50 protein-coding genes, 1 tRNA gene and 1 pseudogene (1 of these 52 only partly in view) are annotated in these 55209 nt (G+C 62.6%); 31 read left to right on the forward strand and 21 right to left on the reverse strand.

The features are described from left to right. The first annotated feature begins 313 nt into the window (after positions 1-313). Both tusA and pdxB read left to right on the forward strand, forming a co-directional pair. Complete coding sequence (tusA, locus tag NGJ21_RS12785) at positions 314-556, forward strand: sulfurtransferase TusA (protein ID WP_012313540.1); 243 nt, start codon at positions 314-316, stop codon at positions 554-556. A gap of 60 nt (positions 557-616) precedes the next feature. Next, positions 617-1759 (forward strand): 4-phosphoerythronate dehydrogenase PdxB, encoded by a 1143-nt coding sequence (pdxB, locus tag NGJ21_RS12790; protein WP_046786476.1) that lies wholly within the window; start codon positions 617-619, stop codon positions 1757-1759. 68 nt (positions 1760-1827) lie between these two features. Here the strand turns inward: pdxB and NGJ21_RS12795 are convergent, their stop codons facing one another. Further along, on the reverse strand, positions 1828-2001 hold the full coding sequence (locus NGJ21_RS12795; protein ID WP_168216562.1) for a PA1571 family protein: 174 nt from the start codon (positions 1999-2001) through the stop codon (positions 1828-1830). A 203-nt stretch (positions 2002-2204) separates the two neighbouring features. On the opposite strand from NGJ21_RS12795, the gene NGJ21_RS12800 reads away from it, so the two are divergent. From NGJ21_RS12800 to NGJ21_RS26085, 3 genes and pseudogenes are all read left to right on the forward strand, one after another. Next, the gene (locus NGJ21_RS12800; protein ID WP_119688570.1) at positions 2205-3968 is read left to right on the forward strand and encodes an ABC transporter transmembrane domain-containing protein; all 1764 of its coding nucleotides are present in this window, start codon (positions 2205-2207) and stop codon (positions 3966-3968) included. Between the two features lie 763 nt (positions 3969-4731). Next, positions 4732-4890, forward strand: a pseudogene (locus NGJ21_RS26080) (HAMP domain-containing protein); the annotation flags it as partial. A gap of 171 nt (positions 4891-5061) precedes the next feature. Beyond that, positions 5062-5775 (forward strand): methyl-accepting chemotaxis protein, encoded by a 714-nt coding sequence (locus NGJ21_RS26085; RefSeq protein ID WP_414157863.1) that lies wholly within the window; start codon positions 5062-5064, stop codon positions 5773-5775. A gap of 53 nt (positions 5776-5828) precedes the next feature. Here NGJ21_RS26085 and NGJ21_RS12810 read toward each other — a convergent pair. Continuing rightward, positions 5829-5905 (reverse strand) — tRNA-Pro (locus NGJ21_RS12810). A gap of 82 nt (positions 5906-5987) precedes the next feature. Next, entirely contained in the window at positions 5988-6209 is a 222-nt protein-coding gene (locus NGJ21_RS12815; RefSeq protein WP_046786473.1) for a YgdI/YgdR family lipoprotein, read from the reverse strand. Between the two features lie 176 nt (positions 6210-6385). Here NGJ21_RS12815 and moaB point away from each other — a divergent pair, with 176 nt between their 5' ends. Then, a complete protein-coding gene (gene moaB, locus NGJ21_RS12820; RefSeq protein ID WP_039604205.1) occupies positions 6386-6925 on the forward strand; it encodes a molybdenum cofactor biosynthesis protein B in 540 nt (179 codons plus the stop codon). Continuing rightward, the gene (locus NGJ21_RS12825; RefSeq protein ID WP_080952126.1) at positions 6909-8135 is read left to right on the forward strand and encodes a molybdopterin molybdotransferase MoeA; all 1227 of its coding nucleotides are present in this window, start codon (positions 6909-6911) and stop codon (positions 8133-8135) included. Before moaB ends, NGJ21_RS12825 begins: the two co-directional genes overlap by 17 nt. On the opposite strand, the gene NGJ21_RS12830 is transcribed toward NGJ21_RS12825, so the two are convergent. Next, positions 8124-9371 (reverse strand): glycosyltransferase family 4 protein, encoded by a 1248-nt coding sequence (locus NGJ21_RS12830; protein ID WP_115275415.1) that lies wholly within the window; start codon positions 9369-9371, stop codon positions 8124-8126. The two genes, NGJ21_RS12825 and NGJ21_RS12830, sit on opposite strands and share 12 nt — an antisense overlap. A gap of 457 nt (positions 9372-9828) precedes the next feature. Here NGJ21_RS12830 and yegS point away from each other — a divergent pair, with 457 nt between their 5' ends. Next, positions 9829-10710 (forward strand): lipid kinase YegS, encoded by an 882-nt coding sequence (yegS, locus tag NGJ21_RS12835; protein ID WP_217433355.1) that lies wholly within the window; start codon positions 9829-9831, stop codon positions 10708-10710. Here yegS and NGJ21_RS12840 read toward each other — a convergent pair. The 3 genes from NGJ21_RS12840 to NGJ21_RS12850 all read right to left on the reverse strand — a co-directional run bounded on the left by NGJ21_RS12840 (position 10694) and on the right by NGJ21_RS12850 (position 13127). Next, the gene (locus tag NGJ21_RS12840) at positions 10694-11353 is read right to left on the reverse strand and encodes a response regulator (RefSeq protein ID WP_046786470.1); all 660 of its coding nucleotides are present in this window, start codon (positions 11351-11353) and stop codon (positions 10694-10696) included. The two genes, yegS and NGJ21_RS12840, sit on opposite strands and share 17 nt — an antisense overlap. Then, positions 11350-12240 carry a sensor histidine kinase gene (locus NGJ21_RS12845; RefSeq protein WP_115275414.1) on the reverse strand — a complete coding sequence of 297 codons (891 nt, stop codon included), beginning with the start codon at positions 12238-12240 and terminating at the stop codon, positions 11350-11352. The genes NGJ21_RS12840 and NGJ21_RS12845 overlap by 4 nt, the downstream gene beginning before the upstream one ends. Before the next feature lie 461 nt (positions 12241-12701). Continuing rightward, on the reverse strand, positions 12702-13127 hold the full coding sequence (locus NGJ21_RS12850; protein ID WP_196997744.1) for a hypothetical protein: 426 nt from the start codon (positions 13125-13127) through the stop codon (positions 12702-12704). A 354-nt stretch (positions 13128-13481) separates the two neighbouring features. Here NGJ21_RS12850 and NGJ21_RS12855 point away from each other — a divergent pair, with 354 nt between their 5' ends. Together NGJ21_RS12855 and NGJ21_RS12860 are read left to right on the forward strand one after the other, a co-directional pair. Beyond that, on the forward strand, positions 13482-14417 hold the full coding sequence (locus NGJ21_RS12855) for a chemotaxis protein CheV (protein ID WP_046786468.1): 936 nt from the start codon (positions 13482-13484) through the stop codon (positions 14415-14417). A gap of 55 nt (positions 14418-14472) precedes the next feature. Next, positions 14473-15276, forward strand: a complete 804-nt coding sequence (locus tag NGJ21_RS12860; RefSeq protein ID WP_161872362.1) for an MOSC domain-containing protein — start codon at positions 14473-14475, stop codon at positions 15274-15276. A 54-nt stretch (positions 15277-15330) separates the two neighbouring features. Here the strand turns inward: NGJ21_RS12860 and NGJ21_RS12865 are convergent, their stop codons facing one another. Then, entirely contained in the window at positions 15331-17259 is a 1929-nt protein-coding gene (locus NGJ21_RS12865) for a transglycosylase SLT domain-containing protein (RefSeq protein WP_046786466.1), read from the reverse strand. A gap of 221 nt (positions 17260-17480) precedes the next feature. Here NGJ21_RS12865 and NGJ21_RS12870 point away from each other — a divergent pair, with 221 nt between their 5' ends. Continuing rightward, positions 17481-19409, forward strand: coding sequence for an ATP-binding cassette domain-containing protein (locus tag NGJ21_RS12870; RefSeq protein ID WP_046786465.1), 1929 nt, complete (start codon positions 17481-17483; stop codon positions 19407-19409). A gap of 88 nt (positions 19410-19497) precedes the next feature. Here the strand turns inward: NGJ21_RS12870 and NGJ21_RS12875 are convergent, their stop codons facing one another. Next, positions 19498-19938, reverse strand: coding sequence for a universal stress protein (locus tag NGJ21_RS12875; protein WP_012313557.1), 441 nt, complete (start codon positions 19936-19938; stop codon positions 19498-19500). Between the two features lie 108 nt (positions 19939-20046). On the opposite strand from NGJ21_RS12875, the gene NGJ21_RS12880 reads away from it, so the two are divergent. The 7 genes from NGJ21_RS12880 to NGJ21_RS12910 all read left to right on the forward strand — a co-directional run bounded on the left by NGJ21_RS12880 (position 20047) and on the right by NGJ21_RS12910 (position 28291). Further along, the gene (locus NGJ21_RS12880; RefSeq protein WP_039601787.1) at positions 20047-20484 is read left to right on the forward strand and encodes a hypothetical protein; all 438 of its coding nucleotides are present in this window, start codon (positions 20047-20049) and stop codon (positions 20482-20484) included. 486 nt (positions 20485-20970) lie between these two features. After that, on the forward strand, positions 20971-23118 hold the full coding sequence (gene fadB, locus NGJ21_RS12885; RefSeq protein ID WP_125923171.1) for a fatty acid oxidation complex subunit alpha FadB: 2148 nt from the start codon (positions 20971-20973) through the stop codon (positions 23116-23118). A 40-nt stretch (positions 23119-23158) separates the two neighbouring features. Then, positions 23159-24334, forward strand: a complete 1176-nt coding sequence (gene fadA, locus NGJ21_RS12890; RefSeq protein WP_204920591.1) for an acetyl-CoA C-acyltransferase FadA — start codon at positions 23159-23161, stop codon at positions 24332-24334. Positions 24335-24414: 80 nt separating this feature from the next. Further along, entirely contained in the window at positions 24415-24666 is a 252-nt protein-coding gene (locus NGJ21_RS12895) for a DUF1653 domain-containing protein (RefSeq protein WP_115275412.1), read from the forward strand. 100 nt (positions 24667-24766) lie between these two features. Further along, a complete protein-coding gene (gene topA, locus NGJ21_RS12900) occupies positions 24767-27376 on the forward strand; it encodes a type I DNA topoisomerase (RefSeq protein ID WP_046786461.1) in 2610 nt (869 codons plus the stop codon). Positions 27377-27491: 115 nt separating this feature from the next. Next, positions 27492-28007, forward strand: a complete 516-nt coding sequence (locus NGJ21_RS12905; protein WP_115275411.1) for a DUF6586 family protein — start codon at positions 27492-27494, stop codon at positions 28005-28007. A 50-nt stretch (positions 28008-28057) separates the two neighbouring features. After that, positions 28058-28291, forward strand: a complete 234-nt coding sequence (locus NGJ21_RS12910; protein ID WP_003248777.1) for a hypothetical protein — start codon at positions 28058-28060, stop codon at positions 28289-28291. 38 nt (positions 28292-28329) lie between these two features. Here NGJ21_RS12910 and sulA read toward each other — a convergent pair whose 3' ends face one another. Then, entirely contained in the window at positions 28330-28806 is a 477-nt protein-coding gene (gene sulA, locus NGJ21_RS12915; protein ID WP_012313563.1) for an SOS-induced cell division inhibitor SulA, read from the reverse strand. A 13-nt stretch (positions 28807-28819) separates the two neighbouring features. After that, the gene (lexA, locus tag NGJ21_RS12920) at positions 28820-29428 is read right to left on the reverse strand and encodes a transcriptional repressor LexA (protein ID WP_012313564.1); all 609 of its coding nucleotides are present in this window, start codon (positions 29426-29428) and stop codon (positions 28820-28822) included. Positions 29429-29648: 220 nt separating this feature from the next. Between lexA and NGJ21_RS12925 the strand changes: the two genes are divergently transcribed. The 3 genes from NGJ21_RS12925 to nagZ are packed head-to-tail and all read left to right on the forward strand — an operon-like array spanning position 29649 to position 31942. Continuing rightward, the gene (locus tag NGJ21_RS12925) at positions 29649-30356 is read left to right on the forward strand and encodes a TetR/AcrR family transcriptional regulator (protein WP_119688577.1); all 708 of its coding nucleotides are present in this window, start codon (positions 29649-29651) and stop codon (positions 30354-30356) included. A 40-nt stretch (positions 30357-30396) separates the two neighbouring features. After that, positions 30397-30918 (forward strand): L,D-transpeptidase, encoded by a 522-nt coding sequence (locus NGJ21_RS12930; RefSeq protein ID WP_115275409.1) that lies wholly within the window; start codon positions 30397-30399, stop codon positions 30916-30918. 25 nt (positions 30919-30943) lie between these two features. Continuing rightward, positions 30944-31942, forward strand: a complete 999-nt coding sequence (nagZ, locus tag NGJ21_RS12935) for a beta-N-acetylhexosaminidase (protein WP_172655271.1) — start codon at positions 30944-30946, stop codon at positions 31940-31942. A gap of 88 nt (positions 31943-32030) precedes the next feature. On the opposite strand, the gene NGJ21_RS12940 is transcribed toward nagZ, so the two are convergent. From NGJ21_RS12940 to mfd, 3 genes are read right to left on the reverse strand one after another with little or no spacing between them, the layout of a single operon-like run. Then, the gene (locus tag NGJ21_RS12940) at positions 32031-35357 is read right to left on the reverse strand and encodes a DEAD/DEAH box helicase (protein ID WP_251962188.1); all 3327 of its coding nucleotides are present in this window, start codon (positions 35355-35357) and stop codon (positions 32031-32033) included. 1 nt (position 35358) lies between these two features. After that, positions 35359-35931, reverse strand: a complete 573-nt coding sequence (locus NGJ21_RS12945) for a CsiV family protein (protein ID WP_115275406.1) — start codon at positions 35929-35931, stop codon at positions 35359-35361. A gap of 9 nt (positions 35932-35940) precedes the next feature. Beyond that, the gene (gene mfd / locus NGJ21_RS12950) at positions 35941-39390 is read right to left on the reverse strand and encodes a transcription-repair coupling factor (RefSeq protein WP_251962189.1); all 3450 of its coding nucleotides are present in this window, start codon (positions 39388-39390) and stop codon (positions 35941-35943) included. A gap of 168 nt (positions 39391-39558) precedes the next feature. Between mfd and NGJ21_RS12955 the strand changes: the two genes are divergently transcribed. The 3 genes from NGJ21_RS12955 to sthA all read left to right on the forward strand — a co-directional run bounded on the left by NGJ21_RS12955 (position 39559) and on the right by sthA (position 43844). Next, entirely contained in the window at positions 39559-41022 is a 1464-nt protein-coding gene (locus tag NGJ21_RS12955) for a glyceraldehyde-3-phosphate dehydrogenase (protein ID WP_012313571.1), read from the forward strand. A gap of 224 nt (positions 41023-41246) precedes the next feature. Further along, entirely contained in the window at positions 41247-42245 is a 999-nt protein-coding gene (locus NGJ21_RS12960) for an FAD:protein FMN transferase (RefSeq protein ID WP_251962190.1), read from the forward strand. 204 nt (positions 42246-42449) lie between these two features. Beyond that, positions 42450-43844 (forward strand): Si-specific NAD(P)(+) transhydrogenase, encoded by a 1395-nt coding sequence (sthA, locus tag NGJ21_RS12965; RefSeq protein ID WP_012313573.1) that lies wholly within the window; start codon positions 42450-42452, stop codon positions 43842-43844. Between the two features lie 48 nt (positions 43845-43892). Here sthA and NGJ21_RS12970 read toward each other — a convergent pair whose 3' ends face one another. Beyond that, complete coding sequence (locus NGJ21_RS12970) at positions 43893-44609, reverse strand: glycerophosphodiester phosphodiesterase (protein ID WP_046786451.1); 717 nt, start codon at positions 44607-44609, stop codon at positions 43893-43895. A gap of 31 nt (positions 44610-44640) precedes the next feature. Then, positions 44641-45225: a PilZ domain-containing protein gene (locus NGJ21_RS12975; RefSeq protein ID WP_115275403.1), complete on the reverse strand. Its 585-nt coding sequence runs from the start codon at positions 45223-45225 to the stop codon at positions 44641-44643. A gap of 93 nt (positions 45226-45318) precedes the next feature. On the opposite strand from NGJ21_RS12975, the gene NGJ21_RS12980 reads away from it, so the two are divergent. From NGJ21_RS12980 to NGJ21_RS12990, 3 genes are read left to right on the forward strand one after another with little or no spacing between them, the layout of a single operon-like run. Next, a complete protein-coding gene (locus NGJ21_RS12980) occupies positions 45319-46569 on the forward strand; it encodes a lipoprotein-releasing ABC transporter permease subunit (protein ID WP_115275402.1) in 1251 nt (416 codons plus the stop codon). Positions 46570-46576: 7 nt separating this feature from the next. Then, the gene (gene lolD, locus NGJ21_RS12985; protein ID WP_172655298.1) at positions 46577-47260 is read left to right on the forward strand and encodes a lipoprotein-releasing ABC transporter ATP-binding protein LolD; all 684 of its coding nucleotides are present in this window, start codon (positions 46577-46579) and stop codon (positions 47258-47260) included. 56 nt (positions 47261-47316) lie between these two features. Beyond that, a complete protein-coding gene (locus tag NGJ21_RS12990) occupies positions 47317-48558 on the forward strand; it encodes a lipoprotein-releasing ABC transporter permease subunit (RefSeq protein WP_125923177.1) in 1242 nt (413 codons plus the stop codon). 116 nt (positions 48559-48674) lie between these two features. On the opposite strand, the gene NGJ21_RS12995 is transcribed toward NGJ21_RS12990, so the two are convergent. Further along, positions 48675-50012 carry a heavy metal sensor histidine kinase gene (locus NGJ21_RS12995; RefSeq protein ID WP_286010435.1) on the reverse strand — a complete coding sequence of 446 codons (1338 nt, stop codon included), beginning with the start codon at positions 50010-50012 and terminating at the stop codon, positions 48675-48677. Further along, complete coding sequence (gene cinR / locus NGJ21_RS13000) at positions 50012-50692, reverse strand: two-component system response regulator CinR (RefSeq protein WP_012313580.1); 681 nt, start codon at positions 50690-50692, stop codon at positions 50012-50014. The genes NGJ21_RS12995 and cinR overlap by 1 nt, the downstream gene beginning before the upstream one ends. A gap of 153 nt (positions 50693-50845) precedes the next feature. Here cinR and NGJ21_RS13005 point away from each other — a divergent pair, with 153 nt between their 5' ends. Continuing rightward, positions 50846-51349 carry a cupredoxin domain-containing protein gene (locus tag NGJ21_RS13005; RefSeq protein WP_046786447.1) on the forward strand — a complete coding sequence of 168 codons (504 nt, stop codon included), beginning with the start codon at positions 50846-50848 and terminating at the stop codon, positions 51347-51349. Between the two features lie 68 nt (positions 51350-51417). Then, on the forward strand, positions 51418-52248 hold the full coding sequence (gene queF, locus NGJ21_RS13010; RefSeq protein ID WP_119688581.1) for an NADPH-dependent 7-cyano-7-deazaguanine reductase QueF: 831 nt from the start codon (positions 51418-51420) through the stop codon (positions 52246-52248). Between the two features lie 105 nt (positions 52249-52353). On the opposite strand, the gene NGJ21_RS13015 is transcribed toward queF, so the two are convergent. Together NGJ21_RS13015 and pcrP are read right to left on the reverse strand one after the other, a co-directional pair. Next, on the reverse strand, positions 52354-52617 hold the full coding sequence (locus tag NGJ21_RS13015; protein ID WP_012313583.1) for a DUF4404 family protein: 264 nt from the start codon (positions 52615-52617) through the stop codon (positions 52354-52356). Positions 52618-52740: 123 nt separating this feature from the next. Then, the gene (pcrP, locus tag NGJ21_RS13020) at positions 52741-53304 is read right to left on the reverse strand and encodes an HAD superfamily inactivated hydrolase PcrP (protein WP_046786445.1); all 564 of its coding nucleotides are present in this window, start codon (positions 53302-53304) and stop codon (positions 52741-52743) included. Positions 53305-53492: 188 nt separating this feature from the next. On the opposite strand from pcrP, the gene NGJ21_RS13025 reads away from it, so the two are divergent. Then, positions 53493-54200, forward strand: a complete 708-nt coding sequence (locus NGJ21_RS13025) for an MlaA family lipoprotein (protein ID WP_012313585.1) — start codon at positions 53493-53495, stop codon at positions 54198-54200. A gap of 51 nt (positions 54201-54251) precedes the next feature. On the opposite strand, the gene NGJ21_RS13030 is transcribed toward NGJ21_RS13025, so the two are convergent. Continuing rightward, entirely contained in the window at positions 54252-54551 is a 300-nt protein-coding gene (locus NGJ21_RS13030) for a PilZ domain-containing protein (RefSeq protein ID WP_046786444.1), read from the reverse strand. Between the two features lie 269 nt (positions 54552-54820). Between NGJ21_RS13030 and rssB the strand changes: the two genes are divergently transcribed. After that, positions 54821-55209 carry the beginning of a two-component system response regulator RssB gene (gene rssB, locus NGJ21_RS13035; RefSeq protein WP_042111919.1) on the forward strand. The gene runs 796 nt beyond the window's last position, so the window shows 389 of its 1185 coding nt (coding positions 1-389); its start codon is at positions 54821-54823; its stop codon lies beyond the right edge, outside the window.

The raw sequence follows: 55209 nt of genomic DNA on the forward strand, positions 1-55209 counted from the left end.
CCCCTACGCTACGCTCCGGGGTTCCCTCGCTCCGGCCTTGCTCCCGGGAGGACCGCGCTGACGGCCCATGGATGGGCCGAAGCGCTTGACGGGCATCCATGCCCGTCACCTCCCTTCGCAAGACCTGCGCTCGGCCTCCTGAAGTCGCAATCGGCGGTGCCTGGCATACCGCGCACTTAGAAGCAAAAGCAAAGGCAAAGGCAAAGGCAAAAGCAAAGGCAAAGCAAGCTGTGCTTGCGGCGCCGGGCGTGCAGGTGACTATTGGTCCGCGCCACGCTATGCGCCACAATAGCGATCATTTGCGGAGCACCCCATGACTGACTTCACCCCCGACGCCATCCTTGATGCCACCGGCCTGAACTGCCCAGAACCGGTGATGATGCTGCACACCCACGTGCGCAATCTGGCCGCTGGCGGCCTGCTCAAGGTCATCGCCACGGACCCCTCGACCCGGCGCGACATTCCCAAGTTCTGCAACTTCCTCGGCCACGAACTGCTGCAGCAGCAGGAAGAGGCCGGTACCTACCTGTACTGGATTCGCAAGAAAGCCGACTGATCCACGCTGGATCGTGCCGGGCATAGCACCTACACTGCGTTCCCCAGACAGGAGAGCGCCATGCTGATAGTTGCCGACGAGAATATCCCGCTGCTCGATGCCTTCTTCGAAGGTTTCGGCGAGATCCGCCGTTACCCTGGCAGGAGCATGGACGCCGCCAGCGTCAAAGAGGCTGATGTGCTGCTGGTGCGCTCGGTGACCAAGGTCGACCGGCAATTGCTCGAAGGCAGCAAGGTGCGCTTTGTCGGCACCTGCACCATCGGCACCGATCACCTGGACCTGGATTACTTTGCCGAAGCCGGCATCCACTGGAGCAGCGCGCCGGGCTGCAACGCCCGCGGTGTGGTCGACTACGTGCTGGGCAGCCTGCTGACCCTCGCCGACCTGGACGGTGCAGCGCTGCCCCAGCGCACCTACGGCGTGGTGGGTGCAGGGGAGGTCGGTGGCCGGCTGGTGCGCGTGTTGCACGGCATGGGCTGGAAGGTGCTGGTCTGCGACCCGTTGCGCCAGGCGGCTGAGGGGGGCGATTTCGTCAGCCTGCAAACTGTGCTCGAACAATGCGATGTGATCAGCCTGCATACCCCATTGCAGCGTGGCGGCGAGCACCCGACCTGGCACCTGCTGGGCCAAGCGCAGCTCGCACAGCTGCGCCCTGGCGCATGGCTGATCAACGCCAGCCGTGGGCCGGTGGTGGATAACGTCGCCCTCCGTGAGTTGCTGTTGGACCGTGAAGACGTGCACGCTGTGCTCGATGTATGGGAGGGCGAGCCGCAGGTCGACCTGCAACTGGCCGACCTCTGCACCCTGGCTACGCCGCACATCGCCGGCTACAGCCTGGATGGCCGCCAGCGCGGCACGGCGCAGATCTACCAGGCGTTGTGCCGCTTCCTGGGTGAGGCCGAGCGCGTGCAGTTGCAGGATCTTCTGCCCAAACCGCCACTGGCGCAGATCGAGTTCGATGGCGAAGCTGACCTTGGCTGGGCCTTGGCGACGTTGTGCCGGGCGGTGTACGACCCGCGCCGCGACGATGCCGATTTCCGTCGCAGCCTGAGCGACGATGCGGCCGAGCAGCGCGCGGCGTTCGACCTGTTGCGCAAACAGTATCCGCCACGCCGTGAAATCGAAGGGTTAGCGGTGCGGTTGCGGGGCGAGGCTCCGCAGTTGGTGCAGATGGTCAATGCCTTGGGTGCAGTGGTCGTTTGACGAGCAGGCAGAACATTCCGGGCAAATAAAAACCCGGCGCCAGCGCCGGGTTTCAAGCAATTCTTCACTCAGCCCTTGCGCACCTTCTTCACCCGGCTGTCCTCGAGGTCCTTGCAGGCCTGCTGGATCATTTGCTCGGTGATCGGTACTTCACGGCCCTGGGCATCGATGATCGATCCGCAGACCTTCGGTTGTGGGGTGCTCTGGGGCTTCTGGGTGTCGCTGCCATGCTGCAAGCTCATCTACAGTCTCCTCATCAGGTCCAATATCAAGGTAAACCTGTGCCGTGACTGGCCTGTGACAGCGGCTCTTGGAGGTCACGACAGCTACAGTCCACCAGAAAGTGCGGCAAACCTCCAGAGGCGTTTTAGAACGATGGGCTATAGGCACTGCCATGCTGGATGAATGGTAGGCTGCTGTTTCACTGTCATTGTGGTCCATCGCCATGCCCGAACCGGTTTCTTCACGTCAGCGTCGCGCCTTGTTTCTCTGCTGGCAATTCATGCGCCCATACCGTCGCCAAGCGCTGTTGGCGTTGCTGGCTCTGGTAGTGACCGCCGGCATTACACTGTCCATGGGGCAAGGCATTCGCCTGTTGGTGGACCAGGGGTTCATGACCCGTTCGGCGCACCAGCTCAATCAGACCATCGGCCTGTTCCTGCTGTTGGTGCTGGCGTTGGCGATAGGGACATTCAGCCGCTTCTATCTGGTTTCCTGGATCGGTGAGCGGTGCGTGGCCGATATTCGCCGCGCCGTATTCGATCACCTGATAGGGCTGCACCCTGGCTTTTTCGAAGACAACCGCAGCTCGGAAATCCAGTCCCGGCTGACCGCCGATACCACATTGCTGCAGGCGGTCATCGGCTCATCACTGTCGATGTTCCTGCGCAACGCCCTGATGGTGATCGGCGGTGTCGTGCTGCTTTTCATCACCAACCCCAAACTCACCAGTATCGTCGTGGTGGCCCTGCCTTTGGTACTGGCGCCGATCCTGCTGTTTGGCCGGCGCGTGCGCAGCCTGTCGCGCCAGAGCCAGGACCGGGTGGCGGATGTGGGCAGCTATGTGGCCGAGACGCTGGGGCAGATCAAGACCGTGCAGGCCTACAACCACCAGGCATTAGACCGCCAACTGTTCGCTGGAACGGTAGAGGCGGCCTTCGCCGTGGCGCGCCAGCGTATCGCGCAGCGGGCCTGGTTGATCACTCTGGTCATCGTGCTGGTGCTGGGCGCGGTGGGGGTGATGTTGTGGGTCGGCGGCATGGATGTGATCGCCGGGCGCATCTCCGCAGGCGAACTGGCAGCCTTCGTGTTCTACAGCCTGATCGTCGGTAGTGCCTTCGGTACTTTGAGCGAAGTCATCGGCGAACTGCAGCGCGCCGCCGGCGCGGCCGAGCGTATCGCCGAACTGCTGGCGGCGCGTAGCAGCATTCTAGAGACCGAGCAGCCGTTTGCGCTGCATCGCCAGCGCGCTGGTGGGCGTATCGAGCTGAAGAACCTGGTATTTGCTTACCCTTCCAGGCCATCGGTTGCCGCCATCGACAACCTGAACCTGGTCATCGAACCAGGCCAGACCGTGGCGCTGGTGGGGCCATCCGGCGCGGGCAAATCGACATTGTTCGACTTGCTGCTGCGCTTCTACGACCCCCAGCAGGGGGGCATCCTTCTGGATAACCAGCCAATCACCAGCCTGGCGTTGGGCGAACTACGCCGCCAGTTCGCCCTGGTAGCGCAGAACCCCTCACTGTTTCGCGGTACGGTCGAGGCCAATATCCGCTATGGGCGCCCGCAGGCGAGCCTGGCCGAGGTCGAAGCGGCGGCGCGTGGCGCACATGCCGATGAGTTCATCCGGCAACTGCCGCAGGGTTACCAGACACCGCTGGGCGAGGGTGGTATTGGCCTGTCGGGCGGGCAGCGGCAGCGTCTGGCGATTGCGCGGGCGTTGCTGGTGGATGCGCCGATCCTGCTGCTCGACGAAGCCACCAGCGCCCTCGATGCGCAGAGCGAGCACTTGATCCAGCAGGCGCTTCCGAGCCTGATGGCGGGCCGCACTACGCTGGTCATCGCCCATCGCTTGGCCACAGTGCAGCATGCTGATCGCATCGCGGTCATCGACAAGGGGCGCCTGGTGGCGGTGGGCACCCACCGTGAACTGATCGAAAAGAGCCCGCTGTACGCCAGGCTGGCCTCGCTGCAGTTCAACGCAGGTTGACGCATCGAAGGCTTGTAACATTTTTGTAGCAATTGCTTGAGACTATCCCTTCAACTGTTGCGTAAGTGCTCGACCTGGCTGCTATCGATTGATGGCAGCTTTTTTTTGGCCTGCGAACGAGGACATGGATGTCTGTGGCGGCGCTGCCAGCGGCGCGTTGTTTCCTCATTCCTTGTTCCCGAGATCTGCGATGTTGCGTAAATCCCTCAGAGTACAAATTCTTACCCTGCTCGGCGGCAGCCTGGCGGCGATGCTGCTGATTGCCTTGGTGTGCTTCCAGTTTCTGTCCTCCAGCGTGCGCAGTTATGCCACGCTGGTCGATGGACCACTGCAGGCCTCGCAATCGATCGACGAAGCCAACCTGCAGTTCAAGATCCAGGTGCAGGAGTGGAAGAACGTGCTGCTGCGCGGCCGCCAGCCGGCCGAACTGGAGAAGTACTGGCAGCAGTTCCAGGCCCGTGAGCAGCAGGTTCAGCAGTTGCTTGGGCAACTGATCGACAGCAGTGATCAGAAGCTCAAGGAGCCTTTGCAGCAACTGCGTGACAGCCATCGGCAATTGGGTGTGGCCTACGCGCAGGGGCGCCAGGCGTTTCTGGCCGCAGGTGGTGACCCGGTCGCTGGCGATCTGGCGGTCAAAGGTGTCGACCGTGCTGCCACCGAGCAGATGAGCGCGTTGGTCGAGCAATTGCGCGCCGACGCCCGTGAGCGCGCCGCCAGCATCAATGTCAGTGCCGAGCGCACGGTATGGCTGGGTATGCTGGTGATGCTCGGTTCGGCACTGCTGGTCGGTTTGCTCAGCCTGTGGCGGGTCAACCGCAGCCTGATCGAGCCGATCAGCCAGTTGATCGAGTACGTAGCGCAATTGAGCCAGGGCCGCTTTGGCGCCCGGGTCGACAGCCGTCGCGAGGATGAACTGGGGCGCCTTGCGCGTGCGGCCAATACCTTGCGTGATTTCCTTGCCGAAACCGTTGGCCGGCTCAAGGACAATGCCCAAGAGCTCGAAGGCGCCAGTGGCCAACTGCGCAGCATCGCCGGTGACATGGCGCGCGGTACCCATGACCAATTCCAGCGCACCGATCAGGTGGCCACGGCGATGCACGAGATGTCCGCCACTGCCCAAGAGGTTGCCCGTCACGCCGCCGAAGCCGCGCGCGCGGCCGATGAAGCCGACCACAGTGCCCAGGCTGGCGAGCGGGTAATGCAGCAGACCATCGACATCATTGGCGTGGTCAACCGGGAGATCGCAGGTACTGCGGCGGTAATCCGCGATCTTGAAACTGACAGTTCGCGCATCGGCAAGGTGCTGGAAGTGATCCGTGGTATCGCCGAGCAGACCAACCTGCTGGCGCTCAATGCGGCCATTGAAGCAGCCCGTGCGGGTGAGGCCGGGCGCGGCTTTGCGGTGGTCGCCGACGAGGTGCGCAGCCTGGCTCAGCGCACGGCGGCGTCGATCGCCGAAATCCATCAGATCATCGAGGCGGTACAGTCTGGTGCCTTGGACGCGGTCAAGGCCATCGAAAGCGGGCAGCAGCGCAGCGAGGAGGGGGCCGAGCAGGTGCAGCAGGCTGGGCAGATGCTGCAGCGCATCACCACGGCGGTTGAGGCCATCCGTGACATGAACCGGCAGATCGCCACGGCCGCTGAAGAGCAGACCAGCGTGGCCGAGGACATCTCGCGCAACCTGGTCGAGATTACCCGAATCGCCACAGCCAACCAGGAGGCAGTGCAGCACACCGAGCAGGCGGGCCAGCGCCTGCATGGGCTGTCGGGGCAGTTGGGTGAGGTCACTTCGCGGCTTACCGCGTAGTGCTTATCGCGCATGACAAAAAGCCCGCACAATGGCGGGCTTTTTGAAGGATTTGGTCGGAGAGACAGGATTCGAACCTGCGGCCTTCTCGTCCCGAACGAGACGCGCTACCTGGCTGCGCTACACTCCGATGAACGAAATCCTACTGCATGGTTTTTTCGAACGCAAGCCCTTGTTGTTAAAAGGGCTTAGGCTCAAAACAGGGCGCTCGGTCAGAGCTCCTTGACGGTACGAACCTGGTCTTTGTTCAGGCGCGTACGCTTGCCATCAAGTTGCTCGAACTCGTAGAAGCCAGAGTCCTCGTCAAAGGACGGAGTGTCCACAGCCTGGATCTCACGACCGTCGTTCAGGGTGATCACGGTTGGCGAGGCGCAGCCAGCGAGGGCGCCCAGGCCCAGGGCGAGCAGAAAGGCGGGAAGGGTCCGTTTAATCATCGTGTTTCTCCAGTGCGATGGTGCTAGATGACGTTAAGACGCAAGGCGTCTGCGCAAGTTCCTTCTAGAGTGCAGCATAGCGCCAATCGCTGAGTATTGACCTGGGTCTGTCAAGGTTGCCGCAGGGCAGCCTGTGATATAAATGCGGCCATCCCTTTCCCCTGCGATGAACACTCATGAAAGCCAAGGCAGATACCCCCTTCGTGGCCCTGAATATTGCCGTGCTGACGGTCAGCGACACCCGTACCTTTGAAACCGACACCTCCGGGCAGATGTTCGTCGACCGCCTGACTGCGGCGGGCCACCAGCTGGCTGAGCGTAAGCTGCTCAAGGACGACCTCTACAAGATCCGCGCCCAGGTTGCCACCTGGATCGCCGATGACCGCGTGCAGGTCGTGTTGATTACCGGTGGCACCGGCTTCACGGGGCGCGACAGTACGCCTGAGGCCGTGGCCTGCCTGCTGGACAAGCAAGTGGAAGGCTTCGGCGAGCTGTTCCGGCAGATCTCCGTTGCCGACATCGGCACGTCGACCGTTCAGTCGCGCGCCTTGGCCGGCCTGGCCAACGGCACGCTGGTGTGCTGCCTGCCGGGCTCGACCAATGCTGTGCGCACTGGCTGGGACGGTATCCTTGCCGAGCAGCTCGATGCCCGCCATCGCCCGTGCAATTTCGTTGCGCACCTGAAGCAGGCAGCGGCTTGTGAAAGCCGTGGCTGAGGCGCCGCAGGCCCGGCCATTGATGCCGGTGGAAGAAGCGCTGGAGCGCCTGCTGGCCTTGGCCGAGGCCGCGCCGATCAAGGACACCGAAACCGTCCCGCTGGCCGAGGCCGAAGGCCGGGTGCTGGCGACCGACCTGGTTGCCTCGCTCGACCTGCCGCCCTGGCCCAACAGTGCCATGGATGGCTACGCACTGCGCCTGGCCGATTGCCAAGGCCAGCCGTTGCCCGTCAGCCAGCGCATTTTTGCCGGGCACGCGCCCGAGCCGTTGCAGCCCGGCACGTGCGCGCGGATCTTCACCGGCGCCCCGCTGCCGGCCGGTGCCGACTGCGTCGAGATGCAGGAAAACACCGAGGTGCTGGAGGATGGCCGGGTGCGTTTCCTCGAACCGATCAAGCCTGAGCAGAATGTCCGTCCCCAAGGCCAGGAAACACGCCAGGGCGAACAGGTGATGGTCGCAGGAACGCGCCTGGGCCCGATCGAACTGGGGTTGGCCGCAACCTTGGGGCATGCTCAACTGCAGGTGGTGCGTCGGGTACGGGTGGCAGTGTTGTCCACCGGCGACGAGCTGGTCGAGCCAGGTTTGCCACTGGGCCCAGGGCAGATCTACAACAGCAACCGCCGCCTGCTGGTCAGTTGGTTGCAACGCCTGGGCTGTGAAGTGCGCGACATGGGCATCCTGCCTGATGACCTGGTGCGGACTCGCCAGTGCCTGGCCAGCCTGGGTGATGTCGACCTGATCCTGTCCACCGGGGGAGTTTCCGTGGGCGAGGCCGATTACCTGGGCGCGGCGCTGCGTGAGGCGGGCGAGCTGGCCTTGTGGAAGCTGGCGATCAAGCCAGGCAAGCCGCTGACATTCGGGCATTATCAAGGTGTGCCGGTGATCGGCCTGCCAGGCAACCCTGCGTCGACGCTGGTGACCTTCGGCCTGCTCACGCGCCCTTACTTGCTGCGCCGCCAAGGGGTTGCCGAAGTCACTCCGCTACGTTTCGACGTGCCTGCGGGTTTCGATTGGCCCAAGGCCGGAACCCGTCGCGAATACCTGCGGGCGCGGATCGACAACGGCCGGGTGCGCATCTACAAGAACCAGAGCTCAGGCGTGTTGCGCAGCGCCGCCTGGGCTGAGGGCTTGGTGGAGGTGCGCGAAGGCAGCACGCCGCAGCAGGGTGACAGCGTACCGTTCATACCGTTGAGCGAACTACTTGGTTGATCGCCCTAGCCACGGGTCTATAGGTTGCGGGGCGGTGGCAGGCGCTGACTGGGTCAGGCGCATGTGCACGTTCTCCAGTTGCTGCGCCGCCACGCTCCAGTCATGACGATGCCGGGCAAACTGGCGGCCGGCCTCGCTCAGTTGGCACATGCGCCAGGGTTGGTTGAGCAGTTGGGTAATCAGCAGTGCCAACTGGTCACCGTCATCGCTGCCCAGGTAATGCTCGCCGTTGTTCACGGCAAGGCCTGAAACGCCCTTGCTGGTGGTGATCACCGGCAGCCCGGCAGCCATGGCTTCGAGAATCTTGACTTTGGAGCCGCCGGCGTATCGCAGAGGGGCGAAGAACAGCGCCGAGCGCCGCTGCAGTTCGCGAAGGTCAGGGCGATAACCCAGCCATTCGATGCGGGGATCGTTCCAGTGCAGCTTCCATGAGGCCGGCATGGCATGCCCGGCTATGGCCAGGCGCACCGCAGGGTTGCTCATCCACACCTGCGGCAGGATTTCTTCCAGCGCCCATTCGATGGCCTCAAGGTTCGCACCGTATTCGAAGTTGCCGACGAACAGCAGTCGCTGACTGTGCAGTGCGGGACATACCTGTTGGTAATACTCGCAATCCACACCGTTGACCACTACGTTCACTGGGCGCCCGCTGATCTGGCTTATCAGTTCGGCGTCATGGGTGCTCACCGCAACCACTTCGGTGGGCTGGCAGAGTACGCGTTGCTCCCAGCGACGATAGCGCCAACGGTCGAACGCATTGAGCGGGCGCAGCCAAAGTGGCAGGCGATCATGGCAGGCGGCGCCCATCACCGATTCGAGTGTGTGTTCGCTGAGCATGTAGGGCAGGCCGCGGGCCTGCAGGGCTTTTTCGAAGGGTTGGAAGCCGTAGCTGTGCTCGATCTGGATGACATCCCAGGGCTCGTCCAGCAACTGCTCGAAGCGGTGGCGCAGGCAGGGCGCCAAGCCATTGATGATTGCCCGCATGGGGTAGTCGATGATCGGTGAGGCCAGCAGGTTGAGCGGGCTGTGCAGCGCCCGGCGGGGTAGCACGATCAGCCGCTCGACCAGTGGCTCCAGCGTTTCGCGGGTGGCATCGTTCAGCGGGACTTTCGACTGCACCAGCAAGGTGATCCGGTGCCCGTGCTGCGCAAGGGCGCGCAGCAGGTGGTATTGCCGGGTCTTGCTGCCGCTGGTGGTTGGCCAGGGTAGGTAGGGCAGCGTCCAGAGTATGCGCATGAACCACAATCCTCGCTAAAGGCTGCAGACAAAAAACGCGCCCGTGGGCAGTCAGCCAATGGCTACAACCGGGACGCGTCCATACATTTGAGTAAAGCCCACGCTATCGTCTTCGCCCAGGTACTCGCTTGTGTCGATCATGCAGGGGATGAGAACGCTCATTTCACAGTCTCGACTCGGGCGCTGCACGTAGCGCTAATGGGCAGCTTGCGAACTGCCAAGGCTCTGGCGGCAAAAAGTCAAAAAACCGACTTGTTTATTGTGCCTTATCGGTTTTGGCCAAATATTTGTCGATCATGCGCCTGATGGCCGAAGCTTTCAATCCTGTTGATGTGGGCCTGACCGGTTTTTGTTCACATGGGTGTCTGGCGTTGGCGCATGATCAGCCGGTGCATGCAGCAATCTGCCTGCGCCTGTGGTCGAGATCTGCAATGAGCGGTCCCTTGGGAGAAGCGTGATGGGTAAGGCAATGGTGATCCTGCACGGCAAGCAGGCGATGAACGAAGATGTGCGCAAGGCCGTCCTCGCCCAGCGTGAGCGGGGCTGGACGCTGGATGTGCGGGTGACCTGGGAAGCAGGTGATGCCCAGCGGCTGGTTGCCGAGGCGCTGGCGGCTGGCTACACCCATGTGGTCGCAGGAGGCGGCGACGGTACTTTGCGCGATGTGGCCGAAGCCATGGGGCAGGCAAATACTCAGGCCAGCCTGGCATTGCTGCCTTTGGGTACCGCCAATGATTTCGCCAAAGCCGCTGGTGTGTCATTGCAGCCGGCTGAGGCGCTGGCGCTGCTGGATATGCCGGCACGGCCAATCGACTTGGGCAAGGTTGGCGACCAGATGTTTCTGAACATGGCCACGGGCGGGTTTGGCAGTCAGGTCACGGCAAACACCTCCGAGGACCTCAAAAAAGTGCTGGGCGCAGCGGCCTACCTGTTCACCGGGCTGTCGCGCTTCAGTGAGTTGCAGGCCGCGTCGGTGGAGCTGAAAGGCCCGGACTTCCACTGGCAGGGTGACTTGCTGGCGCTGGGCATCGGCAATGGCCGCCAGGCAGGTGGCGGTCAGGTATTGTGCGCCGATGCCCTGGTGGATGACGGCCTGCTCGACATCGCTATCCTGCCGGCACCGCAAGAAGTGGTGGGGGCGCTGCGTGAGCTGCTGGCCGGCGAAGGGCTGTTCGTTCGTGCGCGCTTGCCCTGGGTAGAGATCAAGAGCTCCCAAGGCCTGGACATCAACCTCGATGGTGAGCCGTTACAGGCTGACAGCCTGCGCTTCGAGGCCCTGCCTGCGGCGCTGCGCCTGCATCTGCCGCCAAACTCGCCGCTGCTCAGTCATCCAGGCTGATGATTTTCTCGCGCACGGCAAACAGTACCAGCCCGGCGACATCGTAGATCTGCAGGCGTTTCATGATCTGCGAGCGATGGGTTTCCACCGTTTTGATCGAAAGGGCAAGCCCGGCAGCGATTTCGCGAGTGGATTTGCCCCGTACGATCAGGCGCAGGATTTCCAGTTGCCGTGCAGTGAGGTTATGGCGGTCGATGTTTGGCTGCTTGCCCTGCTGCGCACGCATCAGCGCCTGGTTGATCACCGTGTGGGCGATGGCCGGGCTGAGGTAGCGCTCGCCACTGCGTAGTGCGGCCAGTGCCTGCTCCAGCTCCTTTGCGGTGGCGTCTTTGAGCAGGTAGCCGTGGGCGCCGCTTTCCAGGGCGCGCATGATCAGGTCCGGGTCGGTGTGCATGGACAGGATCAGTACTTTGCAGGTGCTGCCAGAGGCGCGCAGCAGGGTGAGGGCATCGAGGCCGCTGGTCGAGCGCATGGAAATGTCGAGCAGCACGATGTCGGGCGCCAGTTGCTGGGCTTGCTCGAGCAGTTGGCCGCCATCGTCGGCTTCGCCGACCACGGTGTAGCCGGGTATGTCAGACACCAGGGCACGGACCCCGGCTCGAATCAGCGAATGGTCATCGACCAGCAGCAGTCTACAGGTCATCGGATAGCAGGTGTCCTGGCGCGTTCATGGGTGCGTGGTGGCCATGGGAACAAGACCTCGATCCGGGTGCCGAGGCCAAGCTGGCTGGTAATTTTCAGTGTGCCCTGGAGCGCTGTGGCACGCTCCTGCATGCCAGCCATGCCGCGCTGGCCTGCCTCAGCCGGATTGGCGGCGGGGATGAAGCCTTGGCCATCGTCCTCTATCGACAAGCTCAGGCCGGTGGGGCTGCGCTGCAGGCGGATGGTCAGGTTGCGCGCCTTGGCATGGCGCAATATGTTGGTGACCGCCTCTTGCGCGATGCGAAAAGCAGCCATGGTCACCTCCTCGCAAATGCCACCCAGCCTTTGATGGCATTCCAGGCTCCAATGCATGTCGGTGCTGCCTAGCGTGCGCACCAGATGGGCACGCAGGCTGGCTTCCAGGCCAAGGCTGACCAACTGCCGGGGATTGAGGATGGCAGAGACGTCACGCACCTTGCTCAGGGTGTCATCGAGTGTGCTGTGCAGGGCGCCGCATTGCGTCTGCAAATCGCTTGGCAGCCGCCGCTGCAACCACTCCAGCTGCAATTTGGCAGCGGTCAGCAGTTGGCCGATGTCGTCATGCAGTTCGCGGCTAAGGTGCTGGCGTTCGCTTTCCTGGACTTTGAGCATGCGATCGGCCAGTTCTGCCGGGCGCAAGCTGATAGACCTGGCACCCTGGCTCAGGTGCCAGCCGACCCCGAACATTGCTATCAGATGCAACAGCATCAGGCTGGCCGGTATGGCATGGCCGCCGGTGAACAGCAGCAGGTTGGCAAACAGCGACGCCACGCACAGCAATGCAGTCGCCCAGCGCAGCACAGTGGCGAGGGAGCGGCAACGCAGAGCATTCTTCAAGCGTGGGAGCATAGAGGGGAAGCCACTGTAACCTTGCTGATGGAGGCCTTGCGCATGTCTTGCCGCAGGCTTTGGCGTGGTGCTTTCAATATTTGCCAAGTGCGCGTTGAGGCGATCCATATACGGGTGACCGGTATTTGTTAGTGCGCATGGTATCACTTCAGGCCGGTTTGGTCGCGAGCGGGGAATGCTTTGAAACCTCAAGGTTTGCGGGGCGATCAGGGGGGAGCGATGCCTGATTTGAGCAGCAAATAGCCACCATCGATTGGCCTGCTCGGTTCAACTTGCGCGAATCCCGGTAGAACAGGGTGTGGCAACTTTCAGCCCTTCACAAGTTGGATCCTGATTCGGTAAAGCACCGTCGCCTTAGTTGCAAACCGTCAATGACTGCTAGTGCGTTTATCTGCGCAAGTTGGGCGACTGGCCATGGGGCCGGCCTGGTGCGTGCCAGCACATTCGCTACGGGTTTCCTGTCAAGGCGCACACGTTTGCGGCAATGGCTGGTCCAGTGCTTTTGCCAGTTCGGCAAGCAAGTTGGTTTGTTCGCTGGCATCAAGGGCGAGCCGCCCGGTGTGCGCATCGACAAGCTCCAGTTGCCAGGCCAGCAGGGTCAGGCAGGCCGCCAATGCAGGCAAAGCATGATTGTGCAGGTGCAACTGCCTGCAGGCTGGAGCGAGCAGTTGCTGCAAGGCAGAGGCGTATTGGGCGACTTCAAGCAGCCCCAGGCCGCTGGCGCGCCGGGCAAGAGTATCGAGGGTGTTGATGAGGCAATGGCAGGCGTCGGGGTCATTGGCGATCAGTTCCAGGTGCTGAAGGCACTCCTGGGACTGGGTCAGCAACACTTGCGCATCCAGCAGAAAGTCCTGCAGGGCGCTGCTGTCGAAAGCTGAACTGTCCATCATGAGGCCCCGGGCCGCAGCGCGGGAGCGGGTGATGGCCAAGCCGTGTCGTTCGCTAGCAAAAGCCTGACTCCATTCATGCAGTGAGAATGGCGTCACATTAATGGCTAAAGGATAGCGCGAACATCAGGTTGCACCCGGTTGACGCTAAGGGTTTCCCTGATATTGCTCTAGGGGGGCGACAGCTGCTCCAGGCAATGGGCCCAAGGCTGACTGGCTGCAGTAAAGCATGATGTTAATGTGATATCAATTGGCCCGCGAAGCATTTTCGCTCAAGGGTCAAGCTGCGTACGCAACCGCCGATATAGGGTGGATGAACTCACATTATTCCGACTTGAGCCTGGGGGTTTTCCAATGGCTGGCATTCTCGACACGGTAGACCAACGAACGCAACTGGTGGGTGAGAACCGCCTGGAAATCCTGATGTTCCGCCTGGCCGGGCGCCAGTTGTTCGCCATCAACGTGTTCAAGGTGCAGGAAGTGCTGCAGTTGCCCAAGTTGACCTTGATGCCGCAGCGCCACGCGTTTGTCTGTGGCGTGGTCAACCTGCGTGGGCAGACCTTGCCGGTCATCGACCTGTCCCAGGCAATCGGCATGCGCCCGCTGCAGCCGGGGCCAGACAGCACCATCATCGTCACCGAGTACAACCGCTCGGTGCAGGCGTTCCTGGTAGGTGGGGTCGATCGCATCGTCAATATGAACTGGGAAGCCATCATGCCGCCGCCTTCCAGTGCCGGCCGTCAGCATTACCTGACGGCAATCACCAAGGTGGACGAAAAGCTGGTGGAGGTCATTGACGTCGAGAAGGTGCTGGCCGAGATCGTGCCTTACAACGCGAAGGTCTCCAACGACAAGCTCGCTGACCCGATATTGGCTCGCGCCCGTGGCCGCGAAGTGCTACTGGTGGATGATTCCAGCGTGGCGCTGGCGCAGCTGCGTGACACCCTTTCGCAACTGGGGATGAAACTGCATGTTGCCAGCGACGGCCTGAAGGCCTTGCGCATGCTCAAGGGCTGGGCCGATGCAGGCGAAGATGTGTGCGAAAAACTGCTGATGGTGTTCACTGACGCGGAAATGCCTGAAATGGACGGTTATCGGCTGACCACCGAAATCCGCAGTGATGCGCGCCTACGCAAGCTGTACGTGGTGTTGCACACCTCGCTGTCAGGCAGCTTCAACGAATCCATGGTCAAGAAAGTCGGCTGCGACAATTTCCTTTCCAAGTTCCAGCCTGATCGTTTGGTCGAAGTGGTCAAGCAGCGTTTGCTACTGGATTCGACCACTGCGTGATCCTTGCGGCTGCCGGGTATAATCTGGCAGTTGGCATGGCACGAGGCAGGCAGGGATGTTTCTGAGCGAGCTGTATCGGTATCCGGTGAAGTCGGGGCAGGCGCAATGTCTGCAGTCTTCACTGGTCGATAATCTGGGTTTGTCGGGTGACCGGCGCTGGCTGGTGGTCGAGCAAGACAACGGACGCTTTCTCACCCAGCGCGCCTGGCCGCAGCTCAGCCAGCTCAAGGCTGGCGAAGGGGCGGCAGGTACGCTGCTGCTGGAGGCCCCGGGCCTGCCAGCTCTGCAGGTGGCGGTGCCGCCTGCAGATGACGGCCTGCGCGGTGTGACCATCTGGCGTGACACGTTGCGTGTGCCGGATGCCGGCGATGAGGCCGCAGCCTGGCTATCGCAATTGCTCGGCAAGCCAGTGCGACTGGTCCACTGCCCCGAGCATCGGGCGCGCTACCTGCCCAGCGGTTATGGCTTGAACAGCGACAGGGCGGCTTTCCCCGATGGTTTCCCGTTATTGCTGATTGGCCAGGGGTCGCTGCAGGAGTTGAACCGGCGCATTGGCCGGCCCATGGAGATGCTGCGTTTTCGACCGAACCTGGTGGTGCAGGGTGCAGAGCCGTTTGCCGAAGATGGCTGGAAGCGCATTCGTATTGGCGGGCTTGAGTTTCGCGTGCTCAAGCCGAGCGTGCGGTGCATCTTCACCACGCTGGACCCTGAAACCGGAGAGCGCAGCCCGGACCGGGAGCCGTTGGCCACGCTCAAGACCTTTCGCGAGCGCGAAGGTGACATCCTGTTCGGGCAGAACCTGGCGGTGGATGGCCGTGGTCGGCTTGAGGTGGGGATGGAAGTCGAAGTGCTGGAGTAGTGGTAGCAAGTACCTGCCTCTTCGCGAGCTGGCCCGCGAAGAGGCGGCATTGCTTCACATGTCGTCGAAATACCGCTCGTGCCAATCTACCAACGGCTGGGGTGCATTGAGCTTCTGCCCGTAGATCACCGAGTAAGACAGCACGTTCTGTACATACTGACGCGTCTCGTCGAACGGAATCGACTCCACCCACACGTCAAAGCTTAGGTGCTTGGCACCTTTGAGCCATTGGCGCACGCGCCCGGGGCCGGCGTTGTACGCCGCCGACGCCAGCACCCGATTGCCGTTGAACTGGCCGTGTACCTGACTCAGATAGGCTGCGCCCAGCCGAATGTTCGTGTCCGGGTTGAGCACCTGGCGCGGTGACGCCAGCGGAATGCTGAACTTGCGCGCGGTTTCCTTGGCTGTGGCCGGCATCAACTGCATGAGGCCGCTGGCACCTACACTGGAGCGCGCATCCTCCATGAAGGCACTCTCCTGGCGTGTGATTGCGAACACCCAGCTTGAGTGCAACCCGCGCACCTTGGCTTCACGCACCAGCGTGTCGCGGTGGGCCATCGGGAAGCGGATATCGAGGTCGTCCCAGTACTTGGCCAGGCTGATGGTGCGAATGGCCGGGAAATACCAGCGCAGGTCATAGGCCAGGCGCGCCTGGGCAACCATTTCGTCGCGGCTGAAGTGTCGGCTGACGTGATACCACTCGCGGCGACCGTCGACGATCTGGCCGCGGGCATGGAATTCCAGGGCACGCTGGATTCCAGGAGTGTTACGCACCTTGCTGACCAGTTGCGGGCTCAGCACCAGTGGCCGGTTGTTGAGCTGGTAGGGCGTTTGCGCCCGGTCGGCGGCGAGAAATCCATAGAAGTCCCGTTCGCGTGCCACGTTCCTGTACAGCAGAAGGCTTTGCGGGTTGTTTGGCTGGGCCAGTTCCAGGCTGCGTGCTTGCCAGTATTGCCAGCGGCTGGTACTGGCCAGGTCCTGCGGCAGGCGCTTGGTCAGTTCGTAGGCATCTTCCCAGCGGCCCAGGCGCAGCAGCAGGCGCAGACGCCATTCGCTGACCGTATTGTCCCGCAACTGCGGGTCGTAGCGCGTCATCAGGTCAAGGGCACGCGGGTCGTAGCGGCGTGCCAGTGTCAAACCGATTTCGCGAGCGATCGCGACTTTTTCGTCCGAGGAAAAGTGCATGCGCTGTGCATAGTCGTCGAGCAGCGCCATGGCACGCTGCGGGTCCTGGCGAGCCAGGCGGCGCAGGCCCAGGCTGACGACATCGGACATGGCCTCGTTGACCGGTGTGAAGCGCGATGGCTGGTTGAGCAGTTCGGGCTTTTGCGCCACATCGATTAACAGGCGGCCTTGCGGGCCAAGCGTGGTCAGCGATTTGACCAGGCTGTTGGCCAGGGAGTAGTTACGCGCCTGGGCTGCCAGTTTGGCGCGGTTCCAGCGCTTGGCCTCGGTCAGCTGACCTTCGGCGGCCCACATGCCGAACAGGGTGTCGCAGGCGGCCGGTTGCGACTTGCCCACGTTCCACAGCTTTTCGGCGCTGGCATAACCTTCGGCGCGCAGGCCATGGCTCAGCTGGTACTGGCCGTTGAGGCAGTCCAGTTCGGTGAAGTTGAGCTTGGGGTCATAGTATTTGACGAAGGTGTTCCACTCGCCGCGTTCGGCCAGCCAGCGCAACCAGCGCAGTTTCATCCAGTTGGCCTGGGGAAGGTCGCCATGTTTGGCCAGGAACGCTTCTATTTCCTGGTTGCTGGCGCTTTTCAGCCGAGCGGTCAGTTCGTCGTAGGCCAGGTAGGGCGTCAGCGGGTAGTCGCGCAGGGCCTGGGCATAGCGCAGGTACGGGCCCTTGTCGCCCTTGGCCAATGCACGCTTGGCCTCGTCGTAGTACTGACGTTGCTGGGAGAGGTCGATGGCCTGTGCCGCGCTGGCGGTGGCGGCGGTAAGCAGCAGGCAGGAAGCAATCTGTAACAGGCGGCTGCGCATGATACGTCCGGGCAGTTGAACCATGGGAAAGTGACGGCGGAGCCAGCACTGTTGGAAGCTATTGTTCTAGCTTAGCTGTTTGCCGGCAGCGGGTGAAAGCGCTGTGCTTGTATCAAGGCATTAAGTTCGACCGGATGTCGCAATGCCCTGGCAGCGCGGTCAACTTAATGCCGGAACGGGCCAACTCAGGTAGAATGCGCGCCCGCTTTCTGGAGACGAACATGACCCTGCTCAAATTCAGCGATGTGTCCCTCGCATTCGGCGCGATGCCGCTGCTGGACAAAGTGTCCTGGCAGATCGCCCGTGGCGAGCGGGTGTGCATCATCGGCCGTAACGGCACCGGCAAGTCGAGCATGCTGCGCCTGGTCAAGGGCGAGCAGAAGGGCGACGACGGAGAGATCTGGCGCGCACCTGGCCTGAAGATCGGCGAACTGCCGCAAGAACTGCCAGTGGCTGACGAGCGGACAGTGTTCGACGTGGTGGCCGCAGGCCTGGATGGCGTTGGCGAACTGCTTGCCCAATTCCACCACCTGAGCCAGAACATCCAGGGCGACGATGACCTGGAAAAACTCATGCATGTTCAGCACGAGCTCGAAGCCCGTGACGGCTGGCGCCTGCAGCAGGTGGTGGAGAGCACCTTGAGCCGCCTGCAACTGCCTGCCGACAAAACCCTGGCCGAGCTGTCCGGTGGCTGGCGCCGCCGCGTGCTGCTGGCGCAGGCGCTGGTGTCAGAACCCGATCTGCTGCTGCTCGACGAGCCGACCAACCACCTGGACATCGGTGCCATCGCCTGGCTCGAAGAGGCCCTGCGCGGTTTCAACGGGGCGGTGCTGTTCATTACCCACGACCGTTCCTTCCTGCAGAACCTGGCAACCCGCATCCTTGAACTGGATCGCGGCGGGCTGATCGACTGGAACGGTGACTACGCCAGTTTCCTGGTGCACAAGGAAGCGGCGCTGGCCGCCGAAGAGACGGCCAACGCGCTGTTTGACAAGCGTCTTGCCCAGGAAGAAGTGTGGATTCGCCAGGGCATCAAGGCCCGCCGTACCCGTAACGAAGGCCGCGTGCGCGCACTCAAGGCCTTGCGTGTCGAGCGCAGCGAGCGGCGGGATCGCCAGGGCAAGGCGAACATCCAGATCGAGGCCGCCGAGAAATCCGGCAAGCAGGTGATGGTGCTGGAGAATGTCAGCTTCCACCACGCTGGAGGGCCGATGCTGGTCAAGGACTTCTCCATGGTCCTGCAGCGCCAGGACCGCATCGGCCTGCTGGGCGCCAACGGTACCGGCAAGACCACGCTGCTCAAGCTGATGCTCGGTGACCTGGAGCCTACCTCGGGCAAGGTCGAGCGCGGCACCAAACTGGAAGTCGCCTATTTCGATCAGATGCGCCACCAGCTCGATCTGGAAAAAACCGTGATCGACAACCTGGCCGAGGGCCGCGATTTCATTGAAATCGACGGCCAGAACCGTCACGTGCTCAGCTACCTGGGCGATTTCCTGTTCAGCCCCCAGCGTGCGCGCACGCCGGTCAAGGCGTTGTCGGGCGGTGAGCGTGCGCGCCTGCTGCTGGCCAAGCTGTTCAGCAAACCGGCCAACCTGCTGGTGCTGGACGAACCGACCAACGACCTGGACGTCGAAACCCTCGAGCTGCTTGAAGAGGTGCTGTGCAATTACAAGGGCACCGTGCTGATGGTCAGCCACGACCGGGCCTTCCTCGACAACGTTGTCACCAGCACGCTGGTGTTCGAGGGCGAGGGCAAGGTGCGTGAATATGTTGGCGGCTACGAGGACTGGATCCGCCAGGGCGGTTCGCCGAAGCTGTTGGGCGTGACCGAGAGCAAGGGTGGCAAATCCGAGCTCAACAGTGCGGTGGTGGAGAAGCAGGACGAGCAGGTGGCTCCGGCGCCAGCCGCAGCCGCAGCGGATGCCTCGAAGAAGAAGCTCAGCTACAAACTGCAGCGCGAGCTGGAGATGCTGCCTGGGCAGATCGATGCGGTCGAGCAGCGTATGGCGGCGGCCCAGGAAGAGGTCAACGCGCCGGGCTTCTATCAGCGGCCGATCGAAGAGACCTCGGCGGTGCTGGCCAAGCTGGAGCAGATGCAGGGCGAGCTGGATGCTTTGGTAGAGCGCTGGGCCGAGCTGGAAGGCTAAGTCAGTCCTGGCCTCATCACCGGCAAGCCGGCTCCCCCAGGATCTCTGTGGGAGCCGACTTGCCGGCGACGAGGCCGGGCAGCCTGGATCATTCCTTCTTCTGCAACCGCACCGCCAGTACATCGCACGGCGCGCCATGCAACACGTCATTGGCCGTTGAACCCAGCAGCAACGCCAGGCCATGGCGGCCATGGCTGCCAACCACGATCAGGTCGCAGTTCTGCTCCTTGGCCAGCTGATGAATTTCTTGGCGCGGTTGGCCATAGGTCAGGTGAGAATCACCGCGGTTGATCTCGGGGTATTTGTTGAACAGGCGTTCCATGCGCTCCTTGGCCTGGTCGAACTGTTGCTGTTGCAGCTGCGACAGGTCCATTGGCACGTCACCGCCAAAGGCCATGGCCATGGGTTCGACGATATGCACCAGCGAGACCTTGGCGCCTGTGGGCTCGGCGAGCTTCATGGCTCGCTTGATCACCGGGTCGCACTCTTCGGTGAGGTCGACGGCGACCAGAAGATGTTCGTAAGGCATGAGCTGTACTCCTGACAATCGCGATAGTAGAAGTATGGTCGCTTCGGGCGGGTCTTGCGTGAAACCGAGTAACCCGCTCATTTGCAACGCTTTATGGGATCTACAGATATGACGGTATTGCTGGTGGTGTCAATCCTTGCGCTGATTCTCAGCCCGTTTGCCTGGCTGCGCCAGTCGCGCAAGCAAGGCGAGCAGATGAGCCTGCGCCTGGAGGCGCGGCGCATGGGGCTGGCCATGCAACTGGCACCGCAGCAGTGGCCGCACTGGCTGGAAAAAGAGCCGCCCAGCCCCTGCCCGCAGTATCACCGGGCGCGCCGGCGTGGGCGTGAAGACAGCTGGTGCTACTGGCAGGTCAGCCCTGGTGTGTGGTGGAACCAATGGCGTGAAGTGTGTGAGGAACCGCGCCTGAATGATGTTTTCTCACGGCTGCCGGGGACTGTTTACAAGGTCGAAGCCGACAAGCGCATGCTCGCGCTGTACTGGAGCGAGCGGGGTGACAAATCTGTGTTGCAGGATATTGCCTACGCCTTCGAAACCCTCGCCTGACATCGTTTCAACGACAAAGCGGCAACTTGGCAGGACCCCATCAGGGGCAGATGCCAAGTTGCCGCTTTGTCGTTTCTGCAGAGCAGAAAAGGCCAGGCAGGCCGGGAAATTCTTGAAGCCAGTCGCAGTGTAGCCAACCTGCAGCGGTGTGCATCGAAAAATGCTGCGGTCTACTTCTTGTGGTCAATCGCTGACATGAATGATCAGCAATCACTGTCATCATGATTTATACCCAGACGCTAGAAAATGACCGGAAAGTCGCGTTTCCACCATGCCTGTGAGCATTTGACAACGCCGACCTTTTCGGAGAATGTGTGCATACCCAAATCAAACGGGCGTATGAATTGAGCGTTTGTATGTCACAGCGCTCATCCAGAATCCCGACTAGCGCGCTGACGGGTGTGCCTGGGCAAGAGCAGCGAAGCGCTGCTTTTCCACCAGCGATCGGCGTGTACAGTTCAGCTTCCATATCGTGGAGATCAGTTGATGATTTACGAAGGTAAAGCCATCACGGTTAAGGCTCTTGAAAGCGGCATCGTCGAACTGAAGTTCGACCTCAAGGGTGAGTCCGTCAACAAGTTCAATCGCCTGACCCTGGACGAGCTGCGCCAGGCCGTCGATGCCATAAAGGCCGACGCCTCGGTGAAGGGCGTGATCGTCAGCAGTGGCAAGGACGTGTTCATCGTCGGCGCCGACATCACCGAGTTCGTCGACAACTTCAAGCTGCCCGAGGCCGAACTGGTTGCCGGCAATCTGGAAGCCAACCGCATCTTCAACGCGTTCGAAGACCTCGACGTGCCGACCGTTGCCGCGATCAACGGCATCGCCCTGGGCGGCGGCCTGGAAATGTGCCTGGCGGCCGACTATCGGGTCATGTCCACCTCTGCCAAGATCGGCCTGCCGGAAGTCAAGCTGGGTATCTACCCTGGCTTCGGCGGTACCGTGCGCCTGCCGCGTCTGATCGGCTCGGACAACGCCATCGAGTGGATTGCCGCCGGCAAGGAAAACCGCGCTGAAGACGCCCTGAAAGTCGGTGCGGTCGACGCCGTCGTCGCCCCTGAACTGCTGCAGGCCGGTGCCCTCGACCTGGTCAAGCGCGCCATCAGCGGTGAGCTGGACTACAAGGCCAAGCGCCAGCCCAAGCTGGAAAAGCTCAAGCTCAATGCCATCGAGCAGATGATGGCCTTCGAGACTGCCAAGGGCTTCGTCGCTGGCCAGGCCGGCCCGAACTATCCGGCGCCGGTCGAAGCCATCAAGTCGATCCAGAAGGCCGCCAATTTCGGTCGCGACAAGGCGCTGGAAGTCGAGGCAGCAGGCTTTGCCAAGCTGGCCAAGACTTCGGTTGCCCAAAGCCTGATCGGCCTGTTCCTGAATGATCAGGAGCTCAAGCGCAAAGCCAAGGCCCATGACGAAATCGCTCACGATGTGAAGCAGGCTGCCGTGCTCGGCGCCGGCATCATGGGTGGCGGCATCGCTTACCAGTCGGCGGTCAAGGGCACCCCGATCCTGATGAAGGACATCCGCGAGGAAGCCATCCAGCTGGGCCTGAACGAGGCGTCCAAGCTGCTCGGCAACCGCGTCGAAAAAGGCCGCCTGACTCCGGCGAAGATGGCCGAGGCACTCAATGCCATTCGCCCGACACTGTCCTACGGTGATTTCGCCAACGTCGACATCGTCGTCGAAGCCGTGGTCGAGAACCCGAAGGTCAAGCAGGCAGTGCTGGCTGAAGTGGAAGGCCAGGTGAAAGAGGATGCGATCCTTGCGTCCAACACCTCGACCATCTCCATCAACCTGCTGGCCAAGGCGCTCAAGCGCCCCGAGAACTTCGTCGGCATGCACTTCTTCAACCCGGTGCACATGATGCCGCTGGTCGAAGTCATCCGTGGCGAGAAGTCCAGTGAAGTGGCGGTCGCCACCACCGTGGCCTACGCCAAGAAGATGGGCAAGAACCCGATCGTGGTCAACGATTGCCCGGGCTTCTTGGTCAACCGCGTGCTGTTCCCGTACTTCGGCGGCTTCGCCAAGCTGGTCAGCGCTGGTGTCGACTTCGTGCGCATCGACAAGGTCATGGAGAAGTTCGGCTGGCCGATGGGCCCGGCCTACCTGATGGACGTGGTCGGCATCGACACCGGCCACCACGGCCGCGATGTGATGGCCGAAGGCTTCCCGGACCGCATGAAGGACGAGCGCCGCTCGGCCGTCGACGCCCTGTATGAGGCCAATCGCCTGGGCCAGAAGAACGGCAAGGGTTTCTATGCTTACGAAACCGACAAGCGTGGCAAGCCGAAGAAGGTCTTCGACGCCACCGTGCTCGATGTGCTCAAGCCGATCGTCTTCGAGCAGCGTGAAGTCACCGACGAAGACATCATCAACTGGATGATGGTCCCGCTGTGCCTGGAGACCGTGCGCTGCCTGGAAGACGGCATCGTCGAAACCGCTGCCGAAGCGGACATGGGCCTGGTATACGGCATTGGTTTCCCTCCGTTCCGTGGTGGTGCGCTGCGTTACATCGATTCGATCGGTGTGGCCGAATTCGTTGCCCTGGCTGATCAGTACGCCGATCTGGGGCCGCTGTACCACCCGACCGCGAAGCTGCGCGAAATGGCCAAGAACGGCCAGCGCTTCTTCAGCTGAGCAGCCAACGCCTTTGAGAGAGTAGAGCGAGATTATTGATATGAGCCTCAATCCAAGAGACGTGGTGATTGTCGACTTCGGTCGCACCCCGATGGGCCGCTCCAAGGGTGGCATGCACCGCAACACCCGTGCTGAAGACATGTCTGCGCACCTGATCAGCAAGCTGCTGGAGCGCAACGGCAAGGTCGACCCCAAAGAAGTCGAGGACGTGGTCTGGGGCTGCGTCAACCAGACCCTGGAGCAGGGCTGGAACATCGCCCGCATGGCGTCGCTGATGACCCAGATCCCGCACACCTCGGCCGCCCAGACCGTCAGCCGCCTGTGCGGCTCGTCGATGAGCGCGCTGCACACCGCCGCCCAGGCGATCATGACCGGCAACGGCGACGTGTTCGTGGTCGGTGGTGTCGAGCACATGGGGCACGTCAGCATGATGCATGGCGTGGACCCCAACCCGCACCTGTCCTTGCACGCTGCCAAGGCTTCCGGGATGATGGGCCTGACTGCCGAGATGCTCGGCAAGATGCACGGCATCACCCGTGAGCAACAGGACCTGTTCGGCCTGCGTTCGCACCAGCTCGCACACAAGGCGACGGTCGAAGGCAAGTTCAAGGACGAGATCATCCCGATGCAGGGCTATGACGAGAACGGTTTCCTGAAGGTCTTCGACTTCGACGAGACCATTCGCCCGGAAACCACCCTTGAAGGCCTGGCATCGCTCAAGCCTGCGTTCAACCCCAAAGGTGGTACGGTCACAGCCGGTACTTCGTCGCAGATTACCGATGGCGCTTCGTGCATGATCGTCATGTCTGGCCAGCGTGCGATGGACCTCGGTATCCAGCCGTTGGCGGTGATCCGCTCCATGGCAGTGGCTGGCGTGGACCCGGCAATCATGGGCTACGGCCCTGTGCCGTCGACCCAGAAAGCCCTGAAGCGTGCCGGGCTGACCATGGCCGATATCGACTTCATCGAGCTCAATGAAGCCTTTGCTGCACAGGCCCTGCCAGTGCTCAAAGATTTGAAAGTGCTCGACAAGATGGATGAGAAGGTTAACCTGCACGGCGGCGCCATTGCCTTGGGCCACCCGTTCGGTTGCTCCGGGGCACGCATTTCCGGCACCCTGCTCAACGTCATGAAGCAAAATGGCGGTACGTTGGGCGTGGCCACCATGTGCGTCGGCCTCGGTCAGGGCATCACCACTGTCTTCGAACGCGTCTGATCGCGTAGCGGGACAGCAGCCGGGGCCTTGTGCCCCGGCTTTTGTTTTTTTACAGAATTTGTTTCAAGAGGGAAGGCGACATGCAGATACAACCAGGCGTATACCGGCATTACAAAGGGCCTGAGTACCGTGTCTTCAGTGTCGCACGGCACTCCGAAAGCGAAGAGTGGATGGTTTTCTACCAATGCCTGTATGGTGACCACAGCTTCTGGGTACGACCACTTTCGATGTTCCAGGAGTCGGTCGAGGTTGACGGCGAGCAGGTGCCACGCTTTGCTTTGGTCAAGGCCGAAGAAGGGTTGCCTGAACGGCTTGGCAAGGCGCACGAGTGAACGACCGCGCTTGACCTCACTCTATTGCCACTATATATAGCGGTGCCGCGTCCGGCACCTGACGCGTTTTTCATCTTCAGATTCAGGAATACTCCGATCCATGGGCAAATCGCTGGTCATTGTGGAATCCCCGGCCAAGGCCAAGACCATCAACAAGTACCTGGGCAACCAGTACGTGGTGAAGTCGAGTATCGGCCACATCCGTGACCTCCCCACCAGCGGTTCGGCCAGCGCCAGCAAAGAGCCGGCCGCCAAGCGTGGCAAGGCTGCGGGTGAGGCGCCGGCCCTGTCGCCGAAAGAGAAGGCCCGTCGCCAGCTGGTGGCGCGCATGGGCGTCGACCCCGAGCACGGCTGGAAGGCCAAGTACGAGATCCTGCCTGGCAAGGAAAAGGTGATCGAAGAGTTGCGCCGCCTGGCCAAGGATGCTGACACCATCTATCTCGCGACCGACTTGGACCGCGAAGGGGAAGCCATCGCCTGGCACCTGCGCGAGGCCATCGGTGGCGACGACACCCGCTACAAGCGTGTGGTGTTCAACGAAATCACCAAAAAAGCCATCCAGGATGCGTTCTCGAAGCCCGGCGAGCTGGATATCGATCGTGTCAATGCCCAGCAGGCGCGCCGTTTCCTTGATCGCGTGGTGGGCTACATGGTCTCGCCACTGCTGTGGGCCAAGATCGCCCGTGGCCTGTCGGCCGGGCGTGTTCAGTCGGTGGCCGTGAAACTGGTGGTCGAGCGTGAGCGCGAGATCCGTGCCTTCATCCCCGAAGAGTACTGGGAGGTGCACGCCGACCTTGGCACTGCCAAGGACGCCAAGGTGCGTTTCGAGGTGACCCGCGAGAAAGGCGAGGCCTTCAAGCCGCTGAACGAAGCGCAGGCCATGGCTGCACTGAGCAAGCTCAAGGCGTCCAGCTACAGCGTGCTCAAGCGTGAAGACCGCCCGACCAGCAGCAAGCCGTCGGCACCGTTCATCACCTCCACCCTGCAACAGGCTGCAAGCAACCGCCTGGGCTTCGGCGTGAAGAAGACCATGATGATGGCTCAGCGGCTATACGAAGCGGGCTACATCACCTACATGCGTACCGACTCGACCAACCTGTCGGTCGACGCGCTGGACATGGCGCGCAGCTACATCGAGCGTGAGTTCGGCAAGCAGTACCTGCCCGAAGCACCGCTGGTGTACGGCAGCAAAGAAGGCGCTCAGGAGGCCCACGAAGCGATTCGTCCTTCCGACGTCAACACGCACCCAACCAAGCTCAGCGGCATGGAGCGTGACGCCGAGCGCCTGTACGAGCTGATCTGGCGCCAGTTCCTCGCCTGCCAGATGCCGCCTGCGCAGTACCTGTCCACCAGTGTGACCGTGGCTGCCGGTGATTTCGAGCTGCGTGCCAAAGGTCGCATCCTCAAGTTCGACGGTTATACCCGTGTGCTGCCTCAGCAGAGCAAGCCGGGCGAAGATGATGTGTTGCCCGAGATGGTCCAGGGTGAAGCGCTCAAGCTGATCCAGATCGACCCCAGTCAGCACTTCACCAAGCCACCTGCGCGCTTTACCGAAGCCAGCCTGGTCAAGGAAATGGAAAAGCGCGGTATTGGCCGCCCGTCGACCTACGCAGCCATCATTTCCACCATCCAGGATCGCGGTTACGTAACACTGCACAATCGCCGCTTCTACTCCGAGAAGATGGGCGACATCGTTACCGAGCGCTTGTCGGAAAGCTTCGCCAACCTGATGGACTACGGTTTCACCGCCGTCATGGAGGAGAGCCTGGATGACGTGGCGCAGGGCGAGCGTGACTGGAAGAACGTTCTGGACGAGTTCTACGGCGACTTCAGCAAGAAACTGCTGACGGCAGAATCAGCCGAAGGCGGCATGCGTGCCAACCAGCCGACCATGACCAACATTCCGTGCAAGGAATGTGGGCGGCCGATGATGATCCGGACGGCCTCCACTGGCGTGTTCCTGGGTTGCTCGGGTTACAGCCTGCCGCCCAAAGAGCGCTGCAAGGCCACGGTCAACCTGGTGCCGGGCGATGAAATCGCTGCGGACGACGAAGGTGAATCGGAGTCGCGCGTGCTGTTGGGCAAGCACCGCTGCCCGATCTGCGCAACGGCCATGGATGCCTACCTGCTCGACGAGAAGCACAAGCTGCATATCTGCGGTAACAACCCTGATTGCGTCGGCTACGAGATCGAAGAGGGCAGTTACCGCATCAAGGGTTACGAAGGGCCGAGCCTGGAGTGTGACAAGTGCGGCAGCGAGATGCAGCTCAAGACCGGCCGGTTCGGCAAGTTCTTCGGTTGCACCAACCCTGCGTGCAAGAACACCCGCAAGCTGCTCAAGAGTGGCGAGGCGGCACCACCGAAGATGGACAAGGTGGACATGCCAGAGCTCAAGTGCGAGAAGGTCGACGACACCTACGTGCTGCGTGACGGTGCTTCTGGGTTGTTCCTGGCAGCCAGCCAGTTCCCCAAGAATCGCGAGACCCGTGCGCCGCTGGTGCTGGAGATCGTGCCGCACAAGCATGAGATCGACCCCAAGTACCACTTCCTGTGCGATGCGCCGCAGAAAGACCCCGAGGGTCGCCCGGCAGTGATCCGCTACAGCCGCAAGACCAAAGAGCAATACGTGCAGTCCGAGGTCGATGGCAAGCCTACCGGGTGGAAGGCGTTCTACGACGGTAATGCCTGGAAGGTTGAAGACAAGCGCTGATCGTTTCAGTGATGTAATTGGGGCCGCTTAGCGGCCCCAATTCATTGGTGACAAGTACACGCCGATCCCTGAAACTGCAGGTATTCGCCTTGCAGCCTTAGGGAGGTCACTCAAGATGGCCCAGGAACTCTACACCCGCACCAACCAGAAGCTCTTCTTCGCCGGCCTTGCCCTTGAGTCCATGGCCAAGGCTGTCGACAGCCAGGCCATGAATGCACAAGGCCTGGCGCAGGCCGAGCGCGAATCTGCGCTGTTCCACCTGTATGGCGCGCTACTGGGCTTGTGTCACGAGATTGGCGGCTTCTACCGCCTGCCGGCCGCGCCCAGTGTCGAGCAATTGCTCGCCGATGACGCCCTGAATGACATCGCCATCCCCGAGGTGGCTGAGTTGCTGGAACTGGCCAGGCAGCGGGAAACCTGGCTGGCACAATTGCTCACCGCTTATGCCGATTTGTTCCGACCACCGGTCGCGAAAAAAACCGCGAAAACCGATGTCACTCAGCCACTCATCCAGGCCGTCAATCTCGACGAGCCCGAGCAGGCTGCACTGTCGCGTGAAGAGCTGGAAAGCTGGCGCAACAACCTCAAAGGCCTGGTGAGACGATTCCGTGACGCGTTGAGTGAGTGCTGATATTCGCCTTGGCTGGTACAATACTGGCCTTTCGCGGAGAACAGCCCTTTATGTCTACGTCTTTTCTAGAAATTGTCGAGTTGCCTGATGGCCGAATCGAACTGCGTCGTGCCGAGGACGAAGGCTCCCTGGTAACCCTGGATTTCTCGGAAGACGCCAAGGTATTCCTGCAGGGGCAACACGTTGAGGTTGCCAAGGCCATGCTGAGCGTGGGCGTGCAGATGGCGGGGCGCCTCATGGATGGCGAACTCGAGCGCGACGAAGGGCCGCGCGTACTTCACTGACACCCAGGTTGTTTCGGGTTACAGGCAAAGCCTGAACATCAGCCGAGGCGGATGTTCAGGCTTTGTGCGTTTCCGGCACTGGCTGCACGCAACAGTTGCTGTCGCGCGGTGGCATTTACGCTGCCAAGCCAGCTGACAACCGTGTGGCTACGGCCAAGGCGCAGGGCGTCACAGGCCAGTTGCAGTGCGCTCTGATTGCCGCGCGGCTGCAGCAGCAGAATGCGCTCGCGGTTGAGGCCGGCATCGCGCAACCAGGCCTGGGTCAGGCTGCCCGGCGGTGCGATAAGCGTCAGCCAGCGGGCCTCTTGCTCTTCGCTCAGTTCGCGTAGCACCGGTGCCAGCAAGGTCTGGCAATGTTCGGGTGCGCCACGCAGGGACAGTTCACTGAACAGGTCCGGTTCGCTGTTCTTGCGCGCCTGCTCGCTGGCCTTCAGGCCTGGCAGTACCGGTTGGGCGAGGAAGGCTTCGAACAAAGGAAGCTGTACCTGCTGTTGTGCTTGGACGAACTGTTGCATGACGCCTCCTGGTTCAGCGGCGAATTACGCCGACACTCAAACCTTCGATCACCATTTCCTGCTCTTTCAGGTCGACTTCGATGGGGGCGAAATCGGGGTTTTCGGCGATCAGCCAGACCTTGCTGCCTTCGCGTTTGAAACGTTTGACGGTCACTTCGTCGCCGATACGGGCGACGACGATCTGCCCGTTACGGGCCTCGCGGCAGGTGTGCACGGCCAGCAGGTCGCCGTCGAAGATGCCGACGTCCTTCATGCTCATGCCGTGTACGCGCAGCAGGTAGTCGGCGCGGGGGTGGAAGAAGGATGGATTGATGTTGCAAGATTGTTCGATGTGCTGCTCGGCAAGGATCGGTGCACCGGCTGCTACCCGGCCGATGATCGGCAGGCCGTTTTCTTCGGCCTTGGCTTCAAAACCGGGGATGCGGATGCCGCGGGATGCGCCTGGGGTCATCTCGATCGCGCCTTTGCGCGCGAGGGCCTTGAGGTGCTCCTCGGCGGCGTTGGGCGACTTGAAGCCCAGCTCCTGAGCGATCTCTGCGCGCGTCGGCGGGAAGCCGTTGTCTTCAAGGCAACGTTTGATGAATGCCAGGATTTCGGCTTGGCGGGGCGTCAGTTTCAACATGGCGGGCGCTCTGTCTTTTTATACAGTGACTGGGATTATATACAGTACTGGATGAGCTGCAAGCTCCACGCGACAAGAAAAAGCGGCGCGCACCCCTCTTGCGGCTTGCAGCTTGCAGCTCGGGGCTTTCTAATGGCGACCGCACAGTCACCGAGCCTTGACATCCGCAGGCCTGAAACGTATGTTTCAAACACCTGTTTGTCTGTCTGGCGGAGTAGTCATGGCCCAATCGGAAACCGTTGAACGCATTCTCGATGCTGCCGAGCAATTGTTCGCGGAAAGGGGGTTCGCGGAAACCTCGTTGCGGCTGATTACCAGCAAGGCCGGGGTCAACCTGGCGGCGGTCAATTATCATTTCGGCTCCAAGAAGGCGCTGATCCAGGCGGTCTTTTCCCGTTTCCTCGGGCCGTTCTGCGCCAGCCTCGAACGTGAGCTGGAGCGTCGCCAGGCCAAGCCGGAACAAAAGCCCAGCCTCGAAGAGCTGCTGGAAATGCTCGTGGAGCAGGCACTGGTGGTGCAGCCACGCAGCAACAACGACCTGTCGATCTTCATGCGCCTGCTGGGCCTGGCCTTCAGCCAGAGCCAAGGGCACCTGCGGCGCTACCTGGAAGACATGTATGGCAAGGTGTTCCGCCGCTACATGTTGCTGGTCAATGAAGCCGCGCCACGCATCCCTGCGCTCGAACTGTTCTGGCGCGTGCACTTCATGCTCGGTGCCGCGGCGTTCAGCATGTCCGGCATCAAGGCATTGCGCGCCATTGCCGAAACCGACTTTGGTATCAACACCTCCATAGAGCAGGTCATGCGCCTGATGGTGCCGTTCCTGGCCGCTGGCATGCGCGCCGACAGCGGTGTCACCGACGAGGCGATGGCCACCGCACAGTTGCGCCCGCGCAGTAAAACCGCCAGCACCACCGCCAAGGCCTGAAGGCTGGGCGGGGCAGGGCGCTTGGGCTAAGCTAGCGCCCATGCCCGACCTCGATCTCCTGCACATTTCCCTCGCTGACCAGCGCCTCTATGGCTTTGCCAATGGGCAGTTGTGCGTGCGCCTGGCGGTGTCGACCGCACGCAATGGCGCCGGTGAGCGCAATGGCTCCGGCTGCACGCCACGCGGCCTGCACCAGGTGCGAGCGAGGATCGGGGCGGGCTTGCCGCTCAATGCCGTGCTGCGTGGGCGGCGCTGGACCGGTGAGGTCTGGTCGCCGGCGTTGCACGCACAGCATCCCGGGCGTGACTGGGTGCTTACCCGCATCCTCTGGCTCAGCGGTTGCGAGGCCGGGGTCAACCGTCTGGGCGCCGTGGACACGTTCCGCCGCTATATCTATCTGCATGGCACGCCCGACACGGAACCCTTGGGCATACCGCTGTCCCATGGCTGTATTCGCCTGCGCAACACCGATCTGCTTGGCCTGTTCGAGCGCGTACCGGCGCATTGCCCGGTGCGTATCGAGGAGGCCGCATGCCCCCAGTGGGCTTCTTTAAGTCTGTAATGAAGGATTGCCTATGACCGTCAGCCTGCAAGGCTCCCTGATGGTGGATATCGCCGGTAAATGGCTGACCGCCGAAGACCGCCAGCTCCTGCGCCAGCCGGAAGTGGCTGGCCTGATCATCTTTGCCCGCAACATCGACAGCCCGCGCCAGGTGCGTGAACTGTGCGCGTCCATTCGCGCCATTCGTCCCGATCTGATTCTGGCCGTCGACCAGGAAGGTGGGCGTGTGCAGCGTTTGCGTCAGGGCTTCGTGCGCCTGCCAGCCATGCGCGCGATCGCCGATAACGCCAATGCCGAGTACCTCGCCGAGCAGTGCGGTTGGTTGATGGCCACTGAGGTGCTGGCGGTTGGCCTGGACCTGAGCTTCGCCCCTGTGCTCGACCTGGATCACCAGCGTAGCGCTGTGGTCGGCAGCCGCGCGTTCGAAGGCGACCCGCAACGTGCCACGCAGCTGGCCGGCGCCTTCATCCGCGGGATGAATGCAGCGGGCATGGCTGCCTGTGGCAAGCATTTCCCCGGGCATGGCTGGGCGGAGGCGGACTCCCACGTGGCCATTCCGACGGACGAGCGCAGCCTCGAGCAACTGCGCCAGGCAGATCTGGTGCCGTTCTCCCGCCTCAGCGGGCAGCTGGCGGCAGTGATGCCGGCGCATGTCATCTATCCGCAGGTAGACAACCAGCCGGCCGGGTTCTCGCGCCGTTGGTTGCAGGACATCCTGCGTGGCGAACTGGGCTTTGACGGGGTGATCTTCAGTGACGACCTGTCGATGGCCGGTGCGCATGTGGTCGGCGATGCGGCCAATCGGATCGAGGCGGCGCTGAGTGCGGGTTGTGACATGGGCCTGGTGTGCAATGACCGGGCGGCAGCAGAGCTGGCTTTGAGCGCGGCGCAGCGGCTGAAGGTAAAGCCATCGCCGCGGATTGCACGCATGCGCGGGCAGGGTTTTGCGCGGACCGATTATCGCCAGCAGCCGCGTTGGCTGGAGGCGCTAGGGGCGTTGCGCGAGGCGCAATTGGTCGATTGACTGTGCCGGCCCCCACAGGTATCTCGCTGCTGTCCAAGGCAGTGAAAGTCCTGTGGGGGCTTGCCAGCGAAGTAGCCGGGACTGACTGCTAGCGCGCCCGCTTTCCGGGTAGCGGAGCAAACAACGCTTCGATTTCCTCATCCCCCAGACGCCACTGCCCAGCCTCTGCCCCGTCGAGCAAGCTTGCTGCCAGCGCTGCTTTTTCCTGCTGCAGCTGCTGAATCTTCTCTTCAACGGTACCGCGCGTGATCAGCTTGAACACGAACACCGGCTTGTCCTGGCCGATGCGGTACGCGCGGTCGGTGGCCTGGTTCTCGCTGGCCGGGTTCCACCACGGGTCGAAGTGAATCACGGTGTCGGCAGCCGTCAGGTTCAGCCCCACGCCGCCGGCCTTGAGGCTGATCAGAAACACTTCGCTCTCGCCCTGCTGGAACTGCTGCACCGGTGTGCGCCGGTCACGGGTGTCGCCGGTGAGCAGGCTGTAGCGGATCTTGCGCTTTTCCAGCTCTTGTTCGATCAGTGCCAGCATCGAGGTGAACTGCGAGAACAACAGCACCCGGCGCCCTTCGCTGAGCAGTTCTTCGAGCATGTCCAGCAGCGCGCCGAGCTTGCCCTTGTCAGCCTGATTGCCCTTGGTCTCGACCCCTTTGACCAGGCGTAAATCGCAACATACCTGGCGCAGCTTGAGCAGGGCATCGAGGATCACGATCTGGCTGCGTGCCGCGCCATTGCGCGCGATTTCGTCGCGCACTTTCTTGTCCATCGCCACGCGTACGGCCTCGTAGGTATCACGCTGGGCGTCGCTGAGCTCGACCCAATGGACCATTTCGGTCTTGGGAGGCAATTCGGTCGCTACCTGCTCCTTGGTGCGGCGCAGCAGGAACGGGCGGATGCGGGTGACCAGGTGCGCCAGACGTTCCGCGTCGCCATGGCGTTCGATAGGCGTACGGTAATCCTGATTGAAGCGTTTGAGCTCGCCCAGCCAGCCGGGCATGAGAAAGTGGAAGATCGACCACAGCTCGCCCAGGTTGTTCTCCATTGGCGTGCCGGTCAGGCACAGACGCTGGTTGGCCTGCAGCTCGCAGACAGCCTGGGCGGCCTTGCTGGTGCTGCTCTTGATGTTCTGCGCCTCGTCCAGCACCAGTACGCTCCACTGCTGCGCGCGCAGGTGCTCGAGGTCGCGCGGCACCAGGGCGTAGGTGGTCAGTACCAGGTCGTATTCGTGCAGCTTGGCGAAATGCTTGCTGCGGCCGGGGCCGTGCAGGGCCAGGACGCGCAGGTCGGGGGCGAAGCGTTGGGCTTCGTCGAGCCAGTTTGGCACCAGGCTGGTCGGCATCACTGCCAGGGCAGGGTGGGCGAGGCGCCCGTTCTGCTTTTCCAGCAGCAGGTGGGCCAGGGCCTGCAAGGTCTTGCCCAGGCCCATGTCGTCGCCAAGGATGCCGCCGGTGCCCATTTCGCGCAGGGCCTGCAACCAGTTCAGGCCCTGCTGCTGATAGGGGCGCAGGGTGGCGTTGAGCGCTGCGGGCGTCGCGACCTGCAGGTCGCGTGCATCGCGCAGGCGCCGGCCCAGGTCGCGCACATGGGCGCCACCTTCCCAGTGCAGGGGCAAATGTTCGATGTCGTTCAGGCGTGCTGCGTCGGCGCGGTCCATGCGCAGGGTGGGGCCGACGTTGTCCTCGTGCAGGTACAGTTCACCCAGGGTGCCCATGACCGACTTGATTCGCCCGTAGGGCAGGGCGACGCGCAGCGCGGGGGCGTCCAGCCGGCCGCGGTTGAGGTCGATCAGCAGGTGTTCGTCGTCGCTGCGCCGGGCCAGCTCGCTGGGCCGCAGCAGCTCGGGGTTGCTGCGCAGCAGCTGCAGCACGATGGGCAGCAGGCTGTGGCGCTGGCCTTCGACGACGATGCCCAGCTCCAGGTCGAACCATTCATGGCCTGGTGCTTCCTCGATGCTGGCGTACCAGTCGTCCACCTCATGCAGGTTGAAGGCGAAGTCGCGGTGGATGTCGACTTCCCAGCCTGCCTCGCGCAGGCGCGGCAGGCCGTCGCGGGCGAAACGTAGCCAGGCTTCGTCGTCGGGCAGCTGAAGCATCTCGCCCGCGCTGTCTGGCAGCGCCTTGCTTTGCCGGGTGGCGGGCTTGAAGCCCAGCTCGCGCAGTGCCTTGCGCAGTGCCTGCTCGGCCGGGGGCTGGCGGCGGATGCGCTGGCTGGTGGTATCCACCAGTCGGGTCAATGGCTTGTCGTCGCTGCCACTGGCGCGCAGCCCATCGTAGTCGAAGGAAAGGGCGGCGCGGTGTTGCATCTGGCGCTGCATACGCCCGGTCTTGGGCATGTAGGCGCTGAATTCGAGACTGCCAAGGGTCAGCCGGCCCTTGGGCTGGATGTTTTCGATCTGCTCGGTGACCACGGCGGTGGGGGTCGGGACTTGCCGGTTCAAGGCGTTCAGTCGATGACTCAAAGGTACTACCAGGTGTTCAGGTACGGTTGGCGCGCGTGCGAGCTGGCTGGCGATGAAGGGGTCGAGATCATGCTGCAGCTCGCCGGTCTGATGCGAATGCCGGTCGATGTAGTGCAAAGGCTCGATGGGCAGTACCTGCAGCTGCAGGTGCTGGTCATGGTGCCAGGCGCCCCTGTAGCTGCCGTTGTCCAGCCTGACCCAGCGGAACTCGGCATGCAGTTGCGGCCCGGCATGCAAAGGCGTGGGGTCGTCTTCATACAGCAGGCGCCCGGTCGCCAAGGCGTAGCTCAAAAGCTCCGCCCCTTGCTTGCCTTCCAGTTGCGCCAGGGGCGTCAGCGTTTTGCTGCGGGCATCGATCAGGCGCAACAGCCGAGCGTCATCTTCCGTAACGTAACGGGGTGTGTAGTAGATCATCTCCGGCATTGAGGTGATGCGGCCGATTTTCAGCGTACCGTCGGTTTGTAGCGTGCCCTTGATCGGCTCGAGCTGAAAGTGTTCGCTATCACTGTGAATGCGGTAGTAGATGGCCGGACCTTTGCGTGCCGGTTCGCTACTGGCTGCAGCCTTGGAGGGCGATTCGAGCCCCTGCACCCACAGGTTCAGGTCGGGCGGCAGCGACAGCGCGGCTTGCTCCTGAGTTGCGGCTGCCTCAAGGTTTCCACCTTCGAGCTCCAGTTGCAGCAACGCAGCGACGCAGTGCTTGCAATTCAATCCTACCGGGCAGGAGCAGCTCCCAAAGACGCGCAGGTCGCCGTAATTCAACACCAGCTTGATATCCTGATGGTAAATCTGGCCCGCCGAGCCCTCGCACCTCGCCTCGATGGAATGGCCCTGCAGCGAAAGGATTCGCGTTCGTTCCTGCGCTGCATATTTACGGCCTCGGGCCAGTGCGCCCGCGTCGATAAAATCGACCCAGTCCGGATGGGCTCTGAGCAGTTGCCGTGCGTCGCCCTCAGTCACATCACTGCTCCATCATCTCCGGGTCCATCACCGGCATCTTCCGTGTACCTGGCGGGGTGACCTTCAGCAGCACCGCCAGGTGGCCGCCATCGAGGAAGGTCAGCTGGCCGCCCTTGATGGTGCTGTTGCTCTGTTTGAACTGCTCGCTCTTGAGCACATTGCCGTTGCTGTCGAGCTGGTTGACCCAGAAATTGGCCTCCACGGCGATGAAGCGCCCTTCGGTGATGCTCAGGTTGCCTTCGATCGGGAAGTGGCCGAACTGCTCCTGGCCATCACCCAGGGCGATGCGGCTTGGCGTGTCGCCGACCTGCTGCTGCCAGGCCTTGTGCAGCAGCACGGTGTAGTCGGCCGTGGCTTGCAGGCGGGTGGCTTCATCTTCCAGCGCCAGTGGGCGTTCGGCGCTCTTTTCCAGGCGCAGGGCGCCGGCGCTCCAGTCCTCAGGGGCGTACGGGCTGGTGAAGGCCGGCACGCTGTTTTGCCGCACAAGGATCATTTCCACCTGATAAAGACCTTCAGCGAAGGCGGCCGGCGCGAACAGCGCAAGCAACAAGGTCAGGCAACGGATGGCACGCATGGATCTTCCTTAGGCTGTCTGTGGGGTCAGGCGCTCGAACAGCGCCTCCAGAGTGTTGAAGCGTTCGTCGGGCCGTTCCATCGGTACCAGGAAGCGGAACTGGGTTGCGCCTTCGAACTTGTAGCGTTTTGGCTGGCCCTGGATCAGCTTGATCAGGGTCAGCGGGTCGACTGGGGTTTCGGCCTCGAACTCGAGCTTGCCGCCGTTCGGGCCGGCATCGACTTTCTTGATGCCGAGCTTTTCCGCCTGCAGCTTGAGCTGGGTCAGGCGCATCAGGTTCTTGGTCGGCTCGGGCAGCAGGCCGAAGCGGTCGATCATCTCCACCTGCAGGTCCTTGAGGCCCTCTTCTTCAGTCGCCGAGGCGATGCGCTTGTAGAGGATAAGCCGCGCATGCACGTCGGGCAGGTAGTCCTCGGGGATCAGTGCCGGCAGGCGCAGGTTGACTTCCGGGCCGCCGCCCAGCGGCTGTTCCAGGTTCGGCTGGGTGCCCTTGCGAATGGCCTTGACCGCCCGTTCGAGCATTTCCATGTAAAGGGTAAAGCCCACGGCCTGGATCTGCCCGCTCTGGCCTTCGCCCAGCAGCTCGCCGGCGCCGCGGATTTCCAGGTCGTTGGTGGCCAGCACGAAGCCGGCGCCCAGGTCCTGGGTGTTGGCAATGGCTTCCAGGCGTTTCTCGGCGTCGGCGCTCACTTTTTGCCGCGCCGGTGTCAGCAGGTAGGCGTAGGCCTGGTGGTGGCTGCGGCCGACCCGGCCACGCAACTGGTGCAACTGGGCCAGGCCGAACTTGTCGGCGCGCTCGATGACGATGGTGTTGGCGCTGGGCACGTCGATGCCGGTCTCGATGATGGTCGAGGCGATCAGCACGTTGAAGCGCTTGTGGTAGAAGTCGCTCATCACCTGTTCCAGCTCGCGCTCGCGCATCTGCCCATGGCCGATGCCGATACGCGCTTCGGGGACCAGTTCGGCAAGGTCGGCGGCGCATTTTTCGATGGTTTTCACATCGTTGTGCAGGTAGTACACCTGGCCGCCGCGCAGCAGTTCACGCAGCAGCGCTTCTTTCACCGTGCTGTTGTTGTGCTCCATGACGAAGGTGCGCACCGACAGGCGCCGGGCCGGCGGCGTGGCGATGATGGACAGGTCGCGCATGCCGGCCACGGCCATGTTCAGTGTTCGCGGAATCGGTGTCGCGGTCAGGGTGAGGATGTCCACCTCGCTGCGCAGGGCCTTGAGCTGTTCCTTCTGGCGTACGCCAAAGCGGTGCTCTTCGTCGATCACTACCAGGCCCAGGTCCTTGAAGCGCACATCGTCCTGCAGCAGCTTGTGCGTGCCGATCAGAATGTCGATCTTGCCTTCGGCCAGGTCCGCTGCAGCGCTGGCCACTTCCTTGGCCGATTTGAAACGGCTCATCACCTCGACCGTCACCGGCCAGTCTGCGAAGCGGTCGCGGAAGCTGTTGTAGTGCTGCTGTGCAAGCAGGGTGGTAGGCACCAACACCGCTACCTGGCGGCCGCTGTGCACGGCGATGAAGGCTGCGCGCATGGCGACCTCGGTCTTGCCGAAGCCGACGTCGCCGCACACCAGGCGGTCCATCGGCTTGGCGGCGAGCATGTCGGCGCGTACCGCTTCGATGGCATTCTGCTGGTCGGGGGTTTCTTCGAAGGGGAAGCCTGCGCTGAAGGTGGCATAGTCGGCGGCCGGGTCGGCGAAGGCGTACCCTTTGCGGGCGGCGCGGCGGGCGTAGATGTCGAGCAGCTCGGCGGCCACGTCGCGGACCTGTTCGGCGGCTTTGCGCTTGGCCTTCTGCCAGGCTTCCGAGCCCAGCCGGTGCAGCGGCGCCAGGGCGTCATCGCTGCCGGTGTAGCGGGCAATCAGGTGCAGGTTGGCCACTGGGACGTAGAGCTTGGCGCCCTCGGCGTACTCCAGGGTCAGGAACTCGGCGGCCTGGCCGTCGATCTCCAGCGTGGCCAGGCCCAGGTAGCGGCCCACGCCATGGTCGATGTGCACCACCGGGGCGCCTTCGCGCAGCTCGGTAAGGTTCTTGATCACTGCATCATTGGCGGCCTCGCCGCGCTTGTCGCGGCGCCGGCGCTGCATCACGCGCTGGCCGAACAGCGGGCTTTCGGCGACCAGGGCGATGGCAGGGTCTTCGAGCAGCAGGCCTTCGTCCAGCGGGGCGATGGTGATCGCAAGGCGCTGGCTGCCGGTGATGAAGTCAGCCCAGCCCTCGACTGTCTGCGGCCTCAGCTTGAGGCGCTCGAGCAGCTCCAGCAGCACCTCGCGACGGCCCGCCGATTCGGCGGTGAACAACACCCGGCCGCTGAACTGGTCGAGGAAGTCGGACAATGCCGCCAGCGGCTGGTTGGCCTTGGCTTCGATGGCCAGGTTGGGCAGGGTGCGGGCGGGGAAGCGCTCACGGCCGGTACCAGGCTCGACATCATCGGCACTGACCACCACGCGCGGCCACTGCTTGAGCTGGGCGAAGCAGTCTTCCACCGGCAGGAACAGTTCAGAAGGCGGCAGCAATGGGCGGCTCAAGTCGCCGCGGCGGTCTTCGTAGCGCCCGCGCACGTCGTTCCAGAAGTGCTCGGCAGCCTGCTCGACGCCCGGCAGCGAGAACACCTGGGTGTCGCTTGGCAGGTAGTCGAACAGGGTCGAGGTTTCTTCGAAGAACAGCGGCAGGTAGTACTCGATGCCGGCGGGGATGATGCCGCTGGCCAGGTCCTGGAAGATCGCGCTGCGGCGGAAGTCGACATCGAAACGCTCACGGAAGCGTGCCTTGAAGCGCGTCACTTCCTCTTTCTGCATGGGGAATTCGCGTGCCGGCAGCAGGCGGATCGAGTCGACCTTGTCGATTGAGCGCTGGGTCTCCGGGTCGAAGGTGCGCAGGGTCTCGATCTCGTCGTCGAACAGGTCGATGCGGTAGGGCAGCTTGCTGCCCATCGGGAACAGGTCGATCAGCGCGCCGCGTACGGCGAACTCGCCATGTTCGTAGACCGTGTCGACGCAGCGGTAGCCAGTGGCCTCCAGGCGTGAGCGCATCTGCTCTACATCGATGGTCTGGCCGACGTCCAGCACCAGGCTGCTGCCGAGCAGGAAGCGCGTGGGGGCCAGGCGGTGCAGGGCCGTGGTGATCGGCACCACGAGGATGCCGTGGCTCAACTCCGGCAGCCGGTAGAGACTGGCGATGCGCTGGGAAATGATGTCCTGGTGTGGCGAGAACAGGTCGTAGGGCAAGGTTTCCCAGTCTGGGAACGGCAGCACCGGAAGGCCGGGGGCGAAGAAGCGCAGCTCCTGCTCCAGACGGTCGGCAGCCTGGCTGTCGGCGGTCAGCAGCAGGGTGAAGCGGCCAGCACTGCTGGCGGCCTCGGCGATGGCAAGGCTGAGGGCGGCACCGGGCAGGTTGCCCCAGGTTTGTTTGCCGGCCGTGGCCGACATTTGCGGTAGGCGCAGAACTGACACGGGAGATTGCACTCCAAGCGTTGCGGCAAAGAGACCGATTGTACCGGTGCCGGTGCGTGCTGTCAGGCTCGGAAAGGGCATGAGCACGGGCTTTGGCTCCCACGACAGGCGCTCATTGCCGGTTACGCGTTGGGGCGTCATAATGTAGCCCCTTTTTTCTCCCCCTACATGTGGAAGGTTCCCGTGACTCAGAAGCCCGACCAGTGTCTTGGTGAGTGGATCGATCGTGAAGCTCTGGCTGAAGCGATGATCCCGCTTATCGGTCAGCTCTACCGCAACAACAACGTGGTGAGCTCGATCTATGGCCGCAGCCTGATCAACCGTTCGGTTATCTCGATCCTCAAGGCCCACCGCTTTGCGCGTCACCGTCAGACCGACGAAACCGAACTGTCCGTCCACGAGACATTCCCCCTGCTCAAAGCCATGAGCGAGCTGAAACTGGGCGCCGCTTCGGTCGACCTGGGCAAGCTGGCCAACAAGTTCAAGCAGGAAGGCAACGGCAAGACCGCCGAGCAGTTCGTGCGTGAAGAACTGGCCGACGTGGTTGGCCAGCAGAACGCTTCGGCGCGCAAGGGCACCGACGTTGTCCTGTACGGTTTCGGCCGCATCGGCCGCCTGCTGGCGCGCATCCTGATCGAGAAGACCGGTGGTGGCGACGGCCTGCGCCTGCGTGCAATCGTTGTGCGCAAGGGTGCCGAAAACGACCTGGTCAAGCGCGCCAGCCTGCTGCGCCGTGACTCGGTGCACGGCCCGTTCGATGGCACCATCACCATCGACGAAGCCAACAACACCATCACTGCCAACGGCAACCTGATCCAGATCATCTACGCCAAGAGCCCGAGCGAAGTCGACTACACCCAGTACGGCATCGACAACGCCCTGATCGTCGACAACACCGGCGTATGGCGTGATGCCGACGGCCTGGGCCAGCACCTGGCCTGCCCGGGCGCTGCCCGCGTGATCCTCACCGCACCTGGCAAGGGCGCGCTGAAGAACATCGTGCACGGCATCAACCACGGTGACATCACCGCCGAGGACAAGATCATCTCGGCAGCTTCGTGCACCACCAACGCCATCGTGCCGGTGCTCAAGGCCATCAACGACCAGTACGGCATCGTCAATGGTCACGTCGAAACCGTTCACTCGTTCACCAACGACCAGAACCTGATCGACAACTTCCACAAGGGCAGCCGTCGTGGTCGCGCCGCGCCGCTGAACATGGTCATCACCGAAACCGGTGCTGCCACTGCTGCCGCCAAGGCGCTGCCGGTGCTCAAGGGCAAGCTGACCGGCAACGCCATTCGCGTACCGACGCCGAACGTGTCGATGGCCATCCTGAACCTGAACCTGGAAAAGGCCACCAACCGCGAAGAAATCAACGAGTACCTGCGCCAGACCGCCATGCACTCGGAGCTGCACAAGCAGATCGATTACGTCAGCTCGCAGGAAGTGGTTTCCACCGACTTCGTAGGCTCGCGCCACGCGGGTGTGGTTGACGCCGAAGCGACCATCGCCAACGATAACCGCGTTGTCCTGTACGTCTGGTACGACAACGAATTCGGTTACAGCTGCCAGGTGGTTCGCGTGATGGAAGACATGGCTGGTGTGAACCCGCCAGCGTTTCCACGCTAATTCGCTTGTAAGGCAATGAAAAAACGGGAACCTTCGGGTTCCCGTTTTTTATGGCTGCACCGGCCAGCAATTTGTAGGAGCGGCCTTGTGTCGCGAAAGGACCGCAAAGCGGCCCCAGGTCTCAGCTGAGCAACACAAATTGCTGGGGCTGCTGCGCAGCCCTTTCGCGACACAAGGCCGCTCCTACAAGGTCGCGCCGGTGCTGGCAACCGAGAACTCAACTTTTGCGCACAGCCCTCCTGTTCATCCTCATGCTGCTGACCGCCTGCAACCAAGGCCCCACCCTGGAGCGCCTCGGTGGCCCTGCCATGGGTAGCAGCTACAGCATCCAGTACGTCCGCGAGCCAGGCGGGCCGGCGCCTGTCCAGGTACAGGCGGCGGTGGAAACGATCCTGCAGGGCATAGATCAGCATTACTCGACCTACCGCGGCGACTCTGCGGTGAGCCAGTTCAATCAGCTCCCCGGCAACCAGTGCCTGGCCTTGCCGTCAGACATGCTCGAACTGGTCACCTTCGGCCAGCACTTGGCCGAACAGAGCGATGGTGCCTTTGACCTCACTGTCGAGCCGCTGCTCGACCTCTGGGGTTTCGGCCCCCAGGCCCGCCATGAGCAGGTGCCAGAACCGCAGGCGCTGGCCAATGCCCGCCTGCGTGTGGGCTACCAGCACTTGCGCATCGAGGGCCAGGCATTGTGCAAGGACGCCCCGGTGCAACTGGACTTCAACAGCATCGCCGCTGGCCACGCCGTGGACCTGATTGCTGCACGCCTGCGTGCCATGGGTATCGCCAGCTTCATTGCCGAAGTTACCGGCGAGCTCAAGGCGGTGGGCGGCAAACCCGATGGCAGCCCATGGCGCATCGCCCTGGAATTGCCCCGCGAAGACCGTCAGATCGCCCGCCAGGTAATACCGGCCAACGGCCTGGGTGTATCGACCTCGGGTGACTATCGGCACTATTTCGAGCAGAATGGCCGGCGCTATTCGCACACCTTCGATGCCCGTCTCGGGCGCCCGGTCGATCATGACCTGGCTGCCGTCACCGTGCTCGATGCCTCGGCGCTGCAGGCCGACGGCTACTCGACCCTGTTGCTGATCCTCGGGCCCGAGCGCGGCTGGGATTTTGCCATCGCTCATGACCTGGCGGCGGTATTGGTGACTCGGGCAGAGGGTGGCTTCGTCTCCCGAGCTACGCCCGCTTTCGAGCGGGCGCTCAAAGGCAGGTGAAAGCGCAAGCAGGGACGGTAGCTGCCAGGGAATCGGTGGATGCACATGTAGTGCAGGCAAAATTGGCCTACGACGCGACCAAGGGTTAATGTGCGCGGCGTTCACGCTTGATTAGACTGCACCCGAATTTTCTCATGGCGCCCCGGCGGCATGATCGAGTCCCGCGGCGACCGTGGCCAGCGGGCCAGTTCTGAAGGAGTACGCATGGCTGTCTACAACTACGACGTAGTGGTGTTGGGTTCCGGCCCGGCCGGAGAAGGTGCGGCAATGAACGCCGCCAAAGCAGGGCGCAAGGTGGCGATGGTCGACAGCCGTCGCCAGGTCGGTGGCAACTGCACCCACCTGGGCACCATCCCGTCCAAGGCACTGCGTCACTCGGTGCGGCAGATCATGCAGTTCAACACCAACCCGATGTTCCGAGCCATCGGTGAGCCGCGCTGGTTCTCCTTCCCGGACGTGCTCAAGAGCGCCGAGAAGGTGATTTCCAAGCAGGTCGCTTCGCGTACCGGCTACTACGCCCGCAACCGCGTCGACCTGTTCTTCGGTACCGGCAGCTTCGCCGATGAGCAGACCGTCGAAGTGGTCTGCCCCAATGGCGTGGTGGAAAAGCTCAACGCCAAGCACATCATCATCGCCACCGGCTCGCGTCCGTATCGCCCGGCCGACATCGACTTCCATCACCCGCGTGTCTATGACAGTGACACCATCCTGAGCCTCAGCCACACCCCGCGCAAACTCATCGTTTACGGCGCCGGCGTAATTGGCTGCGAATACGCCTCGATCTTCAGTGGCCTGGGCGTGCTGGTCGAACTGGTCGACAACCGCGGCCAGTTGCTGAGCTTCCTGGATTCGGAAATTTCCCAGGCGCTGAGCTACCACTTCAGCAACAACAACATCACCGTGCGCCACAACGAAGACTACGAGCGGGTCGAGGGCCTGGACAATGGTGTGATCCTGCACCTGAAGTCTGGCAAGAAGATCAAGGCCGACGCCTTGCTGTGGTGCAACGGCCGCACCGGCAATACCGACAAGCTGGGCCTTGAGAACATCGGCATCAAGGTCAACAGCCGTGGCCAGATCGAAGTCGACGAGGCTTACCGCACCAGCGTGCCGAACATCTACGGTGCCGGTGACGTGATCGGCTGGCCGAGCCTGGCCAGTGCCGCCCATGACCAGGGCCGCTCGGCGGCAGGCAGTATCGTCGACAACGGCAGCTGGCGTTTCGTCAACGACGTGCCGACCGGCATCTACACCATTCCGGAGATCAGCTCGATCGGCAAGAACGAGCAGGAGCTGACCCAGGCCAAGGTGCCGTACGAAGTGGGCAAGGCATTCTTCAAGAGCATGGCGCGTGCACAGATCGCCGGCGAGCCGCAAGGCATGCTGAAGATCCTGTTCCACCGCGAGACCCTGGAAATCCTCGGCGTGCATTGCTTCGGCTACCAGGCTTCGGAAATCGTCCACATCGGCCAGGCGGTGATGAACCAGCCGGGCGAACTGAATAACCTGAAGTACTTCGTCAACACCACGTTCAACTACCCGACCATGGCCGAAGCCTATCGGGTAGCTGCCTATGACGGCCTGAACCGGCTTTTTTGAGCGGCTCCGGCCGGTGGCCTGAGCCGGTCGGGGAGACCGATTTCAGCCCTACCCGAGGGTGGTCTTGGCCAAACCGGGAAAGTCTGTAATCAGGCTGTCCACGCCAAAATCAGCGAGCCGGCGCATCAGTGCCGGCTCGTTGACCGTCCACACCGACACATGCAAACCCTGGCCCTGTGCTTTGAGCAGGCGCTCGGGAGTGCACAATGTCCAGTTCAAGGCCAGCAGATCGCAGCCATAGTTCTGCGCGACCTTCAGCGGGTCGAGCCAGGCGTACTCGGCGACCAGGCCGCGCTTCACGTCAGGCACCAGTTCCAGCGCAGCACCCAGTACTTCCCGCGAGCTCGAGGTGATGGTCACCTTGTCCAGCAGGCCGTACTGCTGTGCCAGTTCCCGAATCGCCAGCACCGTGGTGGCGGCACGGGTCCGCGAGGCGCTCTTGACCTCCAGTTGCCAGTGCTCGAAGGGGCATTTTTCGAACAGTTCTTCCAGCCGTGGGATAGGGCAGGGCTGCACATGGCCCGGGCCGCCCTTGCGTGCGTCGTAGGTGACCAGGTCGGCTGCCGGGTGTTCGACCACCTTGCCGCGCCGGCCGGTGGTGCGCTTGAGGGTAGGGTCGTGGATGACCATCAGCTCATTGTCGGCCGACAGGTGCAGGTCCAGTTCGCAGCGGGTCACGCCGTGGGACAGGCACTGACGGAAGCTGTGCAGAGTGTTCTCGGGCGCTTCGCCCTTGGCGCCGCGGTGGCCATAGATGAGGGTCACGTTCGTTCCTTCAGGTCAAAAATGAAAAGGCTCAGGAGGCAGGGTCGCCCTGTTCCAGCTGCTGGCGCCGTTGCTGCTGTTGGCGCTGCAGGATGTAGCGGGCCAGCAACTGGCGCTGGGCATCGGTCATGTCGGTGAATTCGGTGCCGAGTTCGAAGCTGCCATCGGCGCGCGGGTCGCAGTGGGTAACCTTGCCGCGCAGCAGCAGGCCGTGGGCGCGGGGCATCAACACCATCTTCACTTTGACCCGGGTGCCCGGGGCGATTTGCTGGGCTTGTGCGAATTCGATGCCGCCTTCGGAGATGATCACCCGCTGGGGCTGGCCGATCTCGCCGATCAGGGTTTGCGCGACCACCGCGCTGAGCAGGTCCAGGCGCTTGTTCTGCGCCCGCAGGAACGCCGCCAGGGTGCGGTCCTTTTCGCTTAGCTGACGCAACAGGTGCTGGGACTCGAAGTCGGACAGGTGCAGCTCGCTGAGCAGGTTGAACAGTGGTGAATCATCCTGCAACAGTTCTGGCTCAAGGGCTTCGGCCGCGCTCAGGGGGCTGATTTCCAGTGCGATCCGATCTTCGATGCGGTAGTATTCGCGGCGATCTTCTTCGTCTAATGTCGTCATGGCGAACCCATGGTAGCGGCGGTGGTCCGAGTGTAAAGCCGCCGCAGGCGCCTCGCCACAAGGACGTTCCCTTTCATCCGAACAAGCCCCGACATGTTCAGACCTCTTTTCGCATTCATTGGTACGCGCTACACCCGTGCCAAGCGCCGTAATCACTTCGTCTCGTTCATTTCCCTGACCTCGATGATCGGCCTCGCCCTGGGCGTGGTAGTGATGATCGTGGTGCTCTCGGTAATGAACGGTTTCGACCACGAGATGCGTACCCGCGTGCTGGGCATGGTCCCTCACGCCACGCTCGAGAGCGGCCAGCCGATCAACGACTGGCCTGCCCTTGCCCAACAAGTAAAGCAGAATCCGCAGGTGCTGGCCGTTGCGCCCTATACCCAGATGCAGGGCCTGCTGACCCATGATGGCAAGGTGCAGAAGGTGTTGCTCAACGGTATCGACCCAGGCCGCGAGCGTGAGGTGTCGATCATCGACAACTTCATTCAGCAAGGGCGCCTCGACCAGCTGGCGCCGGGCGAGTGGGGCATCATGATCGGTGACAAGGCGGCCGCCAAGCTAGGGGTGGCCATCGGCGACAAGCTGACCTTCGTCGCCCCTGAGGTCAGCGTGACGCCGGCCGGCATGTTCCCGCGCATGAAGCGCTTCACCGTGGTCGGCACCTTCCACGTCGGTGCCGGCGAGATCGACGGTTACCTGGGCCTGACCAACATCGCTGACCTGTCACGCCTGCACCGCTGGAAGCCGGACCAGGTGCAGGGCCTGCGCCTGAAGTTCGACGACCTGTTCCAGGCACCACGCGTGGCCTGGAGCATCGCCCAGCATTTGGGTGAACAGGAGTACTACAGCCGCGACTGGACCCGTACCCACGGCAACCTGTACCAGGCGATCCGCATGGAAAAAGCCATGATCGGCCTGCTGCTGTTGCTGATCGTTGCGGTGGCGGCGTTCAACATCATTTCCACCCTGGTGATGGTGGTCAACGACAAGCGCGGTGACATCGCCATCCTCCGTACCCTGGGCGCCACGCCCGGGCAGATCATGGCCATCTTCATGGTTCAGGGTACGGTGATCGGGGTGATTGGCACCCTGATCGGTGCAGTGGTCGGTATCCTCGCTGCGCTCAACGTCAGCGCGGCGATCGCCGGCATCGAGAAACTGATCGGGCACAAGTTCCTCAACGCTGACGTGTATTTCATCGATTACCTGCCCTCGCAGATCCAGGCCCAGGACGTGTACATGGTCTGCGGTGCGGCGCTGGTCCTGAGTTTCTTCGCCACCCTGTACCCGGCCTGGCGTGCGGCCCGCACCCAGCCTGCAGAGGCGCTACGTTATGAGTGAGTCGCGCATGAGTGATAAAGCCGTTCTGAGTTGCCGCAACCTGGGCAAGTCCTACGACGAGGGCCCGGAGTCGGTACAAGTGTTGGCCGGGCTCAACCTCGAACTGCACGCCGGGGAGCGGGTGGCCATTGTCGGCAGTTCGGGTTCGGGCAAGAGCACCTTGCTCAACCTGCTGGGCGGCCTCGATCGGCCGACCCAGGGCAGCGTCTGGCTGGCCGGCGAAGAGCTGTCGGCGCTTGGCGAGCGCGCCCGCGGCCTGCTGCGCAATCGCGAGCTGGGCTTTGTCTATCAGTTCCACCACCTGCTGCCCGAGTTCACCGCCATGGAGAACGTGTGCATGCCGCTGCTGATCGGCCGCACCGCGATCCCCGAGGCGCGTGAGCGCGCCGAGGCACTGCTCAAGCGTGTCGGCCTGGGCCACCGCCTGCACCACAAGCCGGCCGAGCTGTCCGGTGGTGAGCGTCAGCGGGTGGCCATTGCCCGGGCGCTGGTAAACCGGCCGGGCCTGGTGATGCTCGATGAGCCGACCGGCAACCTCGACCACCACACCGCCCAAGGCATCCAGGAATTGATGCAGGAACTGTCCAGCGCATCGCGCACGGCATTCCTGGTGGTGACCCACGACCTCAACCTGGCGCGCCAGATGGACCGCGTGCTGAAACTCGACGACGGTCATCTGGTGGCGATCTGAGCCGCTTGCACGGGGTGGCCTGAGCCGCCCCGCAACTTTTTCAGTGGGTGTTTTACATGTTCAGACCCTTGCCCTTGTTCATCGGTGCGCGCTACACCCGTGCCAAGCGCCGCAACCATTTCATCTCGTTCATCTCGATGACTTCGATGATCGGCCTGTCCCTGGGTGTGCTGGCGATGATCGTGGTGCTGTCGGTGATGAATGGCTTCCAGCGCGAAATGAGCTCGCGCATCCTCGGCCTGGTGCCACACGCCAGCATCCTCGGCGTGCAGCCGCTGGACGACTGGCGCAAGGCTGCCGACGCGGCGCTACAGAACCCGGCAGTGATGGCCGCTGCGCCGATCACCGAGATGGAGGGCATGCTCTCCTACAAAGGTGCGATGCAGCCCATCCAGGTCAGCGGTATCGACCCGGCCGAAGAGGGCAAGGTCTCGATCGTCGGCCAGCACATCGTGCAGGGGCGCCTGCAGGCCCTGCAGCCGGGTGAGTATGGGGTGGTGATCGGCGAGCTGACTGCGCGCCGGTTCCGCCTCAATACCGGCGACAAACTGACCCTGATCGTGCCGGAAATCAGCAAGGAGCCGGGCGGCATCACCCCGCGCATGCAGCGCCTGACGGTGGTCGGCATCTTCAAGGTGGGTGCCGAGCTGGACGGTTCGCAGGCTTACATGCACGTGGCCGATGCCGGCGAGATGCAGCGCTGGGCGCCAGGCCAGGTGCAGGGCGTGCGCCTGAAACTGCACGACCTGTATGCCGCACCGCAGGTGTCCAAGGCCATTGCTGCCAGCCTGGGCGATGCCTACCGCGCCGATGACTGGTCGCACACCCAGGGCAGCCTGTTCAGTGCCATGAAGATGGAAAAGACCATGATCGGCCTGCTGCTGATGATGATCATCGCCGTGGCGGCGTTCAACATCATCGCCACCCTGGTGATGGTGGTGAACGACAAGGGGCCGGACATCGCCATCCTGCGTACCCTGGGCGCCACCCCGGCACAGATCATGGGCACCTTCATGGTCCAGGGCAGCCTGATCGGTATCGTCGGCACATTGATCGGTGGCGTGCTCGGGGTGATTGCTGCGTTCAATGTCAGTCAGATCGTCGGCTGGCTGGAGCGGGTGAGCGGGCAGCACATCTTTACCTCGGATGTGTACTTCATCAGCAGTTTGCCGTCCGAGCTGCAGTGGGGTGATGTGGCGATCATCTGCACCGCCGGGCTGGTGATGAGCTTCCTGGCGACCATCTACCCGGCATACCGCGCTTCGCAGGTGCAGCCGGCGATCGGGCTGGCTGGTTGATTGCACTGTGGGGGCGCTTTGCGCCCCTTCGCGACACAAGGCCGCTCCTACCGCGATCACGTCAGCTTTGTGAGCGGCCTTGTGTCGCGAAGGGGCTGCAAATCAGCCCACGCGATCTAAAGCGGCTCGCTGAACTCGATTACAAACCGCGTCCAGCCGTCCTTGCACTGTGCCCGGATGCTCCCGCCATGGGCCTGGATGATCGACCGGGTGATTGCCAGGCCCAGCCCCGCATGTTCGCTACTGCCCTCGCGCCGCGCCGGGTCCACCCGATAAAACCGGTCAAACAGCCTAGGCAATGAAGCAGCTTCGATCGGCATGCCGGTATTGGCCACGCAAACTTTCCCCCCAGGCTCCAGCGTCACGCGTATTTGCCCGCCTGCCGGCGTAAACCGCAGTGCATTGTCGAGCAGGTTGGACAGTGCCCGGCGCAGCATATGCCGGTCGCCCTTCAATGTCGCCTCACCCTCACGCAGCAGCTGCACTTCGTTGTCCTCGGCGAGGGGGGCGTAATACTCCAGCAGCGCGTCCACCTCTTCATGCAACGCCAGCATTGCCTGCCCTGGTGCCAGCAGCCCATGGTCGGCCTTGGCCAGGAAAAGCATGTCTTTGATCATCTGTGCCATCCACTGCAGCTCCTCAAGGTTGCCGTGCAGTGCTTCGCGGTATTCCTCGAGGCTACGGGGGCGGGTGAGGGTGACCTGGGTGTGGGTCAGCAGGTTTGACAGCGGCGTGCGCAGCTCGTGGGCGATATCGGCCGAGAACGCCGACAGGCGCTGGAAGGCGTCATCCAGGCGCTGCAGCATGGCGTTCACGGTGCTGCCCAGTTCCGCCAGTTCTTCCGGCAGCTGCGCCACCGGCAGGCGGGTGGTCAGCGAGCGCGCCGACACGCTGGCGGCCACCTGGCCCATCTGCCGTAACGGCTTTAGCCCACAGCGCGCGGCCCAGGCGCCGAGCAGTGCCGTGGCCAGCGCGGACAGGCCGACGGTGAGCCAGATGAGGCGTTGCATGCCCTGCAGAAAGTGCTGGTGATGGGTGATGTCGAGAAACAGCGTCAGTCGGGCGCTGTCGTTCAGTTGCACGGCCAGGCTGCGGTAATCGACACCGTCGGCATGCACCGTTGCCAGTCCTGGGCCGGCCGGCGCGTCTGGCAGCGCGTAGCGGCTGGCGTACCAAGGGCTGCCATCGCTGCCATTGATGCGCAAGGCCAGGTCGGCCTGGTGGCTGAGCTCGTTGCGCAGGGCTGCCAGCTGTGCTTGCAGGTCGGCAGGGCGTTGCAGGCCGGAAAGCCGGGTGCGTAAAAGCGACACGCGTGATTCGAGCAGTTGCTGGTCCAGCTCGACGAAATGTTGCTCGCTGGCGCGGTTGAACAGCAGCCCCGCCCCCAGCGAAACGGCAGCGGTACATGCGGCGAACAACAGGGCCAGGCGGCTGCCAAGGGAAAGCCTGCGCATCAGTCGTGGCGCTCCTCGAGCACATAGCCCATGCCGCGCACGGTGTGAATCAGCTTGTTGCGGTGCGGGTCGTCGATTTTCAGGCGCAGGCGGCGGATGGCGACCTCGATGACGTTGGTGTCGCTGTCGAAATTCATGTCCCAAACCTGCGAGGCGATCAACGATTTTGGCAACACTTCGCCTTGGCGGCGCAGCAGCAATTCAAGCAGGGCGAACTCCTTGGCGGTCAGGTCGATGCGTTGGCCTGCACGCTCTGCCCGGCGACGGAACAAGTCCAGGCGCAGGTCGGCCAAGGCCAGCTGCGTCTCCTGGCTGGGGCTGGCACCGCGGCGTAGCAGGCTGCGCACCCGGGCCAGCAGTTCGGAAAAGGCGAAAGGCTTGACCAGGTAATCGTCGGCACCCAATTCCAGGCCGCGCACGCGGTCCTCCACTGCATCGCGAGCAGTGAGGAACAGTACCGGCGTGTCCAGGCCGGCCTGGCGCACCGCCTGGAGGATCTGCCAGCCGTCGCGGCCTGGGAGCATCACATCAAGGATCAGCAGGTCGTGATCGCCGCTCAGGGCCAGGTGCTGGCCGGTTTCGCCATCAGCGACCAGCTCAGTGGCGAAGCCGGCCTCGCTGAGGCCCTGGCTCAGGTACTGGCCGGTGCGGGCCTGGTCTTCGACGATCAGCAGTTTCATGCGGTGTCCAGAGTGGGCGCTGTAATGGCTGAAATGATACGTGACTATCCCGGCCTCCACCCAAGCTGACAAAGTTGTAATCTTGCCGTCAGGTAGCTGCCAGTCAGCCCTTTCTAAAGTGGCCTCATATCCGTTGCAAGTACTGGAGTCATCATGAAACACCTGTTCGTCGCCGCTACGCTTGCCCTGTTGAGCCTGCCCACCCTCGCGGGCACCGGCAAAAGCTTCGCTTTCGGCGAGCCGGCCCCGGCGGCCAAGGCCACGCGCACTGTCGAGGTCGTGCTCAAGGACATCGCCTTCGAGCCCGGGAACCTGCAGGTCAAGGCGGGCGAGACCGTACGGTTTGTCCTGATCAACGAAGGCAAGCTGCCCCATGAGTTCAACCTGGGTGACAAGGCCATGCACGCCCAGCACCAGAAAGAAATGATCGCCATGCAAGGCAAGCTGTTCACCGCCGGCATGAGCCACGAGGGTATGGGCCATGGCCAGATGGACCACGGTGCCCATGGCCATGATGCTGGCAATACGGTGCTGTTGCAGCCCGGCCAGCGCGCCGAGCTGACCTGGACCTTCCGCCAGTCGGCGCCCATCGAATTCGCCTGCAACGTACCTGGGCACTACCAGGCTGGCATGGTCGGGGCATTGACCATCGAGTGACTGGCGCTCCAAGGCGGGATGTAAAACCGGTAGACTAAGGGTATTTCCGAACCTTCAGGTCAGTTTCCATGCATCCCGCCGCCGAACATTCCCCGCTGGGCAAATCCAGCGAATACATTGCCACCTACACGCCTTCGTTGCTATTCCCCATCCCGCGCACGGCCAAGTGGGCCGAACTGGGTGTGACCGCCCAGACCCTGCCTTGGTACGGCGTGGATTACTGGAACTGCTTCGAGCTGTCCTGGCTGTTGCCGTCCGGCAAACCTGTGGTGGCGATAGGGGAGTTCGCCATCCCTGCCGATTCGCCGAACATCATCGAGTCGAAGTCGTTCAAGCTCTACCTGAACTCACTGAACCAGACGGTGTTCGCCACCATCTGCGAGTTGCAGGCATGCCTTGAGAAAGACCTGTCGGCTGCCGCTGGCAAGCCTGTGAGCGTGCAGGTGCGCACGTTGGCAGAAGTGGAGGCGCAAGGTGTGGTTGCGCTGCCGGGGCAGTGCATTGATGCATTGGATGTGACCATCAGCAACTACGAGCAGCCGCAGCCAGAGTTGCTGCGCTGCAACCCCGAGCGGGTGGTGGAGGAAACCCTGCACAGTCACCTGCTCAAGTCGAACTGCCCGGTGACCGGCCAGCCGGACTGGGGCAGTGTTGTGGTTGAGTACAAGGGTAGGGCGTTGGACCATGCCAGCCTGCTGACCTACCTGATCAGCTTCCGCCAGCATGCGGACTTTCATGAGCAGTGCGTGGAGCGGATCTACCTGGATTTGAAGAGCCTGCTGCAGCCGGAGCATCTGACCGTGTACGCGCGTTATGTGCGCCGGGGTGGGCTGGATATCAATCCGTACCGTAGTACTGGGGCGATCAGCCCTGAAAACGTGCGGCTGGTGCGTCAGTAAGGTTCGAGTGATTGGGGCCGCTTCGCGCCCCTTTCGCGACACAAGGCCGCTTCTGTAGGAGCGGCCTTGTGTCGCGAAAGGGGCGCGAAGCGGCCCCAGCTATTACTAAATACCCATACTGTGCAGCGAGTTGGCAATGCTGCGCAGGGTGGCGGTGAGGTCGGGATGGTCGGCCTCGAAACGCTCTATGGCCAGGTTCACACCATCGACCAGGTTGTTGTCTGGCGTAGCTTCCTCAAGCTTCAGTTGCGCCTCGATCTGTCTGGCTTCCTCATGCAGCGCGGCCAGCTCCTCATCCGTAAGCGGTATGTTTCGATCCAGTTGCTCGCGCAAGCTGTTCAGGCGCTCTTGCAATTCGCGGGCAGGCATTGGCTGTTCTCCATCAATGGCTTGGCAAGGCATGGACCTCAGCGAAGCGGCAAAGGTTCGCACCTGTCTTCTAGCGTAATCCACTCGCCGTTGCTTTGCATGATCCGTATCAACGCTGCTGTGTCAGGGTTTTTCGCCTTTGCGCCGGCGCAGGGCGATGTCGGTCAGGCAGGTGTCCAGCGCTTCGAGGTGGTCGATCACCGAGTGCACGCCCAGGCGAAACAGGTCCAGCGTGGCCTTGCCCCGTGCCAGCTCCTGCTCCTGCGGGGTCATGGCTTGCCATTGCTGTGAGCCGAGGTCGCAGGACGGGCTGCAGGCGGCCAGGCCGATGGTCCATAGCCCGGCGTTGAGGCCTGATTGCAACAGCCGCGGCTCGCCGCTGACCAGCACGCAGCCGTCCAGGCGTTGGCTGTCCAGCGCCATCAGTGCCTGCCAGCAGGCGTTGGGCGCGGGCAATCGCACGCCATTGGCGGTGTGCCCCGGCAACCACTCCGGCAGCACGCTGGCCAGGCGTTTGCCCTGGGGGCTGCTAAGGTCATCGAGCCAGATACATGGCACCTGTCGGCGGCGCAGGCCGGCCAGGGTTTCGAGGGCGCCGGGGGCGGGCAAGGGGCTGCCGTTGGCAGCCTGGACCAGGCAACCGCGCAGGCCGAACAGCACAGCGGTGAAGGCAGGTGCATCATGCATGGCAGCGTCCCTAAATACACCGCAGGCTATTGGGCGATTGTTACGTCTCTGTGACTTGTAATAGCTGCTCACAAATATTTAGGAAAAATGTGTAAAGGTGTTTATCAGCTCGCAAGCCTCTATACTGCCGCCTTACCTGCGGCGCATGCGTTGCGCCAGCGGCCGAGAAATTCGATGGAGAAACATCTATGCGTAGGATCGGTGCCGGTGTGATCGAGCGAGTCACCCAGGCCTGTGTCTGTGCCAGCTTGCTGCTGGCACCTGTGGCGGCTACCCAGGCTGCCACCGAGGATGATCCCTGGGAGGCGGTCAACCGGCCGATCTTCCGCTTCAACGATGTCCTCGACACCTATGCCCTCAAGCCATTGGCCCAGGGCTATCAGGCTGTCACCCCCCAGTTCCTCGAAGATGGCATTCACAATATCTTCCGTAACCTGGGCGATGTCACCAACCTGGCCAACAATGTGCTGCAGCTCAAGCCGCATGCGGCGGGTGTTGATACGGCGCGGCTGATCGTCAATACCACCTTCGGCCTGGGCGGCTTCTTCGATGTGGGCACCAAGATGGGCCTGCAGCGCAGCGACGAAGACTTCGGCCAGACGCTCGGTTACTGGGGCTTGCCCAGCGGCCCGTACGTAGTCATTCCGCTGCTGGGCCCGAGCACCGTGCGCGACGGCCTGGCGAAGTACCCGGACGGCTATACCAAGCCGTACCGCTACATCGACCATGTGCCGACCCGCAACTCTATCTTCGCCCTGGATGTGGTCGATACCCGTGCTAGCCTGTTGTCGGCAGAAAAGCTGATTCAGGGCGACAAGTACATCTTCATTCGCAACGCCTACCTGCAGAACCGCGAGTTCAAGGTCAAGGATGGCGAGGTCGAAGACGACTTTTGATTCATGCGTGCACGAAAAAGGCGACCTTCGGGTCGCCTTTTTCGTAACAGATCAATGCATGGCCAGGATGCGCAGGCCAAATTTCTGCTGCCCACCGGGTTGGTCGGCGATCCAGACCACTTCGGTGCTGGCATGCAGGCCTTTGAGGGCAGGGTGGTCGGAGTCGATCCGTACCTCCAAGGTGTCGCCTACCTGAAAGCGCTGCGGCGCCTGCACCTGCATGCCGCTACTGGACAGGTCCAGGCATACCGCTGCGATCACCTGGCCGGCATGCAGCAGGCTGGCGTCGGTGTCGATGCGCATGCGAATGAAGTCGCGTTTCTCACTGTGGTTGGAGGGCGTGTTTGGCATGCTGCATCCTTCTCATCGGGTTGCACAGGTCGCATTCTTATAACTCTCGGTGATTTAGCCTGTAAAGAGCACCAGACTCGACCCATGCATGCTTGAAACACCTGGCGGATGGGAGTATCGTCTGCGCCTTACACAGTACCTCTGCCGGTTGCCTGGGCCGTGTTCTTGGCCTACAACTCAAGTAGAGTGTTACCACAGAGTATTCCAGCAGTTGGATGTCAGCCTTGCAGACGCCCCTGCACCAACCCAAATCGGCGCCGTTCGCCCACATGCAGAAAATCAGTGCAACGCTGCTGATCATCGATGATGACGACGTGGTCCGTGCGAGCCTCGCCGCCTATCTGGAAGACAGTGGCTTCAGCGTCCTCCAGGCCGGTAATGGCCAGCAGGGGCTCCAGGTCTTTGAAGAACACCAGCCCGACCTCGTGATCTGCGATCTGCGCATGCCGCAGATGGGCGGCCTGGAATTGATCCGCCAGGTCAGTGAGCGCGCGCCGCAGTTGCCTGTGATCGTGGTATCGGGTGCCGGCGTGATGAGCGATGCAGTCGAGGCCTTGCGCCTGGGTGCCGCCGACTACCTGATCAAGCCGCTGGAAGACCTTGCCGTGCTCGAACATTCGGTGCGCCGTGCGCTTGACCGTTCGCGCCTGGTGGTGGA

Source organism: Pseudomonas sp. Marseille-Q5299, from assembly GCF_943737035.1.
GTDB classification, from domain to species: domain Bacteria; phylum Pseudomonadota; class Gammaproteobacteria; order Pseudomonadales; family Pseudomonadaceae; genus Aquipseudomonas; species Aquipseudomonas putida_E.

What these genes read in the sequence shown, in the direction of transcription:
- NGJ21_RS12795 (WP_168216562.1), bottom strand. Translation starts at nt 2,001, where the DNA reads ATGAGCTTGCAGCATGGCAGCGACACCCAGAAGCCCCAGAGCACCCCA.
- NGJ21_RS12990 (WP_125923177.1), top strand. Translation starts at nt 47,317, where the DNA reads ATGTTCAGACCCTTGCCCTTGTTCATCGGTGCGCGCTACACCCGTGCC.
- lexA (WP_012313564.1), bottom strand. Translation starts at nt 29,428, where the DNA reads ATGTTGAAACTGACGCCCCGCCAAGCCGAAATCCTGGCATTCATCAAA.
- sulA (WP_012313563.1), bottom strand. Translation starts at nt 28,806, where the DNA reads ATGCAACAGTTCGTCCAAGCACAACAGCAGGTACAGCTTCCTTTGTTC.
- NGJ21_RS12875 (WP_012313557.1), bottom strand. Translation starts at nt 19,938, where the DNA reads ATGCCTTACGAACATCTTCTGGTCGCCGTCGACCTCACCGAAGAGTGC.
- NGJ21_RS12865 (WP_046786466.1), bottom strand. Translation starts at nt 17,259, where the DNA reads ATGCGCAGCCGCCTGTTACAGATTGCTTCCTGCCTGCTGCTTACCGCC.
- NGJ21_RS12930 (WP_115275409.1), top strand. Translation starts at nt 30,397, where the DNA reads ATGCCCGACCTCGATCTCCTGCACATTTCCCTCGCTGACCAGCGCCTC.
- NGJ21_RS12905 (WP_115275411.1), top strand. Translation starts at nt 27,492, where the DNA reads ATGGCCCAGGAACTCTACACCCGCACCAACCAGAAGCTCTTCTTCGCC.
- NGJ21_RS12845 (WP_115275414.1), bottom strand. Translation starts at nt 12,240, where the DNA reads ATGCTCCCACGCTTGAAGAATGCTCTGCGTTGCCGCTCCCTCGCCACT.
- NGJ21_RS12880 (WP_039601787.1), top strand. Translation starts at nt 20,047, where the DNA reads ATGACGGTATTGCTGGTGGTGTCAATCCTTGCGCTGATTCTCAGCCCG.
- moaB (WP_039604205.1), top strand. Translation starts at nt 6,386, where the DNA reads ATGAAAGCCAAGGCAGATACCCCCTTCGTGGCCCTGAATATTGCCGTG.
- NGJ21_RS12980 (WP_115275402.1), top strand. Translation starts at nt 45,319, where the DNA reads ATGTTCAGACCTCTTTTCGCATTCATTGGTACGCGCTACACCCGTGCC.
- tusA (WP_012313540.1), top strand. Translation starts at nt 314, where the DNA reads ATGACTGACTTCACCCCCGACGCCATCCTTGATGCCACCGGCCTGAAC.
- NGJ21_RS12975 (WP_115275403.1), bottom strand. Translation starts at nt 45,225, where the DNA reads ATGACGACATTAGACGAAGAAGATCGCCGCGAATACTACCGCATCGAA.
- yegS (WP_217433355.1), top strand. Translation starts at nt 9,829, where the DNA reads ATGGGTAAGGCAATGGTGATCCTGCACGGCAAGCAGGCGATGAACGAA.
- pdxB (WP_046786476.1), top strand. Translation starts at nt 617, where the DNA reads ATGCTGATAGTTGCCGACGAGAATATCCCGCTGCTCGATGCCTTCTTC.
- NGJ21_RS13005 (WP_046786447.1), top strand. Translation starts at nt 50,846, where the DNA reads ATGAAACACCTGTTCGTCGCCGCTACGCTTGCCCTGTTGAGCCTGCCC.
- NGJ21_RS12870 (WP_046786465.1), top strand. Translation starts at nt 17,481, where the DNA reads ATGACCCTGCTCAAATTCAGCGATGTGTCCCTCGCATTCGGCGCGATG.
- topA (WP_046786461.1), top strand. Translation starts at nt 24,767, where the DNA reads ATGGGCAAATCGCTGGTCATTGTGGAATCCCCGGCCAAGGCCAAGACC.
- NGJ21_RS12995 (WP_286010435.1), bottom strand. Translation starts at nt 50,012, where the DNA reads ATGCGCAGGCTTTCCCTTGGCAGCCGCCTGGCCCTGTTGTTCGCCGCA.
- fadB (WP_125923171.1), top strand. Translation starts at nt 20,971, where the DNA reads ATGATTTACGAAGGTAAAGCCATCACGGTTAAGGCTCTTGAAAGCGGC.
- NGJ21_RS12895 (WP_115275412.1), top strand. Translation starts at nt 24,415, where the DNA reads ATGCAGATACAACCAGGCGTATACCGGCATTACAAAGGGCCTGAGTAC.
- NGJ21_RS12830 (WP_115275415.1), bottom strand. Translation starts at nt 9,371, where the DNA reads ATGCGCATACTCTGGACGCTGCCCTACCTACCCTGGCCAACCACCAGC.
- NGJ21_RS12850 (WP_196997744.1), bottom strand. Translation starts at nt 13,127, where the DNA reads ATGGACAGTTCAGCTTTCGACAGCAGCGCCCTGCAGGACTTTCTGCTG.
- NGJ21_RS12955 (WP_012313571.1), top strand. Translation starts at nt 39,559, where the DNA reads ATGTGGAAGGTTCCCGTGACTCAGAAGCCCGACCAGTGTCTTGGTGAG.
- NGJ21_RS12860 (WP_161872362.1), top strand. Translation starts at nt 14,473, where the DNA reads ATGTTTCTGAGCGAGCTGTATCGGTATCCGGTGAAGTCGGGGCAGGCG.
- NGJ21_RS12945 (WP_115275406.1), bottom strand. Translation starts at nt 35,931, where the DNA reads ATGCGTGCCATCCGTTGCCTGACCTTGTTGCTTGCGCTGTTCGCGCCG.
- pcrP (WP_046786445.1), bottom strand. Translation starts at nt 53,304, where the DNA reads ATGCATGATGCACCTGCCTTCACCGCTGTGCTGTTCGGCCTGCGCGGT.
- NGJ21_RS13015 (WP_012313583.1), bottom strand. Translation starts at nt 52,617, where the DNA reads ATGCCTGCCCGCGAATTGCAAGAGCGCCTGAACAGCTTGCGCGAGCAA.
- NGJ21_RS12925 (WP_119688577.1), top strand. Translation starts at nt 29,649, where the DNA reads ATGGCCCAATCGGAAACCGTTGAACGCATTCTCGATGCTGCCGAGCAA.
- sthA (WP_012313573.1), top strand. Translation starts at nt 42,450, where the DNA reads ATGGCTGTCTACAACTACGACGTAGTGGTGTTGGGTTCCGGCCCGGCC.
- cinR (WP_012313580.1), bottom strand. Translation starts at nt 50,692, where the DNA reads ATGAAACTGCTGATCGTCGAAGACCAGGCCCGCACCGGCCAGTACCTG.
- lolD (WP_172655298.1), top strand. Translation starts at nt 46,577, where the DNA reads ATGAGTGATAAAGCCGTTCTGAGTTGCCGCAACCTGGGCAAGTCCTAC.
- NGJ21_RS13025 (WP_012313585.1), top strand. Translation starts at nt 53,493, where the DNA reads ATGCGTAGGATCGGTGCCGGTGTGATCGAGCGAGTCACCCAGGCCTGT.
- NGJ21_RS13030 (WP_046786444.1), bottom strand. Translation starts at nt 54,551, where the DNA reads ATGCCAAACACGCCCTCCAACCACAGTGAGAAACGCGACTTCATTCGC.
- NGJ21_RS12910 (WP_003248777.1), top strand. Translation starts at nt 28,058, where the DNA reads ATGTCTACGTCTTTTCTAGAAATTGTCGAGTTGCCTGATGGCCGAATC.
- NGJ21_RS12800 (WP_119688570.1), top strand. Translation starts at nt 2,205, where the DNA reads ATGCCCGAACCGGTTTCTTCACGTCAGCGTCGCGCCTTGTTTCTCTGC.
- NGJ21_RS12840 (WP_046786470.1), bottom strand. Translation starts at nt 11,353, where the DNA reads ATGACCTGTAGACTGCTGCTGGTCGATGACCATTCGCTGATTCGAGCC.
- NGJ21_RS12815 (WP_046786473.1), bottom strand. Translation starts at nt 6,209, where the DNA reads ATGATTAAACGGACCCTTCCCGCCTTTCTGCTCGCCCTGGGCCTGGGC.
- NGJ21_RS12855 (WP_046786468.1), top strand. Translation starts at nt 13,482, where the DNA reads ATGGCTGGCATTCTCGACACGGTAGACCAACGAACGCAACTGGTGGGT.
- fadA (WP_204920591.1), top strand. Translation starts at nt 23,159, where the DNA reads ATGAGCCTCAATCCAAGAGACGTGGTGATTGTCGACTTCGGTCGCACC.
- NGJ21_RS26085 (WP_414157863.1), top strand. Translation starts at nt 5,062, where the DNA reads ATGCACGAGATGTCCGCCACTGCCCAAGAGGTTGCCCGTCACGCCGCC.
- queF (WP_119688581.1), top strand. Translation starts at nt 51,418, where the DNA reads ATGCATCCCGCCGCCGAACATTCCCCGCTGGGCAAATCCAGCGAATAC.